Source organism: Terriglobales bacterium (genome assembly GCA_035561515.1).
In the GTDB taxonomy this organism is placed as follows: Bacteria; Acidobacteriota; Terriglobia; order Terriglobales; family Acidobacteriaceae; genus DATMXP01.
Map to the genome: position 1 here is coordinate 1 of DATMXP010000018.1, position 57,671 is coordinate 57,671.

A 57,671-nucleotide genomic window follows, 5' to 3' on the forward strand; every position below is an offset into this window, starting at 1 on the left:
CTTATAAGTCCTTTGGAATCATATATGTGGAGCCCGACGCACGCGTAACTGCTTTGTTTTCTTATATGAGGCAAAACAGGGGGGGAGGGGGTACCCCTCAAACTTTCATCGCCCTCTCGGTGTCCAGCACCAGCAGTAGCCGCGTCTTGAGCTTGTATGCCCCGCGGATCATCTCCCGCGCCATGCCCTGTAACGTATCCGGTGGAGGCTCGAATTCATTCTCCTGCACCTCCACCACATCGCCGATCTCGTCCACCAGCAAACTCACCGCACCATCGTCCGACCGAACCACCACGTTCATCGGAACCACGCCCCGATCCCGTTCCGCCAACTCCAGCCTCCGTCGAAGGTCAAGCGCCGTCACGATCTGCCCACGCAGATTGATCAACCCGCCCACCGCCCGGTTCGCCAGCGGAACACGCGTCGTCTCCTGGTGGCGGATCACCTCTTGAACTTTTTCAACTTCCACTCCAAAAAAGAGTCCGTCGAGCAAAAATGTGCAAAACTGCTGCGTCGCGCTCATCGTCTCGCCTCCTGTAAATTCGGGTTCTTCATCAGCGCTTCCACGTTGAGCAAATCTGTTACGCGACCTTGAATCACCGCTGAACCAACACGATCGCTCTTCACCTCATCACTCTCCATCGCGACTGCCTCCTCGACAATGTCCACGATCTGATCGACGATCAATCCAACGCTGCGTCCTTGCTTCGAGTAAACGATCACCTGCAATGTCTGCTGCTTCTCGGTCGCGTTCTCTCCATCCAGTTCTTGTGCGATATCGATCAGCGTCATGATCTGACCTCGATATTGCACGACCCAATCGCTTCCCGAAGGCTCGATCATCTTCGCCGGAAATTCCTCCAGCCGCGAAACAGCCGAAAGCGGAATCGCCATTCGCCTGCTTCTGCCAACTTGGAACACAAGCCACGCGTCGCGTCCAACCGCTGAATCTGTTGCTCGATGCTCCGTTTCCAGCGCTGCGCGTTCGCGTACTTCCGTGACAACACTCGACATCTGCGCAATTCCCAGCACATCGAGAATCAACGCTACTTTTCCATCGCCCATGATCGTTGCTCCGGCGAAACACGATAGCCCCTTGAACTGCTTGCCCAAAGGCTTCACCACGATCTCTTCCGTGTCGTTGATCTCGTCCACAACCAGCCCGAATTGCCGATCGTCCGCCTGCAACACGACGATATTCACTGCATCGCCATGCGCAGAATTGCCAAGCTCTAATTGCTGGTTCAGATAAACCAGCGGCAACAGATTTCCGCGCAGCCGATAAACTGGCGCGCCATGAATCCGCTCAATCCCTTGTTCGGCCTGTTCGCCTTCCAGCCTGACCAGTTCGAGTAAGCTCACTTGAGGAATGGCAAAACGTTCGCAGCCGCTAGTCGCAATCAACGCCAGAATAATCGCCAGCGTCAGCGGAATCTTGATCTTCAGCGTCGTGCCTTCGCCCTTGACCGTGTGAACATCGACCGTTCCGCCGATCTTCTCGATGTTGGTCTTCACCACGTCCATTCCAACGCCACGACCGGAAATGTTGGTGACCGACTGAGCAGTCGAAAGCCCTGGCCGAAAGATCAGGTTCAGCGCCTCGCGTTCTGACATGCGCGCCGTTTGCTCGGCCGAAATCTGTCCCCTCTCAAGCGCCTTCTGCTTCAACCGCTCAAGGTCAATGCCTCGTCCATCATCGTGGATCTCGATGTTCACCTGCCCGCCTTCGTGGAACGCCCGCAATGTCAGACGCCCTTCCTCGCACTTTCCCGACGCGTTTCGTTCCTCCGGCATTTCGATTCCATGATCGACCGAGTTGCGCACGATGTGCGTCAGCGGATCCTTAATGGCTTCAATGATGGTCTTGTCGAGCTCCGTTTCGGTTCCTTCCATCTCGATGCGCACCTGCTTGCCCAATTGCGCCGCGAGGTCGCGCACGACGCGCGGGAACTTGCTCCAGACGTTCCCGATCGGCTGCATGCGCGTCTTCATCACGCCTTCCTGAAGTTCGGTCGTAATGAGGTTCAGACGCTGCGCTGTGCCCAAGAACGCCGAGTCCGTTTCCGTGCCTGTGAACTGCAGGATCTGGTTGCGCGCCAGCACAAGCTCGCCCACAAGGTTCATCAGCTTGTCGAGCAGATTCACGTCCACGCGGATGCTGCTGCCGGAAACGTGACTGCCGGCTTCGGACTGTTGCAGCCGCAGCGCTTCGTTCAGGATGTCGGGCGAAACTGCGCCGCGCTCGACGAGGATTTCCCCCAGCTTGCGGCCGTCGCCGGCATGCTGCGCGGCGAGCGCTTCCTGCACGGCCTGCTCGGTCTTCTCCACCAGGATTTGCCCGAGCGGCGTGCGTTCTTCCAAAGCACTCTCCAGCAACTGCTTCAGTTGGGCGATCACGCTGCTGTAATCGCCATCACCTTCGCCGCCCGTGGAATCGATCGATTGCAGCACCTCGCGCAACGCATCGACCATCTTCAACAAACCGGTTGCGATTTTGGAGTTCAGGCGAAGCTTGCCATCGCGCATTCGACTGAGCAGGCTCTCGCCGACGTGAGCGACGGATTCCAGCTTGCCGAATCCCAATACGCCGCTGGTTCCCTTGACGGTGTGGATCGCCCGAAAGATACGCGCGAGCAGTTCGCTGGAGTCGGGTTCCTTTTCAAGTTCCACGAGATCGCGGTCAAGCTGATCGAGGTTGTCGTTGCTCTCGACCAGAAACTCTTTGATGATTTCGTCCATTTCGCTCATGAGACAAAGCTCCGCGAAGATCACGAGCAGGGAAATAGCCGCGCAGGATTAACGAATTTTTAGAAGGGAAATCAAAAACGCAGCGCGCCGGCGGGGGGAGGTGAACCGGTTGGCGCTGCGTTTGAAGCCGTGGAGGAGGACATTCCTACCGGCTGGGCAAGCTTAGTTGTAGAAGGCCTTGTTCTTGTCCACGAAGGCTTCGTAGCCGGCGGGAAGTTCGTCGACCAGGAAGATCGCGTTCGACGGGCAGACGCCGACGCAGGCGCCGCAGTCGATGCAGTTTTCCGCGTCCACATAAAGCTGTGGCACGGTCTCAAACTGCGGTTCGTCTTTTTTCGGATGGATACAATCCGTTGGACAGGACTCGACGCAGAGTTCGTCTTTGGTACAGGAATCAGTGATTACGTATGCCATGATTGCGCTCTCTCTCCCAATCAGTTCGGCGGTTTCGCCCGTCGTCTGCAATAACCCTACCGCCGCCTTGTCCAAAGGAACTGTGATGTGCGTCACGAGAGCGCGTGACCCTTTTACATTGGCTTGAAAGTTTGACTTTCTTGGGCGTTCCACGCTACTCTCACATTCACCTGTGACACGGATTCAGCGATTTACGGGCTTTACCTTTGCCGCCTGCGCCTATTACTGGCGCAGCGAGCGCGGCGCGGGTGGAGCGTGTCCTGAGATGTCATAGAAGAAAGATCAGCACACAATTCAGATTCCCAAAGCCGCGATATAGAAATCGCGGCTTTTCTTTTTGGAGCCAAAACGATGATCGTCAATATGTCGGTAAATGCCACTGAGCAGGAGATTCACCATGTTATCGAGCGTGTCCGGGAGGCCGGATTCCAGCCGCACGTGACCCGAGGCGAGACAAAGACGATTATCGCGGCAGTTGGGGCCGGCGGACGGCGGCACGAGATCGAGGCCCTGCAGGCGGCGGCGGGAGTGGAAGATGTGGTCCCCATCGCGCAGCCGTACAAACTGGTCAGCCGGCAAACGAAGCCCTCTCGCACGGTGGTACGGGTTGGAGATGTCGCGATTGGCGGGCCCGAGGTGGTCGTGGTAGCCGGACCGTGCTCGGTGGAGTCGCGCGAGCAGATCCTTACCACTGCCCGGGCGGTCAAGCAGGCGGGTGCTTCGATGTTGCGGGGTGGCGCTTATAAGCCCCGGACTTCTCCCTACGAATTCCAGGGGCTTGGAGAAGAAGCGCTCAAGTTGCTGGCAGAGGCGCGCGAAGAAACCGGGTTGCCGGTGGTCACGGAGGCGATGAGCACCGAGGATGTGGACCTGATCTGCGAATACGTCGACATGCTGCAGATTGGCGCGCGAAACATGCAGAATTTCGCGCTGCTACGGCGAGTGTCGACTGCGAACAAGCCGGTGCTGTTGAAGCGGGGGCCATCGGCGACGGTGAAGGAATGGCTGCTCGCGGCGGAGTACCTGCTGAGTGGCGGGAATCCAAACGTGGTGCTTTGTGAGCGGGGAATCAAAACATTCGAAACCGAAACACGAAACACGCTGGACCTGGCTGCGGTTGCATTGGCGAAAGAATTATCGCACCTGCCGGTGGTGGCGGACCCGTCTCATGGAACAGGGAAGCCGGTGCTGATTCCGCCGATGTCGCGCGCGGCGATTGCGTGCGGGGCAGACGGGTTGATCGTGGAAGTGCATCCGTGTCCGGAACGGGCATGGTCGGATGGGCCGCAATCGCTGACGCTGGAGGCGTTTGCGGAAATGATGGATGAACTCGACGAGCCGGCCCGCCGGGTTTCGGCACGGAAGGAGCAATCGAAGGCGGCGGATTAGGGAAGTCGGCAACCATTAAATCTTCCTCATCGCGTCTGGACACATATCTGCATTGTTTCTTCTGCGGTTCCGTCCGAGCGGACGGCACGCGAGGAGATTGCAGAAATGACGTGGTTTGCGAACCTGAAAATTTCAACGAAGCTGTTGGGCTCGTTCGTGATTGTTGCGGCAATTGCGGCAGTCATCGGATGGATGGGGCTGTCGACTTCCGCAAAGATGGCAGCGGTTTCCAGCGACGTACACAAGAATCATCTGATATCCATGCGTGAATTGCTGAAAGCCAATCACGCATTCCTGTCGGCACGCATAGCAATCCGTGATTCCTTGCTCACCAGTTCTCCGGCCGAACGGCAGAAGAAGTTCGCCCAAGTCGTTGAAGCACTGGACCAGGCCGACAACTACATGGCCGAGTACAAGAAAGCCGAATTGTCGGAACCGGAGCAGAAGCTACTGCCGAGTTCAGAAGCAGCGCTGCGCAATTTCCGCAAGCAAGCGGAGTCGATTGAAACTGTTGCCGTGAAGATGCAGGACCAGGCAGCGGTGGAGATCCTTCATGGCGTTGCGGGCGATGCTGCCAGAGAAGCGGCGGAATCACTGGACCAACTGGCCGAGATCAATTCGCAACTGGCCGCAGACAACAATGAGGCCAACGAGCGGACAGCGGCACGAGCACAAACAACGATTCTTACATTTATCGGTGTCGGAGTGCTGATCGCATTGAGCTTGGGATTTGTCATTTCGCGCGTGATTTCACGTCCGGTAAGGAAGTTGGGAGAAGCCGCCGATCAACTGGCAACCGGTGTGGTCGATCTGGAATTGCCAGCCGAAGACCGTAGCGAAGTGGGACAACTCTCGAGGTCATTCAAAGCAATGGGAGAGACAATACGCGATCGCTCAGTGGCTGCGCAGAAGATTGCGGGGGGTGACTTGTCGGTGGTGGTAGAACCCAAATCCGACCGCGACGTGCTGGCGAATTCGCTGAAGAAATGCGTCGAGGTGCTGAATGAGTTGATGCGACAAATGGCGAACATGGCCCAGCAACACGATGCAGGGGAGATTGACTCCTTCCTTGATACGGCCAATTTTGAAGGTGACTACGGGAAAGTGGCGCAAGGCATCAATGACATGGTTTCTGGCCACATCGCGGTGAAGAAAAAGGCGATGGCTTGCGTCGGCGAGTTCGGCCGCGGGAATTTCGAAGCGCCGTTAGAGAAGTTCCCCGGAAAGAAGGCCTTCATCAACGAAACGATCGAGCAGGTGCGGGCGAACCTGAAGGCGCTGATCGCAGACGCGGACATGCTTGTGAGGGCAGCGATTGAAGGCAGATTGGATACTCGCGCCGACGCGACGAAGCATCACGGAGACTTCCGCAAGATCGTCGACGGAGTAAACGAAACCCTCAACACGATCGTTGGACCCCTAAACATCGCCATCGACTCGCTTGATCGACTGGCGCAAGGAGAAAACCCTGAGCCGATAACGAGGGACTACCAGGGCGAATACAAACGTCTGAAGGAGAGCGTGAACGCGGTGACGTGCACAGTGAAGACCCGCGGCGAAGAAATGAACTATCTGCTATCGGCGGCACTGGAAGGCAATCTCGACGCGCGTGCGGATGCCAGGAAGTTCACCGGTGGGAACGCTAAATTAATTGATGGAATCAACGGTTTGCTGGAAGCGATCGTGCACCCGCTTCGTGACGCTTCCCAGGTTCTGGAAAAGATCGCGGCCGGTGATCTTACTGCCGAAGTCGAAAAACCATACAAGGGCGAGTTCAACAACCTGAAGCATGCGATCAATACTGTGTCCATCCAGGTGCGCCAGGCGATGCAGCAGATCGGGCGCAGTACTTCGGCACTGGTGATGTCGGCAGAGGAACTGAACAAGGTTAGTCATCAAATGAGTTCGAGCGCGGACGAAACGGCGGCGCAGGCGAACGTAGTTTCGGCGGCTTCGGATCAGGTCAGCAAGAACGTTCAGACGGTGGCTACCGGCGCGGATGAGATGGGCGCAAGCATCAAGGAGATCGCCAAGAACACGGCCGAGGCGACAAAGGTCGCGATCTCCGCGGTGAAGACCGCCGAAGCAACCAATGAGACGATCGAAAAACTGGGGCAGTCGAGCGCGGAGATAGGACAGGTCATCAAGGTGATCACATCCATTGCGCAGCAAACGAACCTGCTGGCACTGAATGCGACGATCGAGGCGGCCCGGGCCGGAGAGGCAGGCAAGGGATTTGCGGTTGTCGCCAATGAAGTGAAGGAGCTGGCGAAGGAAACTGCGAAGGCGACCGAAGACATCAGCCGGAAGATCGAAGCGATCCAGACCGACACGAAGGGAGCGGTGGCCGCAATCGGGCAGATCGGCGGAGTGATCCACCAGATCAACGACATCCAGAACACGATTGCGAGCGCAGTGGAAGAGCAGAGCGCGACGACCAATGAGATCAGTCGCAATCTGGCGGAAGCTGCCAAGGGTGCGGTCGATATCACGAAGAACATCAGCGGAGTAGCGGAAGCGGCAAGGAGTACGACGGCGGGCGCGGTGGATACGCAGAAGTCCGCGCAATCCCTGGAGCGAATGGCAGCGGAACTTCAGGAACTGGTGTCGCAATTCAAATACGACGAGCAGAAGGCGACGGCAACTGCCAGGCCCGTCGCAGCCAAAACCAGGGCGAACGGAAAGTACGTCGCTTCCGAGCGCGAAGGGGCATTTGCCGAAGCAATCCACTAATGACCTGCAACAAGGGCGGCCGAGATCACTGGCCGCTTTTGTTTTCTAAAGACTCCGCCCAAATAAGTCGAAGTAAATAGCGAGAACGATGGCAGGGATCATCGTGTCTTGGAAATACCGATAGTCCGAAGGACGTATGAAACGAATACGAGTGCTGGTGGTGGATGACTCGGTGGTGATCCGGCGGATGCTGCGGGAAGCGTTGTCGGAGGATCCGCTCATCGAGGTGGTGGGAGTCGCGGCGAACGGAAAAATCGGGCTCTCGATGGTGGAGCAGCTATCGCCGGACCTGGTGACGCTCGACATCGAGATGCCGGAGATGGACGGTCTCGACGTGCTACGCCAGTTGCGGGTCAGGCAGCCGGCCCTTCCGGTGGTAATGTTCAGCACACTTACGCAAAGAGGCGCAGTGGCGACACTGGATGCGCTGGCGCTGGGTGCAAGAGATTACGTCGCGAAGCCAGCGAATGTGGACGGGATCACGGCGGGCCTGCAGCGTATTCGCGAAGACCTGACACCGAAGATCAAGGCGCTGTGCGGGTATAAGGAAGCGATTGTTGCGGATCTGCTCGAAAAGAAATCGTGCACAGTGGGTCGGTCGACAGTTCGCTCCGGGCCGATCGAAGTGGTGGCTATCGGATGTTCGACAGGAGGCCCCAATGCGCTCGCGGAGGTGCTTCCGAAACTCGCCGAAGATCTTCCAGTTCCGGTGATCATTGTGCAGCACATGCCTCCTACGTTTACGCGATTTCTGGCGGAACGATTGAATGCGAGTTGTGCGCTCGAGGTCAGGGAAGCGGAAGCCGATCAGGTATTGGAGGCGGGCGAAATCTGGATCGCTCCGGGAGATTTTCACGTCGCAGTGCAGGCCAACGGCACGAAAGTCCATCTTCGGACGAATCAGTCACCCCGTGAGAATTCGTGTCGACCGTCGGTGGACGTCCTGTTTCGCACGGTTGCGCGCGTATACGGGAACAGGGCGCTGGCAGTGATCCTTACCGGAATGGGCCAGGATGGGTTGCGAGGCACGGAGGAACTGAAGTCGGCGGGTGCATTTGTAGTGGCGCAGGACGAAGAAAGTTCGGTGGTCTGGGGCATGCCCGGGTTCGTGGTGCAGGCAGGTTTAGCGGACCGAGTGGTTCCGCTGGCGAATGTCGCGCAGGAGATCACAAAACGAGTCGCGGCCGGAAGGCAGGCATTCACTCATCGGCTGGGAGCTTAACCATGGGGATCAGTACAGTTCATTTCGACTACCTGCGCAAACTGATGCGAACGCATACGGCCATCGTGCTTGATGAGGGGAAGGAATACATCGCCGAATCGAGGCTGGCGTCGTTGGTGTATGACGAAGGGTTTGGATCGGTAGACGACCTGTTCTTTGTACTCCGTGAAAGCAACTTCAGCAGCCTGCATCGCCGTGTAGTGAATGCGATGACGAATAACGAGACCTGGTTCTTCCGGGATGTGGTGCCGTTTGAAGCGCTTCGGAAGGCAATCATTCCAGAGTTGATGGTGAAGCGAGCGGCGGAAAGGACGTTGAGGATTTGGTCTGCGGCGTGCTCGAGTGGGCAGGAGCCGTACAGCGTGGTGATGATGCTGCGAACGGACTTCCCCGAACTGACTGGCTGGAAGGTTCAGGTGGTGGCGACAGATGTGTCCCATGCGGTTCTGGAAAGGGCACAGCGCGGGCGGTATTCCCAACTGGAAGTGAACCGCGGACTGCCGATCCCGCTCCTGAAGCGTTACTTTCGGCAAGACGGCCTGGATTGGCTGATCGCGGATGAGATCAAGAGCCAAGTGGAATTTCGCGATTTGAATTTGTCGGAACCGTGGGCACTCATGCCAGTGGTGGACGTCGTGCTGATCCGGAACGTGCTGATCTATTTCGACGTGCCAACGAAGCAGGACATCCTCGGGCGGGTGAGGAGGCAGATGATGCCGGATGGCTTCATGTTGATGGGCAGTGCGGAAACTACGCTGAACCTGGATAGTAGTTTCGAAAGAGTGCAGTTCGAATCTACGGCCTATTACCGGCCGACCTCGCAAGGCTGACAGATGGCAATAGAGCAGAAGGACATCTCACGGATGGCGGCGGAGATCTGGACCGGCATGTTGCAGATGGAGTTGGAGGGCGCGTCCCGTCCGGCGGTCAAGACGAACGGAATTGGAGCATGTGTACACATCAGCGGCGCATGGCAGGGTGCTGTGCTGGTGCACTGTTCGCTCGAACTAGCGCGGTTGGCAACAGCAAGGTTTCTTGCTGTTGATCCGGGGGAAATTGCCATTGAGCAGATGCGCGATGCCATGGGGGAACTGGCGAACATGAGCGCCGGAAGTGTGAAGCCACTTCTGCCAGAGCCATGCCAGCTTTCGTTGCCGTCCGTGGCTGACGGCACGGATTATCACTTGTCGGTTCCACAAGGGACACTGCTCCTGGAATCGACGTTCCAGTGCGGCGGGGAACCGTTGTCGATCACAGTTCTTCAAAGGCGAGACGGCCGAAACTGAATCGCGAGAAAGCGACGCGAGGAACTCTGAATGCATCCAAGTCAGGGCAACTTGGAGCGTGTTGATGAAACCTTTGTTTTGGGTTGGATTGGTAGTCCTTGTGCTTGGGATTGCGTCGTTCTTTTTCGCGATTCCGCGTCAGGAGCGGCACGGCATCACTGTCGGAGACGCATCGGTGGGAGTTACCACGCGCAATGACCAGAAAGTCCCGACTGCGGTCAGTATCGTGATGCTGGTGGGAGGCTTGGCGCTGATGGCGATCGGCGGCAGAAAGTAAACAGCCCACGCCGAAGCGTGGGCCATTGAGATTGTTGCGATTACCGGTTGCTTGTGCCAATAGCTGCCGCGCGGGCACCATTCTTTTCGGCGATGATCCGGCGGGCATTCTCGGCCAACTGCTTGGCTTCCGGCATGAGTTCCAGTGCCTTCTGAACAAGCGGGTCGGCTTCCGCACGAATCTTGAGTCCCTCTTCCTGGCCGTAGGCGTCAACGAAAATCTCGCTCTTGATATTCGAACGGAGCCAATCGTTGATCTCGCTGATTTCCTGTTCCGTGAAGGGAACCTTTTCTTCGGTCAGGAACTTTCGGAATTCCTGCATGACATTGTCGTCAACCACGAAGTTCTTCTGGACCTGGTGGTTGATGATGTACCGTTTCGCGAAATTGAAGAATGCGTACTTCTGGATCAAGCGATCCTGGAACGCATTCTGTTTGGGCGTGGGCACCTTTACGTCGGGCGTGATACCACCGCCACCGTAAACGGTGCGTCCGCTATCGGTGGTGCGCACCTCACGGTTCTGGTTGTTCTTGTCGTTCTCTGAACCTTCGCGGTTGTAGTAGTAGTCGTAGAGCGAGACGCCTGTGTACTCACGCTGGATCAAGCGGTTGCTGGGCGTGTAGTACTTCGCGGTAGTCAGAGCCAGACCGGTGTTCTCAGACAGCGGATACACGGTCTGAACGAGGCCCTTTCCGAATGTGGTTTCGCCGATGATGAGGCCGCGATCGTGGTCCTGAATTGCGCCGGCGACAATTTCAGCTGCCGATGCCGTGCCACGGTTTACAAGCACAACGATCGGGTAGTCGCGCCCGCCGTTTCCACGGGGTGCACGGTAAACCTTTTCAGGTGAAGAGCGCCCGTGGTGCGAGACGATGACGGCACCCTTCTTCAGGAACTTGTCGGCAACGCCAACGCCTTCGCTGAGCAATCCGCCCGGATTCTGACGCAGATCCAGTACCAGACCTTTCAGGTCACCCATTTCGTCGAGGGCGGCCTGCACTTCGCGTTCGGTGGTTTCCTGGAAGCCGGAGATATGGATGTAGCCGATACCGGGGCGAATCTGGAACTTCAGGTCCACGGAGTAGCGCGGAATTTCGTCGCGCGTCACAGTGAAATCAAGGGGCTTTGCGGTGCCTTCGCGCAGCACGGTGATACGGACCGTGGTGCCCTTGGGCCCTTTCAGCATTTCGGCGACATCCTGGGTGGTCAGGTTGTCGGTCGGCTTACCGTCGACGGCGATGATCACGTCGCCCGGGTGGATGCCGGCCCGGAAGGCCGGTGTCCCGGCAAAGGGAGCAATTACGATGACCTTATTGTTGCGGGGACCGACCTGCATGCCGACGCCGTAGTATTTACCGCGCTGCTCTTCGCGCAGCAACGAGTATGACTTCGGGTCAAAGAAGTTCGAGTGCGGGTCGAGAACATGCAACATCCCGGGGATCGCCCCGTTGTAGATGGCCTTGTCGGCGCTGACGGGTTCCGCGTAGTTCTGCTCGACGAGGTCATAAACCTGAGAGAACGTACGGAGGCTGTCACGAATCTCGGTATCACCCGACGCGGCATTTGAACTGACGCGCTGCCCGAAAAGGGCGCCGAGCGCTCCGCACAAAAGGATGATAAAAGTGACAAGGAAAAGCGAGCGGCGAGAACTACGAACCATCGGATTTGAATCCCTCGGGTAAGACTGACTTGCGACTGCCTCACCCTGCTACCTAAGTGGCAGTATAGCATGGTATTTTCGGCACTTTTAGCCGCGAAATACCTGCTCAAGTGTCAGATGCAGGACGGGGCTGCTAAGCTTCAGACGTTTGAAAACTTAGGTGGTTAGTGCGATTGCCGTATGGCCATCACCGAATTTAAGATGGTTATCACAATATGAATCTCGGCTTTACAGAAATGGCGTTCATTTTCGTCCTGGCCCTTATCATCTTTGGGCCGAAGAAGTTGCCGGAAATCGGTCGCCAGATAGGAAAGTTCATGGCCGAGTTCAGGCGAGCCAGTAATGAGTTCAAGTGGCAACTGGAAGCCGAGATGAGACAGATCGAGGCGGAGGCTACCCGGGAACGGCTGGCCAAAGCGGCTCCTGATACCAAGACCTCCTCGGAAGGCGAACCCCAACCCACACCCCCGAGTGAAGGTGAAATCTACCCGACGACCTTCGGCTTGGAATTCCGTCCCAAGACTTCGGGCTACGAACCGGGTTCGGAACTTGTGGACCCAGAAACTGTGAAGCCAGAGGAACTCAAGGGACCCAATGCCTAGCAGCGTCGAATCCGCGGCCGCCGCGGCACGGGAAGCATTCCAGGAAAAGATGTCGGCAATGAGCTTTCTCGAGCATCTCGAGGAGCTTCGTAAACGAATCATCTGGTCGATAATCGCTGTCGCGATTGCGTTCTTTGTTTGCTGGAACTTTGCCGAAAAGATCTACGGCTATATGCAGGAGCCGATCATGCAGGCGCTCCAGCGGAACCATCTCGAACAGAAGCTCGTTTATCTGAATCCGACCGAACCCTTCAATATGTACATGAAGATCGGTCTGATTGCGGCGCTGTTCGTGGCGTCTCCGTTCGTGCTTTACCAACTGTGGGCTTTTGTAGCTCCAGGGCTTTATAAGCGCGAGAAACGCTACGTGCTTCCATTCATGGTCCTGAGTGTGGGGCTGTTCCTAGGAGGCGGGTTTTTCGGGTACAAGGTCGTTTATCCCGCGGCCCTCGACTTTCTTATCAATTACGGAAAGCAGTTCCAGCCGATGATCACCATCGGCGAATACACCGACCTGTTTCTGACGATCATCATCGGGTTGGGCGTTGTTTTCGAGATGCCGATCCTGGTGTTTTTCCTGGCTCTCATCGGGATTGTCAGCCCCGGTTGGATGTGGCGAAACTTCCGCTATTCGATTCTGGCTATCTTCGTCGTTGCTGCCATACTGACGCCCACGACGGACATCATGAACATGTGCGTGTTCGCAGCACCGATGATTTTGCTGTACCTGATCAGTATCGGCGTGGCATGGATGGTGCATCCGCGTCGTCGCAGAGCAAAGGCCGAGTCCGAATCCTAGTCACCTTGTGCATGCCGAGAAACTCGGCGCTCATGGTGAAGACCGCGCTCGAGGCGCGGCTTTTTCGTTGTTCAGGTGTTTACATTTACACTTAGACCGTGAAGAGAACCGCACTATTACCGGTGTTCGTGCTGTTGGTGAGCGTAGTTTTGCTTGCGCAACCGGCGAAAAAGGCTGCTGCTTCTGCGCCCAAAGTGAATGCATCGCGGGCCATGCAGTTCACGCGCGAAGTAACGGCAATTGGCCCCAGACCCATCGGGAGCGCCGGTCACAAGGCAGTCGAGGCTTACATCCGGAAGCAGTTGAAAGGCGACACCGTTGAGGAAGACGTCTTCAAGGCGAAGACTCCTGCCGGTGAGTTCGAGATGCGGAACTTCATCGCGAAGTATCCGGGAACAAGAGAAGGCATCATCGTCGTGGGTGGGCACTACGACACAAACTACGGGCTCAAGCGTTATGTCGGCGCTAACGATGGCGGTTCGAGCACCGGCCTACTGCTGGAATTAGCGGCCCAGCTTCGCGGCAAGAAGCGCGAAGGTTACTCCGTGTGGCTGGTGTGGTTCGATGGCGAAGAGGCGGTTCGCGAATGGTCCGCAACCGACAGCGTTTATGGCAGCCGGCACCTGGCGCAGAAATGGCGGCAGTCTGGACTGCTGCCCAAGATCAAGGGTTTTCTGCTCGTCGACATGATCGGTGACGCCGACCTGAACATCGAGAAGGAACAGAATTCAACATCGTGGTTGCAGGACCTGGTGTACAGCGCGGCCAGCAAACTCGGCTACCAATCGTATTTTTATGGCAGGTCGATTGCGGTCGAAGACGATCATCTTCCGTTTGTACAGATGGGCGTACCCAGTGTTGACCTGATTGATCTCGATTACGGGCCAAACAACAGCTACCATCACACGCCCAAGGACACCATCGACAAGGTGAGCCCCAGGAGCCTGGAGATTGTAGGCAACACCGTACTCCAGACCATTCACCTTCTCGATCAAAAGTAGACCGAGCCCCTACGCGGCGCGCTCGTCACCCTCAACATTCCGTCTTTCTTCCCTGCGAGGATAAACAAACACGTCATCGCCCCGCTGGACGATGTCGTAGGTGAGAATACGTTCTTCGGCAGGGCCGTTCACGACACGACCAGAGTGCACATCGAATTGCGATCCATGCCACGGACACTGGACCGTACACCCGATCAGTGCGCCGTCCGAGAGCGGGCCGCCCCTGTGTGTGCAGTGATCATGGAACGCAACAATACCTTCCGCGCAACGTCCTACTGCAACTCTTGAGCCCTGGATTTCAGCCAGCATGATCTGTCCTTGCACCAGGTCGGAACTTTTGCAGACGGGCTGGTTCCAGTCGTTCAGTTCGACCACTCTTTGCTTCGAAGCGTTGGCATAACGATGGTCGACTGCGATCTGGTTGCGGTACACGAGCGTGGCTCCGAGCCAACCGGAGATGCCAATCAGTACTACGCCGATCGCGGAAAGCAGCAGCGATGTCGCGTTCGGACGCACGTCAGGCGATCCGCGATATGCGGCCACGGCGACAAAGGCGATGATCACCAGCAGGTTCAGAATGGCGTGCTTGTATCCACGACGACGCCCGCTGGAATTGGGTGGGACCACTGCGAAAAGGTCGATAGCGCCCGGTACCGCCGCGAGCACGGCGCCGATTAGTCCGGCAATGACGCAATACCACGCGGCACTCCAAAGAGAAGGGAAGTCCCTCCAGACGGAGATCAGGTCAAAGACAAAGCTGGTGACCAGAAGTCCGATCGGAAATGCGACAAGCATGGGATGGAGAGGGTGCGACTTGATGCTGGCGCGAGAACGCATGGGGAAGCTCCTCAAGGAGTGTGATTGCCGCAACGTGGGGAGGGGATGGCTTGTTACGGCTTGGCGAAGCGGGAGTTTTCGTTTCTAATGCCGTGCACCATGAAAACCAGAGTGCTTCTTGCTGTGATGCTGTTTCTGTTATGGGGTGTGTCTGCGCTCGGGCAGGATGCTTCGCAGGCAATCATCGATGGAGCTCTGAAGCCGTCTGCGATTGAGAAACAGCTGAGAACGCTGACGGACGAGATCGGTGGGCGCGTGCCGGGAACGCCGGCCATGGACAAGGCGGTGCAGTGGGGCGTAGCCGCTTTCAAAGAAGCAGGTGCTGATAGCGTAGTCGAGGAGCCGTTCACGATCCCGCAGAGTTGGTCGGAAGGCGAGACGAATTTTCAAATCGTGGCTCCGGTCCAATTCAAGGTGAAAGCCGTTTCTTTCGCGTGGTCACCGGCAATTCCGACGCCGCTGAATGCAAGAGTCGTTTTTGTGGGCAACGGCGGCGTTGAAGATTTTGCGAAAGCCGGCAGCGTTGCAGGCGCCATCGTGGTGGCGAACACCGATATGCTGAAGACGTGGGACGACTTGTTCGCCGAGTACATGAATGCGCCGGGGATCATTGATCGTGCGGTCAAGGGAAAAGCTGCGGTGGTGGCGTTTCTGGCATCGCGCGAGCACGCAGTTCTATATCGCCACTCGCATTCATTTGACGGACGTGTTGACGTGCTCCCCATATTGACCGTCGCGCGGGAAGACGGGGAGCGCATCGCGCGACTCCAGCAGTCGGGCGAAAAGCTCCAGGCAAGACTGGTGATGCCCAACAAGGTCGGTGGTCCAGCAAAAACGGCAAACGTTGTGGCGGAGATCCGTGGAAGCGAACTGCCGGACGAATACGTCATCCTTGGAGCTCATCTGGATTCATGGGACCTCGGCACAGGAGCACTCGACGACGGCTGCAACTCCGCTCTGGTCGTGGACGCCTTGCGAGCAATCAAGCAGTCTGGCGCAAAGCCCCGGCGAACCATTCGGTTCATCCTCTTCTCCGGCGAAGAGCAGGGCATGCTGGGATCGAGAGCATATGTCGCTCAACATCGTGCCGAGTTGGACAAGATTGCCGCGGTGATAATCTTTGATTCAGGAATCGGAAAGGTCACAGGATTCTCGCTGGGCGGGCGATCGGATGTGAAGCCGGTGGTCACCCCGATGGTCGCACCGCTGAACTCTTTGGGAGCGACAACTTTGACGGAAGATGCATCCTGGGGCACTGACAACTTCGACTTCCTGCTGGAAGGCGTACCGACGTTGGTTGCAAACCAGGAAACCGGCAATTATCTCGTCAACTATCACGCGGTTTCAGATACATTCGACAAAGTCGATATCGATCAGCTAAAGAAGCACGCTGCAATTGCCGCATGGACGACGTTTGCCATCGCGAATGCACCTGATCGAATTGGAGCACGACAGACGCGAGAACAGATCGGCGAATTAATGAAGCGCACAGGGCTGGAAGATCAGATGCGCGCGCTCGGAGGTTGGGACGAGTGGGAAAAGGGTTCAAGGGGACGGAATAGGTAAGGACGATTGGAAAATCTCTATTTCTGGATTGGCTTTAATGCATTCGTAGTCATGATGCTCGTGTTAGACCTGACGGTCTTTCATCGCAAGAGCCACACCATCAAGTTCAAGGAAGCGCTGGTTTGGAGTGCATTCTGGATAAGCCTGGCCGCGATCTTTGCAGGCATCGTTTATTACTGGCGCGGTCGTGCTGTTTCCCTCGACTTTATTACCGGATACCTGATTGAAGAATCGCTCAGCGTCGACAATCTTTTTGTTTTCCTTCTGATTTTCAAGTATTTCAAGGTACCGAGCCAATACCAGCACAAGGTGTTGTTTTGGGGAATCATCGGTGCGCTGGTAATGCGCTTTATCTTCATCTGGGCCGGCGTTGCGCTTATTAACCGGTTTCACTGGATCATCTACATCTTTGGCGCATTCCTGGTTTACACCGGCTTCAAGCTGTTCCGGGGCACGGGCTCCGACGTGAAGCCTGAAAACAATCCTGTGCTGAAGGCGTTTCGAAAGTTCTTCCCGGTCACAAGAGACTACGAACAGGATAAATTCTTTGTTCGGCACCGAGGCATTTACGCCACACCGCTGTTCCTGGTGCTGATTGTGATTGAGACGACCGATGTGGTCTTTGCAGCGGATTCGATTCCTGCCATCCTGGCGATTACGCGCGACCCGTTCATCGTGTACACCTCAAACGTGTTTGCGATTCTCGGCTTGCGGTCTCTCTATTTCGCGCTTTCCGGGATGATGGATCTCTTCCATTACCTGCATTACGGCTTGGCGGTCATCCTGAGCTTCATCGGGGTGAAGATGCTTCTGTCGAATTACGTGCACCTTCACACTGGGATTGCGTTGGGCGTGGTGGGCGGTGTTTTGGCGCTTTCGGTGGGCGCAAGCCTGATCTGGCCGAAGCGGGAGCAAGAGGCCTGACGGCTACTCGAACCTGACCTTGTCTCCTGCGACGATGGAGTGCTTCTTGAATTTGACATCGTCGTGGTCGGAGTAATCCATTCGGTAGTGAGCACCACGGCTTTCCAGTCGAGCCGCTGCGGACTTCGCGATGAGAGTGGCTGTCTGCCAGATGTTGCGGGCCTCATAGCAGCGGCGGCAGTCTTCTTTCGGCAGGGAATTCTGCACATCCTGCAACTGCTCCAAAGCGCGATTCAGGGATTGCCGGGAGCGAACAATGCCGACCTCACGCCACATAATTTCCTGTATCTGCCGAATGATTTCTTCGGCAGGCTTTGAAGTCTGTGTCGCAGCGTGGTTCGACTTGTCTTTAATCTCTTTCAGTTTTGAGCCATGTCCGGGTTTTGTGTCCTGATGCATGGTTCGAGCGGCGCGAGCGCCATAGACCAATCCCTCTAACAGCGAATTGCTCGCCAACCGGTTTGCTCCGTGTACGCCGGTGCAGGCTACTTCACCCGCAGCGTACAAGCCGGGAAGGGTTGTTCTGCCGTAAAGGTCGGTGCGGATGCCGCCCATGGCGTAATGGACTGCGGGACGCACGGGGATCATCTCCGTGCTGATGTCCACGTTGTACTTGAGGCATGTCTCGTAAATCCGAGGGAAACGCTTTTGCAGGAGTGCCGCGTTTTTGTGAGTGAGATCGAGATAGACGACGGGATCCTTGCTGCGGCTTACTTCAAGTTCGTGCGCGATGGCCCGGGCAACGACATCACGCGGCGCAAGTTCGCCTAGCGAATGGTATTTCGGCATAAAGCGGGTCATCTGCTCGTTGCGCAGAACCGCGCCTTCTCCCCGTAGAGCCTCCGACAGAAGGAACCGCGGCGTGCCTTTGACGTATAACGCGGTCGGATGGAACTGCACGAATTCCATGTCGCTGACTTCGGCACCGGCGCGGTAGGCCATCGCAACACCGTCTCCGGTAGCGACGCTGGGGTTGGTGGTCTCCTTGAAGACATGTCCGAGTCCACCCGTTGCCAGCAGGACGGCTGCCGCTCGTACCGGGTGAATGACACCGCCCTGGTCGAGCAAGTTCAAGCCGACTACGCGGCCATCTTCCACCAGCAAGTCGGTTGCGAATTCGAACTCACAGATGGAGATGTTCTTCAGCGATTTCGCTTTGAAATAGAGTGCGCGTCCGATTTCCTGGCCGGTCGAGTCGCCATGGGCGTGGAGGATACGATCACGGCTGTGAGCGCCTTCGCGGGTAAATGCCAGCTTTGTGCCATTGCGGTCGAACTGGGTGCCCCAGGCAATGAGTTCCTCGATGCGCTCCGGGCCTTCTTCGACGAGAACGTGAGCGGCGTCAGGATTCACGATGCCGTCGCCGGCGTTGAGCGTGTCCTGGAAGTGCAGGGAGATTTCGTCTTCATCGCTGAGGGCAGCAGCAATTCCACCCTGCGCGTACTGGGTAGCGGATTCCGTGTACTCGAGTTTCGCGAGTACCAAAACGCGGCCCGCCGACGCGAGTTCGATGGCCGCACGAAGGCCGGCTATACCGGCGCCGACCACAACGAAATCTGTTTCAGCTGGAACGCTCTTCATGTCTGCGGAAATGTTAACACCGCGCCCTAAGTTATTATTGATTGAGTGCAACGGGTTGATATCAATATACCTGCGCATCCCTACAGCGCAGTCATCGAAAATGGCCTGGTAAACCGGGCGGGCGTGTTCCTGAACGAATTGTTTCAGGGGCGGCGTCGCCTATACGTGGTTACCACAACGCCAATCCGCAAGATCTGGGGCGAAGCGCTGGCCGAGGCGCTGAAAGAATTCGACACTGTTTTCTTCGAGATCCCGGATGGCGAGAAGTACAAGACTCTCAAGACCGTCGAGGACCTTATCCGAAATCTGGTCAAGCGCGGTGCCGATCGGAAGTCGGTGGTCGTCGCGTTTGGGGGTGGCGTAGTCGGCGACGTGGCGGGTTTTGCTGCTTCCCTCTACATGCGCGGAATTGAGGTCGTACAGGTTCCTACGACACTTCTGGCGCAAGTTGACGCTTCGGTCGGCGGAAAGACGGGTGTGGATCTGGCGGAAGGGAAGAACCTGGTCGGAACATTCCATCATCCGCGAGCGGTACTGATTGATCCCGCAGTGCTGGGTACGCTGCCTGATCGCGAATTTCGTGCCGGCCTTTACGAAGTCATGAAGTGCGGACTCATTCGGCGTCCGGAGATTTTCGAGTACATGGAGCAAAATCGCGAGAAGGTGCTTCAACGCGATGCCACTGCACTGGAGTGGTTGATCAGTTCTGCGGTGCAGGTGAAGGCGGAGGTGGTGTCGGCCGATGAGCGCGAGGGCGATTTGCGCCGGATCCTGAACTTCGGACACACCATCGGACACGCACTCGAAGCCGAAACTCGTTATCGGCAGTTCCTGCACGGAGAGGCCGTAGCGTGGGGCATGGTCGCCGCTTCGATGATCGCGACCGCGGTCCAGAAGACTGAACCGGAAACTGCCCGCCGGATTATCTCGACGGTGCTGGCTTACGCTCCGCTGCCCAAGGTGGAATCGCGCGGTAAGCAGGTGATCAAGCGACTTGCAAGCGACAAGAAGACCATCGACGGCAAAGTGCATTTCATTTTGCCAACCGAAATCGGGAAAGTGGAGATTGTGAACGAAGTCCCGGAGCGTGCCGTGATCCAGGCAGTAGAAGAACTGAGGTACTTGTCGCAGACTGCCTGATGGAGACGGAAATCAAAACGGATCAAAAGCCGAAAGTGATCGGAGCATCGCCGACCGGTGCCAACGATCGCGAGTCGGCTTCCCGTGCCGTGCGCGAGATGTTCACGTCGATCGCACACCGCTACGACCTGCTGAATCACGTCCTCTCGTTGAACACCGATCGCTACTGGTGGTGGCGGGCGTCAAGAACATTTCGTCAGATACTTGTCCGGAGCGACTCACGCATCCTGGATCTGTGCTGCGGAACCGGCGACATGACGTTTGCTTTGTCGCGTCGTTCCGGCGGGCGCGCTGCTGAGATCATCGGCGCGGACTTCTCTCATGCGATGCTGCAACGTGCGGTGGTGAAGTCCCAAGGGACAAAGCTTCGGTGGGTGGAGGCTGATGCTTTGCAGTTGCCCCTGCCGGGTGATCACTTCGACCTGGTGACGTCTGCCTTCGGGTTTCGCAATTTGGCCGACTACAACGCAGGCCTGTGCGAGATCTATCGCGTGCTGCGGAACAATGGCGAGATAGGCATCCTCGATTTCGGAGAGCCGAGGGGTCTGCTCGGGAAACTCTACCGATTCTATTTCCGTTCGGTGTTGCCCAAGATCGGCACTCTCATCTCCGGTGTACGCGGCCCCTATGCGTATCTTCCTGCGTCGGTAGCGCGTTTCCCCGCGCCGGAAGAAATGCTCGAGCGCATGCGGCAGGCAGGCTTCCGAGATGTTTCGTGGACGCCTTACACGTTTGGGATTGCGGGCCTTTATCGCGGCAGGAAATAATCAGCGTACAACTGCCGCCTGAACCTCTTCGACGGGACGGAAGCTATCCAATAGCGCCTCGCCGATGGTGTACTGAATGACCCGATCATAATCGCCACCCAGGAACTTTTGCAGACGAGTAGTGTCCATCGTGTAGGAGCCGATCATGTAAGGCAATGACTCGGGAGGAATCCCGGATATGCCGAATCTCCAGCCCAACCTCAGAATCAGCCACATGATCCAGCGCCCAGGAACTTCGATGATCCGTGCATCTGCCAACTGAGCTGCTTCCTGCAGATTCACGGGTGAGCCTTTCCCCGCGACATTCAGGACGACGAGTTCGTTCTTGCCCGACACGGGTTTCCTCAGAATGTAGTTGAGCAGCCGCGCCATGTCGTCTACATGCAGAAATTGGAAACGGCTCTGACGATATTTCTTTCCGGGAATAATCAGCGGGAGTCGCTTACCTTTTTTTCGAAGCTTCTCAGCGAACTTTCCTTTCCCTGTGGGGGTGCCTCGAAGGACTCCGATCAGGTAGTTCTGCATCGTCGCACCCGCGAAGATGTGCGGACGAAGAACATACGTCGTGCAATTGCCCATGCTTTCAGCGCGATATCGGACAACATCGTCGGCTTCCTGCTTATGGATGGCGTAGGGCAAGGTGTGGGCGCCGAGAGGGTAGTCTTCCTTTACTAGGTAGGGAGTCTCAGGACCATATGCAGATACGCTACTCGGAAAAATGAAGGTATCGACATTCGTGTTATGGCGGTTAACCTCTGTGATGGCCTCCATGACCCGGGCCGTTCCAGCAACGTTGATCTGCCACATCCGGTCTCTGTCCAGTACACCCGTGCGAACTGGATCAATAACGAAGGCCAGATGAACGACGGCGCGAGCCTTGGTTGCTCGAAGAACTTCAACCAAACGATGGCAGGCAGACTCCCGCGACAAATCTATTTTTTCGAAGCGTAGCGGAAGGTCGGTAACAGGGGCGGCGAAGTCTACGCCGATCACATCGAAGTCATCGACCAGCAACCTGAGAAGTCGCGTTCCCAGGTTGCCGGAGATGCCGGTTACAAGGATGGCTGGTTTGGAGTTTCCTTTCACTTTTTCGTTGTTGGTGCAGGTTTTGGGGCGGTGGAGGGCATCGGCTTCGTGCCAGTTGCAGCACCCGCATTAGAGCTCTTTGCCGGCGCTGTTCCCGGGCTCGCGGCGGCTGGTGCTCTCGTCGCACCGGCAGGCGGCGGAGCACCTGCGCCTTGATCCGCGGCGGTTAGCGCGCGGAAATACGGCTGGTTCACATCCGCCTTGACGTGCGTGCTTATAGCATCCACCTGCTGTTTCATTCTTTCGTTCGTTAACTGTGTTTCAATCTCGCTTTTAGCCTGCTCGAAGGGAACTGGTTTTCTGTCGTCGACGCGGTAAATGTAAACGCCCGCGCCTTCCAGCATCGGCTGGCTAAGTTCGCCCGGCTTCATGTTGAATAACTGTTGCTGTTCTGGGGAGAGCGCTTCTTTTCGCCAATTGGGAATCGACGTCGGCGGAGGCGGTGTTTTGAATCCGGCTGCTTCGTAAACGTCCTTTTGCACCTGCTCGAACGATTCACCGGCTGCCACGCGTGCCCGCGCCTTTTCAGCCTGTGCTTTCAGATCATCATCAGTTGCCTGCTTAGTTTCGGCACCGCCATCCGCAGGGCGGCTTCTCGGGATGAATATGCGGCTCACCGACAACTCTTCAAACCGGCCCGGATTCTGCTTATAGAAGTTCTCGACCTCCGCAGCCGAGGGCTTCGCCTTTTCCTGCATGTGCAACTGCATCTCGCGAGCGAGAACCTGCAACTGCACAAACGCCATCAGGTCGCGGAAGCGTTGCGATTTCTCAAGTCCCAGTTTGCGGGCTTCGTCACCGAACACCAGCATCCGTGAATATTCCGCGGCGAGTTGCTGCTTGGCAGATCCCGGCATAACCGGCGAGAGTGTGTTGGCCAGTTTCTCAAATTCACCACGGGTGACAACGGTCTTGCAGTCCTCGGAATTCGGATCGGTTCCGGCCGGTTTGTCGGGGCAGACTCCGTGAATGGTTATTACCGCGGCGGTGAGCGGGACGTCTTCCGGTTTGGTGACGGGTGGTGCAGTTGGAGTCGCAGGAGTCGTTGCCTGTGGCGCCGGTTTCGAAGTTGCGGGAGGAGCAACTTGGGCCGAGACGATAACGGCCGAGATGAGTATCAGGAAGATTGCTGTGCGCATGGATTCTCCAATCCCCATTTGCTGGTATGTATGCAGGAAAATCAGCGTCAGAATCCTAGCATAACCGTGCTTGGCGGATGCGTTGTGGAACAGCGATAATGGCACTTCGTGACATCGACAGCCACAACCAGCGCCGATCAGATGCGGTCGGAGAAGCGGAACGTCGCCCAGAACTCGGTCTGGGCAGCGTTGGGCATTACGGGCCTGAAGGTCGTCGTCGGTATCACAACGGGTTCTCTCGGCATCTTGTCCGAGGCGCTTCATTCGGGTCTGGACCTCGTCGCCGCCGTCATCACCCTGTTCTCGGTCAGAGTTTCCGACAAGCCTGCCGACCTCGACCACCAGTACGGACACGGCAAGTTCGAGAACTTCTCCGCGTTTCTGGAAACTGGCCTTCTCCTGTTGACGTGCGCATGGATCATCTGGGAAGCAGGGAAGCGGCTGTTCTTTCATGAAGTCGAAATCGAGCCCAGTGTCGCTGCGTTCCTCGTGATGTTTTTCTCCATTGCCGTGGACCAGTGGAGGTCGCGAGCCCTGAAGAACGTCGCGGACAAGTACGACAGCCAGGCGCTCGCTGCGGACGCGCTGCACTTTCGGACCGATATATGGTCAAGTTCCGTCGTCATCCTGGGATTGGCGCTAGTCTCAGTCGGCCGTTACTGGGGGATCCCTTGGCTTCGCATTGCTGACCCGCTGGCCGCGCTGGTAGTCGCCGGAATCGTGATCTCTGTCAGTTGGCGACTCGCGCGTCAGACGATCGATGCGCTTCTCGACGCCGCACCATCGGGAGCGAGGAACCAGATTCTGGATGCGGTGGAAAAGGTGGACGGCGTCATTGAGGTTGAGCGCGCCCGTATTCGTCGGGCCGGAAATCGGTATTTCGCCGATCTGGCGATTGGTCTAAGCCGCAACGTCACATTTCAACGGTCTGAGCAGGTTACCCGCGAAGTGGCGGAGGCGGTGCGCCGTATCCTCCCCGACGCCGATGTCGTGGTACACCCGACCGCCCGTGCGGTATCCACCGAGAACGTATTCGACCGCATCCGTGGGGTAGCCGCGTCGAGTAACCTCAACGTGCACGATATCAGCATCCAGGACTTCAACGGCCGCCTTCACGTGGAACAGCATCTTGAGTTGGACGAAACCCTGAAGCTGAAAGACGCGCATGATCGCGTCACCGAATTGGAAGCGGATATTCGGGCCAAAGTGCCCGAGATCGATTCGATTCTGACCCACATCGAAAGCGAACCGGCGACGATAGAAACGGCCGAGCATCTCGAAGCCAACGCGGACCTCGAACGCCGGATGAAGGAAGCTGTTTCTGACTTTCCTGGAATCCTTGATATGCACGAAGTGGTCTTCAAACGTGTGGGCGAGAAGCGTTACGTCTCATGTCACTGCACTATGGACGACGAGTTGCCGATGTCCAGGGTGCACGACTTGATGACCGCATTGGAGATCCGCATCAAGAACATGGACCCGAATTTATTCCGAGTGCTGATTCACCCGGAGCCCAGCACGGACAATCTTCGGTAACATAATTTTCTTGCACCTTTCAGGTAGAATTGCCCTCCAATCACGCATGACTCCAAAAATCATCCTGTTCACGCAGCCCGGTTGACCCCCGTGTACATGGGCGAAGTCCTACCTCTCGGAGAGAGGGATTCCATTCGAAGATCGTGACGTTAGCAGTGACCCGCAAGCTGTCGAGGATTTAATCTACAAGTATCAGAGCCGTTCGACGCCCACATTAGTCATCGGCGAAGAGGTAATGATCGGATTTGACCCTGAAAGACTCGACCAGCTTATCGCCGAGACATAATCATCCCGTCCGCGGATACCTGTTCATCGCGGCCGCCACTATTTGCTGGGCGATTTCCGCCACTCTTGGCCGTGCGGCATTCACAGGCAAGCTGTTTGGTTCAGGTCAGGCGCTTGCTCCCATCGACCCATTGATCCTGGCGCAAAGCAGGACGACCATTTCCTTCCTGGTGCTGGCCCCAATTCTGCTGGCATTTCGTGGCCGTTCCGCATTGGCCATGCCGAGAAAAGACTTCTTACGAGTGATGTTGGTGGGAGTGGTCGGTGTGGCTGCTTCCAACTACTTCTACTATCTCGCGATCCAGCGGACGAATGTTGCGACAGCGATCATTCTGCAATACACAGCGCCTGTGTGGGTGTTGCTGTACATGGTGGCTCGTGGCCTGCAACGCGCGAGTTTACAGAAGATCGTTTCCATAGGCGTGGCACTTCTGGGCACTGCGCTTGTGATAGACGTCTTTACCGGCGATGGCTTAAGGACAGACAGGCTGGGTGTTACAGCGGCTATGCTGGCATCGCTTTCTTTTGCGTTCTACAACGTCTTCGGCGGCAACGTGGTGCAGAAACATGATCGCTGGAAGGTCGTGCTGTACGTCTTTCTCGGAGCCGCTGCATTCTGGGCCATTGTGAATCCTCCGTGGCGCATCATCGCGGCCCATTACTCATCGCAACAATGGGTGTTCCTGTTTGTGTTTGCCGTGATGTCGATTCTGCTTCCGTTCTCTTTTTACTTTGCAGGACTCCAGCATCTCGATCCTACGCGGGCAATCGTCACCAGCTGCCTCGAACCGGTGTTCTCCATCATCATCGCTGCGGTAACCTTGGGCGAAGTGTTAGGCCCGATGCAGATCATCGGAATGACGCTGGTGCTGGGGGCAACGCTGATCGTTCAGATGCCGGATCGAAAGGGAAGCGCGGTAATCGTTGAGCCGATGGAGTGAGCGGCTAGTTCCACATGATCTTCAGCTTGCGCAGGGCCACCTTCGCAACCTGGTAATCGGGATTTTCCGCAAGCGCCTTCTCGTAGCACTCTGCCGCCTTGTCCCAACGGTGCATGCGCTCGTAGATCCGCCCCATGTTGAACCACGGATAACAATAGGAATCGTAGCGGGGGGCACGCGTGGCTTTCTCCAGCCAGTCAAGTGATTCAGCGAGTTTGCCCTGCTCGATGAGGTAGGCGCCGATGTCGTTGTAGGGATTACCGAAGTCGGGATCGACGCGGATTGCTTGCTTGCATTCGGAGATCGCGGTGTCGTAATCGCCCAGGAACGAATAGCTCCAGCCACGGAAGGTATACGCCTCGGCCGTTGGGTAAGCTTCAATCGACCGGGTATACAGCTCAATGGCGCGCTCGTACTCGCCCTTCATCTGGAGGGCATAGCCCTGCCGGAAGAACTGGACCGCAGCATCGCGTTGATCGGACCCTTGCATATGATGGATTTAGCAGAATCTTATCCAGACGAAATGTGAAGCGCAACCTCCGAAATGACATGCTCCGCCCCCTGTGTCATGCTGGTAAGAACGTGAGGATCAAACGCGCGTTTCTCGCCGCTTTTTTGTTGGTTGGCATGGCCTTGGGCCAGCAGCCACAGCCGTCAGAGCCCCAGCAACAACCTGCCGAACAAACTGAACACCGCATTAGTCCCGAAGAGGCCGACAAGCTCTTCAAGGCTGTCGATGAAATCCTGAAATTTGCCAGCGAACGTACTGGCCTACCGATCAAGCATCCGGTCAAAAGAAAGCTCACGAGCCGGGCTGAAGTAGAACAATTCTTTCTGAAGGCCTTCAAAGAAGACGAGTCTGCCCAGCGCCTGCAACAGGCGGAACTCGTGCTCAAGAAGTTCGGTCTAATCCCGCGCGACTCATCGCTCGGTGGTACCCTCCTGGCTCTCTACACGGAGTCGGTGGCGGGTTACTACGATCCGAAGACAAAAACTGTTTACCTGCTCGATTGGCTCGATGTGGAATCGCAAAAGCCGGTGCTCGCCCATGAATTGACTCACGCGCTTCAGGATCAGAACTTCGATCTCCAGAAGTACTTCAAGCAGGCTAAGCCGAAAAACGGCGAGTACGACGTCACTACCAGCGAGTCCCTATCAGCCCGTGTAGCGGTGATGGAAGGTCAGGCGGCAGCGACGATGATTGACTACCTCCTTGAGCCTCGTGGCCTTACGCTCGCGTCCAGTCCGGATATCGCCAGGGCGGTTCAGTCGGGCATGCTGTCGGAATCCGAGGCGCCCATCTTTGGTCACGCTCCGCTGTACCTGCGGGAAGATTTGAAGTTCCCGTACACCTATGGCCTGAACTTTGTTCTTTCGTTGATGAAGAAGTCCACCTCCGAGGCATTCACAACGCCCTTCAAAAATCCACCTGCCACCACTCGGCAGATTATGGAGCCGGAGACCTACGAAGAAGGCGAGGCAGTGCCGCCATTGCCCGTGCCGGATCTCGACAAAGTTCTCGGAAAGGAATGGCAGCGCTTTGACGTGGATTGTGTTGGCCAGTTCGATGTTTTGGTGCTTGCCCAGGAATATGGCCGCACTGCGGAACAGGCTCGAAGGCTCGCTACCTCATGGCGCAACAGTTATTACTACGCTGCCGGCAAACGTGGTGTTAAGCCGTCAAAGACAGAAGACATCGGGCTACTGTACGTCTCGAAATGGAGTTCGGCGGAGGCGGCAAATCACTTCGCGGATGTTTATGCCGGAGCGGTGGGCATCCGGTACAAAAACATCGCGCCGGTCGAAAACGAGCCAGGACACTGGAAGTCGGAAGAGGGCGACATCTTCATCGAGCGGCAGGGAGACTACGTCTTGATCACGGAGAGCTTCCCTCCGGAGATTTCGAAGAAAGTTCGCTCGGCTGCGTTGGAACGTTTGCAGCTTCCCAAGCAGTAGCCCTCAGTGTCGCTTTTGTATAATCGCGGGTTCCCCTTCAAAGAACTTTTCAGGAGAAGGTTTTGTCCCAAGCAGAAATAGGAATTATCGGTGGCAGCGGTTTATATAGCATGCCGGGCTTTTCAGACGTACGTGAGGTAAAGCTCGAAACTCCCTTTGGCGATCCGTCAGACGCTTACATCCTCGGTACTCTAGAGGGCCGCAAAGTTGCCTTCCTCGCGCGGCATGGACGTGGACATCGCCTGATGCCGACCGAGTTGAACTTCCGGGCCAACATCATGGGTATGAAGATGCTCGGGGTGGAGCGCATCGTTTCTCTTTCTGCTGTCGGATCATTGAAGCAGGAGCACAAGCCTACCGATTTCGTGATTCCCGATCAGTTCATCGACCGTACTTTCGCCCGTGTTTCCACGTTTTTCGGCGATGGCATTGTCGCGCACGTGGGATTCGGAGATCCGGTCTGCCATGAGGTGCAACAGGTCATCAATCATGCATGCCGCGAGGCCAGCGTCGTCTCGAAGATGAACGGCACGTACGTGTGCATGGAAGGTCCGCAGTTTTCAACCAAAGCCGAGTCAAACCTGTATCGCAGTTGGGGAGCCGACGTAATCGGCATGACCAACCTTCAGGAGGCGAAACTGGCGCGCGAGGCGGAGATTTGCTACTCAACACTCGCGATGGTTACCGACTATGACTGCTGGCATCCGGAGCACGACTCCGTCACGGTGGAACAGATCGTCGCCGTGCTGCACAAGAATGCAGAGAATGCCTGTAACGTGGTTCGCCATGCAGTGAGGGGAATGCCCGCCACAAAATCGTGCAAATGCGATCAGGCACTGGCGACGGCGATTCTCACGGATCGCAGCAAAGTGCCGGCAGCTACGCTGAAAAAGCTCAACCCGATTCTCGGCAAATACTTCGGACAAAAGGCGGGCGCATAGATGTCGATTCTGGTTGTCGGTTCAGTTGCATACGATTCCATCAAGACTCCGTTCGGCTCCGTCGAGCGCGAACTGGGCGGTTCCGCCACACACTTCAGCCTCGCCGCCAGCTTCTTCACGGATGTCCGTGTTGTCGGCGTGGTTGGTGACGATTTCGGTCCTGATCAGGAAGCTGTATTCCAAAAGCGCAAAATCGATACCCGCGGCATTGAGCGGGCGGACGGGAAGACTTTTTATTGGTCAGGCGAGTATGGCGAGAACCCCAACGAAGCCAAGACGATTTTCACGCACTTGAACGTTTTCGAGAAATTCCAGCCGAAGATTCCCACCGAGTATCTGAAAACCGATTTCCTGTTCCTGGGAAATATCCATCCGTCATTGCAGTCGGATGTGCGTCGCCAGATGAACGGGTCGAAACTCGTCGGCGGCGACACCATGAACCTGTGGATCGACATCACCCGGCCCGAGTTGACCGAAACGCTGAAGGGCATCGACATCCTTCTCATCAACGACGGCGAAGCGAAGATGCTTGCCAAAGACGGCAGCGTTCCTCGCGCAGCGCAAAAGGTACTGGCGATGGGGCCGAAGGCTCTCGTCATCAAGCACGGTGAGTACGGAGCGACTGTGTTCTTCCGCGAAGGCGCATTCGGCATCGGACGACACCCGTTCCGTGCGCCAACCCTGCCACTGGAGCAGGTGAAGGACCCCACAGGCGCTGGCGATTCGTTCGCCGGAGGCTTTATGGGATACATTGCGTCGCAGGGAGAGATCAACCGTGAGACGCTGAAACGCGCCATGTTCTACGGCGGCGTGATGGGCTCCTTCGCCGTGGAAGACTTCGGTACCCGCCGTCTGCAGCGCGTAACGAGAGATGAAATCGAAGAACGCTTCCAGATTTTCCGTGAGTTAACACACCTTGAGTAGTTCCGAAGATACGGCATCACGTGTACGGGAACTGCCGCTCACTATCGAAGCGGAAGCCCCCCGTGCACGTGAACGCCGCTGGCCGGACTACCTCCTCCTGACGTTCATCGCGATTGTTTGCAGCCTCACCGCCTTCCTCTACTACTGGCACACGGGCGAACTGTTGCTGTATGGGGATGCCGTAGCGCACCTGAATATCGGACGTCGAGTTCTGGACTCGCGCCTGCCGGGATTGTTTCAGTTTGGTACTGTATGGCTGCCCTTGCCGCACCTGCTGATGCAGCCATTCATCTGGTCAACCTGGATGTGGAAGACCGGTTTAGCTGGATCGATTCCGTCCATGTTTGCGTTTGTCGCCGGAGTTGTTGGCATCTTCCGCCTTGTTCGACATGGCATGGCGTCCATTCCAAATAACGAACATGCATCACGCGTGTCTGCCTGGTTTGCCGCCATGGTCTGCGCGCTTAACCCCAACCTCCTTTATCTGCAAGCGACGGCGATGACCGAGTCCATCTACTTGGCGGCATTCGTATGGGCGACGGTGTTTCTGTCGGAGTTTCGCTTGCACTTGCTTCAGGGGAACGATCCCCAGGCCCAAAGAAGTCTGGTAGGGACCGGCTTCTTTCTTTTGCTGGGAATCATGACGCGCTACGACGGATGGTTTACGGCTGTCGTCTACGCCATCGTTGCGTTACTTCTCCTGATCTCAGCCAGTCGTCAAAGCGGACTTGAGCCGCTTCATTTCATTCACGAACGTTCCTGGCGCCGGGCGTTGATCGCGTTCATCATCCTTCTGGCGATATTTCCCATAGGTTGGTTCTGGTTCAACAAAAAGGAATTCAAGGACCCGCTGGCATTCGTGCGGGGGCCTTACTCGGCTCGAGGGATTGAGGCGAGAACACGGCAGGCCGGACAGCCGCACCATCCGGGATGGAATGCGCCCTCAGTCGGTGCCACTTACTTTGTGAAGTCGGCCAAACTCAACATGGCGACCACCGAACGATCAGAAAGGATCTGGATTTATGCCGCCGTGCTCGGATCGGTTTTCGTGCTGGGTTTCATTCGTCCTCTGAGTGCCTGGCTTCTCCTCTGGATTCCCGTGCCGTTTTACGCCATCTCCATCGCTTGGGGTGGAGTACCCATCTTCATGCCAGTTTGGTGGCCGTTCTCCTATTACAACGTGCGCTATGGCACCCAACTGCTTCCGGCTTTTGCCGCATTCGGCGCGGTTCTGCTGTTCCTCTTCCTGCGCCGATTCCGGTCCAGAAAAATCAAGCTGGCGTTCATTGTGGCGGGGTTCCTATTTGTCCTGACCAGTTATGTGAACGTTTGGCGCGCAGTCCCGATCTGCCTTCAGGAGGCACGTGTTAATTCGCGGGATCGTATCGTGCTGGAAAAACAACTGTCTGCCTATCTCCCGACTCTCCCAACTGACTCCACCATCCTGATGTTTATCGGTCAGCACGGCGGAGCCCTCCAGAGCATCGGTTTCCCGTTGAAGCGCACCATCAACGAATGTCAGAAGCGCATTTGGGGATCGGCGCTCTTCAGTCCGGCCCGGATGGCCGATTTCGTGATCGCCACCGACGGAGATCCCGTTTCCAATGCGATCAAGGCAAATCCGGAAGGTCTACAAAAGATCGCCGAGTTTACAGCGCCCCGCCAAAGTTCCATTTCGGTCTATCGGTCAAGCCTTCACCAGTGATCTAAAACCACACTCGGAAGCCGAAGGGCTCTGCGTTACAATCCGCTGCAATGGATCTGCTCAAACAGCTCTGGGAACACTATGGTCCGCAAACCGAGCTGGCCTATTTCACCGCCCAGACCATGTTGCGACTGGTGCTTGCGGCGTTTCTCGGCGGCGCCATCGGACTGGAGCGTGAGATTCACCGGAAGCCGGCCGGTCTTCGAACGAACATGTTCATCTGCTTCGGTTCGGCGATGTTCACGATCCTCTCGTACAAGCTGGCTGGGGAGTTCACCGGCGACCACACCCGCATAGCGGCGCAGATTATCCCTGGCATCGGATTCATTGGCGCCGGCTCGATTTTGCACGCGCGCGGCAATGTTAGCGGTCTCACCACCGCGGCTACCATATTCGTCGTTGCGTCCATCGGAATGGCGTGCGGCGGCGGCCTCTATATCCCGGCAATTTTCGCTACCGTGGTTCTCGTACTCGCGCTATCGGTACTCGGTCTACTGGAGAAGCGCTTCAACCTGAAGGATGTGACGATGATCTACGAAATGCGTGGACAGTTGGCGGATGAGATCATCGCGGCAGTCAACGGCGTGCTCGAAGACGATCGCAAGATCATGGAGAGCGTGCAGATCGGGCGGTCCAACGGACACTTCCGAGTGCAGTTCACTATCCATGGCACCTACCAGGAACATCAGTCAATCTTGAAGAAATTAAAAGTCGTGCCTCAAGCGGAAAGCGTGGAGTGTCTTGGCATCACTGACCACGAATAACATGGCCATCCTCCCATTTGTAAAAGCTACCGCGTGTGGCAACGACTTCCTCATCATCGACGGCCAAATTGCTCCGTCAGAACAGCTGCACGCGATTACACGTTCGATTTGCGACCGCCACAACGGCGTTGGCGCCGACGGCGTTGAGTGGCTGTTCAAGTCCGATAAAGCTGACCTGTACGCCCGCCTGATCAACTCCGACGGCTCTGACGCGGAGGTTTCCGGCAACGGTACGCGCTGCGTGGCAGCCTGGTACGCCCACGAGCACGGCGCAAAGGAAGTTCGGATCCTGACCGATGCTGGAATAAAAACCTGCACCCTGACTGCTCGGGACGATATGACATTTCAATTCCGTAGCGATATGGGCGTACCCGAAATCGCAGGCGAAGAGACGATCCAGACCACCTCCGGAACACATCGAGGTCTGAGACTGTCTGTAGGAAACCCCCAGTTCATCGTTTTCGTCGACGAATTCACGCCGGACTGGCCGAAGCTCGGCGCCGAGCTCGAGCACCATCCAGTATTTCCAAACCGCACGAATGTCGAATTCGTGAAGATCACCGGACGAAACGAGATCGAGATCCGCATATTCGAACGGGGGGCAGGCGAAACCCAGTCCTCTGGCACTGGATCGTGCGCATCAGCCGTGGCGGCCGTTCACACCGGACGCGTGCAGTCACCAGTGAAAGTTGTTTCTCCGGGTGGACCACAGACCGTCGAATGGAACGAGCGGATTGCCCTGACCGGGCCCGCGAAGATCCTGTGTAAGGGTGAGTACTACCTCTGAAGTCGTGCAGGGATGACCTGATACTATGGCTCCAATGCCAACCTCCCGCGACATCCTGAAGCCCCCGCCCCTCCGTCGCGGAGACACCATCGGCATCGTCTCACCTGCTTCCAACATTCAATCGGAAGCGCTTCAGGCGGGCGTCACGCACTTGCAGCAACTCGGTTACAAAGTCGTTCTGGGTGAGAGCGTTTTGCGGCAGGACCTTTACTTCGCCGGATCGCATGAGGAACGGGCTCGCGACCTGATGCGCATGTTTGAAGCCCCCGATGTACGTGCGATCTTGTGCGCTCGGGGTGGCTACGGCGCTAACTATCTGCTGCCGTTGATTGACGTCGATGTGATCCGGCGCAACCCCAAACTGCTGATCGGCTATAGCGACCTTACCTGTCTTTTGACTTGGCTCACCGACGAGACTGGCCTCGTCACATTCCATGGCCCCATGGCCGCCAAGGACTTTGCCCACGAAGATGGCGTCGAACTCGAGTCTTGGTTCGCAATCACAGAAGGGAAGAGCCTGTTCCAGCGCCGTGGCCTGGAGACACTGATATCGGGCGAAGCTGAAGGTCAACTTTATGGAGGCTGCCTCAGTATCCTCGCCGCATCATTGGGGACTCCGTACGAATTCGAGACCGGAGATACCCTCCTGTTCCTCGAAGACATTGGCACCAAGCCATACCAGATCGACCGCATGCTCATGCAGATGAAGTATGCGGGTAAGTTTGACGGCGTTCGGGGTATCGTGTTCGGTCAAATGGTCGATTGCATTCAGCCCGGTGGACAGGATTACACCCTGCAAGAAGTCATCCTGCGGATCCTTGGTGATCTCGATATTCCCATCGCCTTCGGGCTGCCGTCGGGTCATGTTCCCTCAGGTAATGTGACTTTGCCTTTTGGTGTTCGCGCCCGATTGCAGGCCGACGAAATTTCCGCCACACTCACTATTCTGGAATCGGCAGTTTGCTCGACGACTTCTGCCGCGCACTGAAGGAATGAACTCCAAACACATACATCTCATTGGCATCTGTGGCACGGCAATGGCATCGTTGGCCGGAATGCTGAAAATACGCGGATTTCACGTAACCGGCTCCGACGCCGCGGCGTATCCGCCCATGTCTGATTTTCTCGCGGAACTTGGCATCCCCGTGGCCCAGCCTTTTGCGGAAAAGAATCTCGAACCCGCTCCCGACCTCGTCATCATTGGCAATGCAATTTCCCGTGGCAACGTTGAACTCGAATACGTGCTCGACCGCCGTATTCCGTTCCAATCTCTGCCGCATTTGCTCCATGACGAATTCCTCGCGAAACACGATGTCATCGCGATCGCCGGTACCCACGGCAAAACCACAACCACCTCAATGGTCTCGTGGATCTTCCACGTTGCTGGCCAGGATCCGTCGTTCCTGATTGGCGGAATCGCCGAGAACTTCCAGAGCAGTTTCCGGGTGTCGAAGGGCAAGAACTTCATCATCGAAGCCGACGAATATGACACCGCGTTCTTCGACAAAGGCCCCAAGTTTCTTCACTACTTTCCGGATTCCGTGATCCTGACCTCCGTCGAGTTTGATCACGCTGACATCTACAAAGACCTCGACGCAGTGAAGATCGCCTTCAAGCGACTTGTGAACCTGGTTCCGCGTCGTGGACGGCTGCTCGCCTGGGACGGTAGCGCCAACGTCGATGAATGCATTGCGAAGGCCTTCTGCACGGTAGAGCGCTATGGGTTTCACAAGAACTCAACCTGGCGTGTCACCGACGTTTCCTACGAACCGGAGCGCACTGCCTGGCAGGTGCTTCGCAACGACGAACCCTGGGCCGAATTTGAGTTCGCACTTGCCGGTGAGTACAACGTCCTGAACGCAACAGCTGCCACAGCCATGGCTGCCGGATACGGCATTCCCGTCGAAAAGATAGCCGAAGCTTTGCGCACGTTTGAAAGCGTGAAGCGCCGCCTCGAAGTCCGCGACGAAGTATACGGCATCACCATCATCGACGATTTCGCCCACCATCCAACCGCGATCTCTCAAACGTTACAAGCCCTGCGGACGCGCTACAACGGACGTCGCCTTTGGGCCATACTTGAGCCTCGCTCCAACACCCTCCGCCGCAACGTATTTCAACGTGAACTTGTGGAGGCGCTGAGCCTCGCCGACCGCGTCGTAATTGCCGCCATTTTCAAGCCTGAGGCCATTCCAGAACATGAGCGGCTGCATCCCGAAGATGTGATCAGAGATCTGAACAGCAACGGCAAACCGGCACGTGTACTCGCAAATGCCGACGAGATTGTCGCAACCATAGCGCCAGAACTGCTGCCTGGAGATGTCGTTGCCATCCTTTCCAATGGCGGATTCGGTTCCATTTATGAGAAGCTTCCTGCTCGCATTCGAACTCTCAACGAGGTGAAAACGTCCGCTTGAAACGGCTGCTCGCGGCTGTAGTCATTCTGTTTGTTTCAGTCGCATCGGATGCGCAGGCACCCTGTCCGGCGCACCTCAACAACGGACAGGTCGGATCGTCCCTTTGGAAGTACGACATCACGCTCGCCGATGCTCCGCATCAATTACTTCGCATTCGCATGTCGATCGCCCCAACGTCTCCCTCGCTGCGCGTGCAACTACCCGTTTGGAACGCTACTTATCAGGTGCGCGATTTTGCTGAGCATGTGAATTGGCTACGTGCTACGACTGCGGAAGGTCAGCCAGTTTCCGTACACAAACTCGACAAGACCACATGGTCTGTCCCGAACGCAGTATCGATTGAGTACGAAATCCTTGCGTCCGAGCCGGGGCCCTTCGGTACCGAATTCACATCCGCGCACGCGTTCCTCAACCTGGCGCAGGTGCTGATTTATCCAGTGGCTGCTACCAATCAGCTCGTTCAGGTCTATTTCGCGAATGTCCCCAACGACTGGAAGGTCGCAACCGCGCTCAACACTCAATCAGATTCCGGCTACTGCGCAGAAAATTACGATCGGCTCGTCGATTCACCAGTTGAAATCAGCCAGCACAAACAAATCGAGTTCCGTTCCGCGGATGGTAGTTTCAGCGTCGTCATTCACGCCGAACACGGCGACTACGACTTGAATCTCGTGAGAGACACGCTGATCAAAGTCACAGCAGCGGAAATCGACTGGATGGACGATCGCCCATTCGATCGATTCACGTTCATTTACCATTTTCCTCGGTTTCCCGGTCGTGGCGGAATGGAGCACGCGTATTCCACTGCCATCGAGATCAGTGCCGGGCGGCTTCAACAAGAGCCCTCATCTTTATTTGGAGTGAGTGCCCACGAGTTCTTTCATCTCTGGAATGTCAAGCGGATCCGCTCGCAAGCCTTGGAACCGATCGACTACACCCGCGAAAACTACAGTCGGTCGCTTTGGTTCCTTGAGGGCGTGACCAGCACCGTGGGCGAATACATGCTCGTCCGCGCCGGACTCATCGATTCGCGTACATTTCTGGAACGCCTCGCTTCTGAGATTCGGCAGCTGGAAATCCGCCCGGCAAAGAAGACGCAGTCGGTCGAAGAATCGAGCCTGGACGCTTGGCTTGAAAAATATCCCTACTACCGTACTGCGGAACGAAGTGTCTCCTATTACGACAAAGGGCAGATTGTAGGTGTTCTGCTCGACCTGGAAATGCGACGAGTCACCAACGGGCGCAAGTCTCTCCGGGACCTCTTTCACTACCTGAACCTGCAATACCCTAAGCAAGGGAAGTACTTTGACGACACCGATGGGATTCGCTCTGCAGTAGAGGCCGTAACGGGCGTTGACTTCAGCGGATTCTTCCGCCGCTACGTCTCGGGAACTGACGACATCTCCTACAACACTTTCTTCCGCACCGTGGGGCTGACGCTGCAGCAGTCAGCCGTGAAGGTCGCTGATCCTGGTTTTACGGCTTCGACCAATTTCGGACCGAACCCCGTAATTACTTCAGTAGCACCTGGTAGTGAAGCCGCGCGTGCCTCTCTTCAAGCAGGCGATGTGATTCTCGCCGTTAACGGAGCCGATCCTGAAGCGCGTATCGAAGACCAGATTGCCGCGATGAAGCCCGACAGCACGCTTCGACTGAAGGTTTCGGCAAAGGACAAAGTCCGGGAAGTTACATTCAAACTCGGCACCAAACAGGACGTGTACTTCTCCTTCGAGGACGTTCCGAACATCACTGACGCTCAGCGTGCCGCCCGGGCCGCATGGATGCGCGGAGACAGCCTTCCTGCGGAGGAACGATAGCGATCATGCGCAGTCTCCTCACGCTTATCTGGTACACGATCATGGTTCCCCTTGATGCGCTGTGGGCGTTTCCATGGACCTTCATCAGTGGTCGAATCGATGCACTCTATCGGTCCGCCATGTGGATCGCGCTCGTCGGCATTCGCCTCGCCGGAATTCGGTGGAAGACCGTTGGTTACGATCAGTTGGACCTTTCGCGCAACTACATCTTCATGTCCAACCACGTGTCGAACCTCGACCCGCCGCTGCTGATTCCGCTACTGCCTCATCGAGTTACCGTTCTGGTGAAGAAGGAGTTGTTCAAAATTCCGATCTTCGGAAAGGCCATGCGTATGGGAGACTTCGTTCCCATCGATCGCCGCAATCGCGACGCCGCTGTTGCCAGTGTCAGGGAAGCAGAGACGACCGTTCGCCGTGGACTGCACATGGTGGTTTTCCCCGAAGGCACGCGGTCACGAGACGGGCGCTTGCTGCCTTTTAAGAAAGGGCCTTTCTATCTCGCGCTCGAAACCGGTGTTCCGATTGTGCCCATCACGCTTGTGGGATCCGAGACTCTGTTGCCAAAGGGCAAGATTCTGGCGAAACCCGGAGTTGTCACCGTTGTTTTCCATCAGCCAGTCGATCCGCAACACTATCCCGATCGTGACGAGCTGATGCAAAAGGTTCGTGACGACATCGCCAGTGCTCTTCCGCCTGACCGTCGTGGATAGCTTTCGGTCACATCACTGAGTGACAGATGTGACCCGCCTCACAGCATGCCTTTTAGCCGCTCTGGGATACTCCGAAAGTCCGGCCCGACTAGAGAGGAAGACGTGAGTTCCAGCACGGCAACAAAACCAGCGGTGGCAGCGCCGATCCGCATACCCCGCACCACAACCTTGCTGTTCGCGTTTACGTCGTTCCTCAGCGCGTTCCTGCTGTTTCAGGTTCAGTTAATCGTAAGCAAGCACATCCTTCCTTGGTTCGGAGGCTCGGCTGCCGTCTGGACCACGAGCATGCTGGTGTTCCAGGTACTGCTGTTGGGAGGGTACTTCTACTCGCACACGGTGTCCGCGCGGCTCTCCGCTGAGGTGCAAACCAAAGTCCACGTCGGACTCCTGGGACTTTCGTTTCTAGCAGTGGCTGTGCTCTCATTCGTTTGGCCGTCGGCGATCACACCCGGAAACACCTGGCGACCCATGCCGAGCGATAGCCCAGCCGCCAGCGTTGCGCTCATCATCCTTCTCGCGGCCGGACTCCCATACTTCGTACTCTCTACCACCGGACCGCTTCTGCAATCGTGGTTCGGGCGCCTCGTCGGCGACGCAAGAACCTATCGCCTGTACTCCGTATCCAACATGGGTTCGCTCCTTGGACTGCTGAGCTTCCCATTTTTGTTTGAGCCGATGTTACGGTTGAAACTCCAAGGGCAGATTTGGGCGGTGTTGTTCTGCAGCTTTACGGTCGCCTGCGCGTACTGTGCATTGAAGGCACGTTCGGCAGAATCAGCCCAATGGAAGATCGCAACTGATACGAATTCGTTCGCGGCCAGTTCCCCATGGCTTCCCGTGCTCTGGTTCCTTCTAGCCGCATGCGCCTCGGCACTCCTGCTGGCGACCACGAATCTCATTTGCGAGGAGATCATCACCGTCCCGCTTTTGTGGGTCTTCCCACTGGCGATCTACCTGCTTTCCTTCATTCTCTGTTTCGATCACCCTCGCTGGTACAAGCGCGCCATATTTCAGCCGCTCTTCGTCATCTCGTTGTTCCTAACTTGTGCGGCGTTGATTTACGAGCAGGTTTCCGCACGGCTGATTACCGTGCCCGTGCTACTTTTTTCGGCGTGCATGGTCTGCCACGGCGAGCTTGTAAGACTCAAGCCGAATGTGCAGAAACTGACTTCGTTCTACTTGGCGGTATCAGCCGGGGGAGCAGCAGGGGGAGTTTTTGTCGGGATCATTGCGCCGCATATCTTCAATTCGTTCGCGGAATTCCAGTTGGTACTGGCCCTTACGGTCATCCTCGTCCTGCTGACCCTTTACCGCGATGAGAGCTCCTGGATTTTCCGCACCGAACCGTGGATTCCAGTCCTCGTCATCGTCGGAACCGTTCTCGTCGCGCTCGCTTCGACTAAATGGATTCCCGGCATCGTTCCGGGCCTTGAAACAATCCGTTTCTATCCGTTGACTCTCTTGCTCGGCATCATCACCGTCATGGGTGCGGTGGTTTTACGCGGCTCGTTCACGGCCCGTCGCGGTTTTCGCTTTGTCCAGATCCCGATGATTGTGATTGCCATAGCCGCGATGGCCACGCTTTATTTGAGTGCGCAACCAAAGCCCGGACTCTTCTCCAGCACGCGCAACTTCTACGGCGTGGTGCGCGTATTGAAAACCCCCGGTATAACCCAGATTGTGCATGGACAAACCATCCATGGCGCGCAACTTGATCCACCTCTTGACCGGACTCCTATCGCGTACTATGGGGCGAGCAGTGGAGTTTCCATCGTTCTTAGGAATCATCCAAGTCGCGGTATCGGACAGGGTAATTTGCGTATCGGCGTTGTTGGCCTTGGTGCAGGAGCACTCGCTGGGTATGCTCATTTTGGCGACACAATCCGTTATTACGAGATCAATCCCGATGTAGTGAAGCTCTCCACGGGAGATCGCCCGGTCTTCACCTTCATCCGCAATTCACAGGCTTCCATCACCACCGTCTTGGGCGACGCACGCCTTTCTATGGAGCTCGAGGCGGCCTCCGGTCGGCAGCAGCAATTCGACATGCTGGTGTTGGACGCCTTCGCCGGCGACGCCATTCCCGTGCACCTTCTAACCAAGGAAGCGTTCGACACCTACTGGAAGCACTTGAATCCCGAGACTGGTGTGATCGCAGTCCACATCACCAGCCGTCACGTGAACCTTGTCCCTGTGGTGAAGGGGGCGGCGGAGTATTTCCATGCTCCCTCATTGCTGACGTTCAACAGGGGAAATGGCTACGTGTTCGATAGCCTATGGTTCCTGATGTCGCGCAACCCGGACTTGCTTACAATCCCCGAACTCAACAACGTGAAAGTCGAGTACGTGCACAACGTAGGCCCACGCCTCTGGACCGACGATTACAGCGATATCTTCCGCCTGCTGTATTAGCAGGTATCGAAGGGAGCCCTAGAACCCCTTCTTCTCGATCATCCTCGCTGTCAGCACCACGCCGTCGCGCCCATCCTGCAGCTTGATAGGAAAGACCAGCACATTCCATGTCCACCGTGCGCTTTTGGTTGGCAGGTGAGGCAGTCCGCGGAATCCGCGGTCGATGTACGTTTCGCGCGTATCCGCTACCGTCTTGATGACCTCGCGCCAGTTCTCGCCCAGTTCGGGGAACTGCTCGAAGATGTTCTTTCCAACAAACCAGCCCCGCTTCTTGTCGAAGAATGCAGCGAAGTAGTCGTTCACGTATTGCAGGACTCCGTCGCGATCCATAATCTCCATCACGACATCCTCGCCCATGCACACGCTGATCCGCGAGTAGTAGAAGTCTCTCGCATCCACCACGACCGGCTTGCCTCGCTTCTTGTTCTCGAAAGAACGCAGAGCGCCAAGCAGATCGTCCACCGAACTGTATCCCTTCAGCAGATGCATGTCAGCGATCCCGCCGAAGCGCCGCTCCAGTGTGGCCGACATGATGATGATCGGCACCTCCGGGCGTTTTCTGCGCAAGGAATCCGCGACTTCCGTTCCGAACTTTCCTGCGCCAAGGTGGTAATCGAGTACCGCGATATCGATGTCGTGCAGCTTCGTCTCTGCTTCCTCGATCGTCGACGATGTTGTTACGTCGTACCCATTACGGCGCAGGATCGTCGCACTGAGAACCAGGTGGTCTTCCAGGTCATCCAGCAGGAGCACCCGTATCGGCTTACCGTCAACAATGGATGTGATCTTCTCTGACATGAATCACTACCGGCTCTTTTCTTCGATGCTCCCAACCCGCCGTTCGAGTTCCCGAATCGTCTTGTTTAATTCCGGAAGCTTGTTGAAAACTGCCACGCTTTTTGCCCACTGGCGGGATTCAATCGACGGATACCCACTCATAATCTTACCGGCTTCGATATCCGACGGCACTCCAGATTGCGCCGTCACAACCACGTTATCTCCAATCGTACAGTGCCCCGCGACGCCCACCTGTCCCGCGAGTATCACGTTGTTCTTCACTACCGTCGATCCCGCCAGTCCTACCTGCGCGCAAAGCATCGTGTGCTGGCCCACTTCGCATCCATGACCGACCTGCACCAGGTTGTCAATCTTCGTGTCGCGCCCAATGCGTGTCTCGCCAATGCTGGCCCGATCGACGCAGGCATTTGCCTGAACCTCCACGTCGTCTTCCAGCACCGCCGGACCTGACTGCACGATCTTCTCCCAGTCGCCCTTCTCGTTTCGGGCGAAACCAAATCCGTCTGAGCCCACCACCGCACCATTTTGCAGCACCACGTTGTCGCCCAGGCGGCAGTATTCGCGGACCATTGAATGCGCATGCGCAAAGAAGTTCTTTCCTATCTTCACTCCCGGATAGATCACCACGTGGGGTAGGAGTACCGCGTTGTCGCCGATCTCGACGTCATCTCCAACCACTACATAAGGGCCAATGTGCACATTTTTTCCGAGCTTCGCCGATTCGCTGATCACCGCCGTCCGATGCACTCCCGGAGCATGCGCCGGAGGTCGGTAGAAGAGCGTGATCGCCCGTGCGAACGCCAGGTACGGATCCTTGATGCGCAGCGTCGCAGCGGCAATCTCCGGAAAATCGGTCGTTACAATTACCGCCGAAGCCTTCGTCGTCTTCGCCGCCGACGCATACTTAACGTTTGCGACAAATGTCAGGTGTCCCGCTTCCGCTTCTTCGATACCCGCGACTCCCGCGATTTCGCAGTCCACACCGCGTAGTTCAGCGCCAAGTTTTTGTGCAATCTCAGAGAGTTTCACAGCGGAGATTGTAATTGAGCGGACGCCCTATTCCGTGAACATTGGGACCTGCCGCGTATCCACCGGTTTCTCCGCCGCTTTCCGGCGACGCGATGCCGGTCCACCGATCACCGCCAGCACAGTGAAGGCCGTCAGGGCAGTTCGCGGTACGAAGATTCGCTGCGTATTCGAACGCGTATCGGGAGGGTTGATCATGTACCCGTCGGGCATCACTTGGGTCAGGTCGTTCGGCATCATGCCTTCCATCACGTCGTTGTCCTTGAACCGCAATCGCACCCACAATCCCTCCGTTCGCGGACGGGTCGTAAAGGTCTTCCGGTTAAGCTCTTCCGCGTCCCCGAAATCGCGCACGAAATAGACGCATTTCACGTCTTTGAGCTCCAGCGCCATCAGGGTGCCCGCCGTGTTCAATATCTCGAGCTTGCCGTCGTTCAAGAACTGGCTGGAAACAAAGCCGTTCACCGAGTCCCGGTCGAGTTTTCGGACTGTGACCTTCTTGTGGGTTGATGACATGATTCCACTTGCGATTTTCCCACTTTTTACCGCAGCGCACAGGAAAGAGTGCGGAGAGGTAGCCAAAATGTGAACGATGTGGTATTTTTTGCTGTTTGCTGCCGGATTGCGGTACCTGTAAGTCTATTCTTTCGTGATGCTTAGGAAGATTTCCACAGGCCCACCGGGGACCCCGGGCAGCACTCCGCGGTACTGCCAGCGGTGGCGCTAAGCTGCATCGTTTCAGCAACTTACGCCGACTATTCACCCGCTGGATCAGGTGTCAGGAGGGAAGTGGCCGACTACATATACACCTTGGAAACCCGGCTGTCGCCGGACCAGATGAAAGCCGTAAACCTGGTTCAGGATGTCGCCCGGGCTCATGAGATGAACATTTACGTCACGGGCGGTACCGTCCGTGACCTGCTCACCGGGTTTCCCATCCGAGACCTCGACTTCACCGTTGAGGGGAATCCTCACAAGTTACAGAAAGACCTCGAGAAACACGGCGTCCGTATGGAGCACTGGGACGAGGATTACCGTCTCCTGCGCGTTCTTTTCCCCGGAAATGTCCGGGGCGAGATCGATATGGCCCACACCGAGCGCTTCGACAAGACCGGCAAGCCTCCGGTGGTTACGCCTGCTGGAATCAGCGAGGACCTCCGACGTCGCGACTTTACCGTCAATGCCATGGCGTTGTCCTTGAATCCCGGCTCACGGGGGCTGTTCCTCGATCCAACCAATGGTGCTGCCGATGTGGAGGGCAAACTCATCCGGGTCCTTCACAATTATGCTTTCTTGGAAGACCCGTCTCGGCTCATTCGCGCCACACGCTTTGCGGCGCGTTGGCACGAGTGGCAACTCGAAGAGCGCACCAGGGCCCGTTACGATTCCGCGAAAGAAAACAACTACATCGAGTACTTGCAGGATCGCACCCGGGGCATGGAGATCGCTCAGATCGCTCTCTCCGACGATCCGCTCAACGTCATGAAAGCCCTCGAAAGAGAGGGCTGGCTCGAAGTCCTGAATCCTCATTGGACTTCCGCCAAAGTTGACCAGAACGGATTGCAACAGCTCCTACGGGTCAAACAGCAACTCTGGGAAATTGGAGTCGAAGTCGATGCAGCTCCGGCCGTGATGTATTTCCTCACCAGTAAACTGGCCGACAAGGACATTCACGACATCCAGAAGCGCTTCCCGATCCGCAGTCTCGTCGAGAACTGGAAGAGCCTCGAAGACGATGCCAAGGAACTCGCAAAACGCCTGAGCGGGAAGGAAGCTGCAACTGCGTCGATGACCTGGAAACTGCTCGCTTCGGCGAAGCCGGAAGATCTCCTTTTTCTGGCTGCCACCGTCAAGCAGCAAAACGTCTCCGAAAAGATCAAGAACTACTTCGGAAAGTGGCGTCAGTTCCAGCAGAAGTTCCCGCTTCCCGAAATGGTGGAGCTCCAGATCACTCCGTCCATGCCGAGTTACCGCAAGATTGTGGACGATGCTTTTCTCATGATGCTCGACGGGAAGCTGCGTACGCACTCGGAAATCATGAAGCACTTCAAGCCGCTTGCTCCTCCGCCCCCGCCTCCGCCCCCGGCTCCGAAACGGGGACGTGCAGCGAAAGCGGAAGCCGCAGCTGCTGGTGCGGGTGCGCATGCTGGCAAAAAAGGAGCTGCTGCGGAGTCAGTTACCACCGCAGCCGCGCCGAAGGCCGAGGCTGCTCCCGAGAAGGGTAAGAAGAGCAAATCCGCCGAGAAAAAGGAAGTCAAGGCAGAAGCCAAGCCTGCGAAGGAAACGGCCAAGGCGACCGCAAAAGCACCTGCGAAGCCCGCGCCGAAGAAAGCGGCCAAACCCGCACCCAAGCCCAAAGCAGCGAAGAAGCCTGCTCCGAAGCCGGCCAAGAAAGCTTCTACTAAAAAGAAGGCAAAACGCTAGCAGGCAAATAGGGTAGGACTTCAGCCGGGCCGTGAGGCCCGGTTTTATTTCGACTGCGAATCGAGGGTCCGATTGCGAATCTGTGTCATCGTCACCGCGCTCGTTTTCTCTGTGTCGCTCCTGTCTTGCTCCAGGAAGAATGCCGACGTTCCCGCTCCAGCCACCTCCGAAGCTACTGTCAGCGAGGAGCCCACCTCAGTCGAACTCGACATTACCCCCGAAGGCAAACAAACCGACGATCATTGGCGTTATCGCGCCACGTACACGAAGAACGGTCAAACCGCCAAGTTCATCATCGACATGAAAGTGTCCAATTCCAACGCTGACCAGGTTCCCGGTCGCGGGGATTTCAAGATCAAGTCCGGTCGCGGTAGCTTCGTTGCTGATCCAACCTCGCAGAATGCAGCGCTCTTGGACGATCTGAAGCAGGCGCTCATGGCGACCACAATGCCGTCGCACAAGATTCGCGTAAGGGAACTGCCATTCGAGTTCGTCTCGTTGGGCGAGAACTTGACGCGCGATCGTAACGGCGGATTAGCCGATACCAATCAGGGAAAATGGGTTGGCGCGAAGATTTTCCTTGGCGCCGGCGACGACGAGAGCGAAGTCTTTTTCAACTTCGAGAAGGGCGGAGGCAAAGCCGAATTCTCCCTCAAAGATGAGGAATACGGAAACGGCGTTCTGAATGAGTTAGCGAAGGTTCTGTGAAGGATATATCGGAAATAATGAGGCGCAGCACGGGGGCTGCGCCTCGCCGGTCGGCTATTTAGGTTGACTCGCTTGCGGTGGTGCTGCGGGCTTTATCTGCCGGAACCCGATCTCCTCCGGTGCTGGCAGGTTCGCCCGGCCGCGTTCGTTCAGTTCATTAATTTTCTTCTGGATGGATTGCGTCAGAACGTCATACCGCACCGTCACGTTCCCGAGCCAGTACGGATGGTTCTCCCGCAGCCATTGCGCTGAATACATGTCTTTCACGTACGTTACCGAGTCGCGCAACGATTGCAGGCGGGCGTTCATCCCGTTGATCTCGTTGAGTTCACGGCCAACGCGCTTGCCGGCTGTTGAATTCGCATAGGCAGTCGCGTAGTAATCGCCGATCTCCTGCATCATCTGTACCTTCAAGCCCAGTGCGTCGAGACGATACCCTCCCAGCAGCAGCGGGTCGATGGTGTCATTGTGGATGCGAGCCTTGTCGCGATTCTTGTACAGCAGATCGAGCGCTTCTTCCGCTGAAAGACGGACGTCGCGCACCACGGGCAGTGCCTTTGACGAATAATCGGCCCAGGCCTGTCCGAAAGGATCCATCCAGTAAGCAGTGTCGTGCGCGTTGCGAATGCCCGCCTTTTTAAGCAGGTTGTGCGTCTCCGTCAACTTCTTCAGCGCATTGTGGAAGCTGTGGTCCTGCGCGTTGCGGTAAAACGCCCAGTCATACGAGTTGGCAAACTGGTCGAGTGAGCACTCGCCCTGCTGCCATGAACAGGCCGCACCCAGCACCAGCGGAGACCACGTCATGCCGAACAGCGCTTCACCGTCGTCCATCCACGTGGTGTTCAGCATTCCCATCGCGCCGTACTTCTGGCCGTCGCGAACGAAATTGCGGATGTTCACGTACGCTTCGTCGAGGTCCGGAAAGATCAGGTTCCAGTTGTTGGCACCCGGTGCGACGAACAGGTCAAGCCCCGCATCCTTGTACGGCTTCAGTTCTTCGTCAAAGTTTGGCCGCGCGTCGTACTTCCACGCCACCGCGATCACGTCCTTCGGAAGGATCTTCAGCAGTTCGGGATAGTGCATCGCGATGTCGCCCCAGAACATGAGCCGCTTGTTATAGGGCTTCATCATCTCGGCGACCTTCTGAAGGTGTTCCAGGTACACGCGCCCAAGTCCGACTTCTTCCGTACGTGCTTTCGTCTGTCCGAGCCCTAGTTCGAACGTCTCATCAGCACCGATGTGGAACAGTGGTCCGGGGAAAAGCGGCACCAGTTGCGCGTACATGCTCTTGATGAAGTCATAGGACTTCGGATTCGTGGGCGTTAGCACGTGTCCGTGCGGACGCTCCGCCATGTCCGTGTAGAGCTCCCATTTCAGCGCATGGTGCAGGTGGCCGAAGGCCTGTTGCTCCGGCAATATCGTCACGTGGTACTGCCCCGCATACTCCACGAGTTCCTTCACCATCGCCGGCGTAATACCCGCGCCTTTAGGTGCGATTATCGGCTGCTCCGGGAAGTCGAACACGTGCTCCATATACAGGGAGAACAGGTTGATCTTGTATTCCGAGAGCGTGCGGATCACCTTCTTCATGTACGCCATCGTCGGGATCGGCCCACGGCTGATGTCGTAATGCACGCCTCGCCACTGCATCGTCGGCCAGTCTTTGACGGTGACCGCCGGTACGGCCAGTTTTTTGCCCTCGGGCATCAGTAGTTGCCGCAGAGTCTGAACTCCGTAGAAGGTGCCGGAGTCACCTTTCCCGGCCACGGTGATGCGCCCGGACGTTACTGTGATCAGATACGCTTCGTCCGTATCAGCATGGAATTCCTTGTCGCCGAGCTTTGGATCGCTGAGTCGTGTCAGCCGAATCGAGTTGGCCGGGGCCACAGCCGCAGTGACAACGCGCGGCTTTTTGCCGGTAACCGACTCGATTTCTTCAGCCAGCATTTCGGCCGCAATCTTGTCGCTTTTGGCGTGTTTCGGGCTCAAGATGATGCTCGTCGTGCCCGATACAACAAACTGGCCCTTAGCTTTGTCCACCTGGCGTGGATAGGGGATGAGCTTTAGCTCGTCCTGCGCAACCGCAAAGGTGCCAAGCAGGACGAACGCACACAGCAGGCTTGTACGCAACGATTTCAAATGAGTCATCTCTTTTTTTCTTATTGCCCGTAGGCGATGCGAGACTAGCGAGATGAAAATGCCGTGTCAAATTTGTAAACGCTCGCGACAGGCCCGGATAGCCGGGATTTGTGATGAACATCACAGGCGGAAGTGATAACGTCCACTGAGACGCGCCCTATCCCTCAGGCAACCTGAATACGTCTTTATAATTAAGTTTCCCATCCTGAGTGGCACATGCGGAGTGTTGAGAGGACAGGTGGGAAATCACTTATGCCGCTATTTTGGCTTCGAATATCGTTTCTGTTCTACTCGGTAGGGCTGCTGTACGCCCTTTCTGCGGTCAGCCGGCCCTGTACCTGGCTACAGAAATACGTAATCCCGATCGTAGGCGTCGGGATGGTTTTCCACGTAGTCTCGCTGGCCGAAACCGCGATGATCACCGGGCACCTGAGCCTGACGCGGATGTCCGTCTACGACTCCGAATCTTTGCTCGCCTTCCTGATCCTTACGGTCTTCATGATCGTCTATGCCAAGTACAAGACGATCGCGCCGGGGATCTTCGTCTTCCCACTTGCATTCCTGATGACCTTCGCCGCCGCCATGGGCCAGCAACCGGTGGTCTTCACCTCCGAGGTGATGCGCAGCGGTTGGCTGTTCGCGCATATCGCCACGATCTTTACCGGCTACGCGGCTCTGTTCCTGAGCTTCGCAGCCAGCTTGCTTTACATCGTCCAGGAAAAAACCCTGAAGTCGAAGCAGCCCAGCAACCTGATGGGAAGGTTGCCGGCGCTGCAGGTCATCGATGACATCGGCTACAAGTCGCTGATGCTTGGTTTTCCATTCATGACCTTCGGCCTGATCTGCGGTGCTGTCATCGCGCAGTCTCAGTTCGGACCGCAGTGGTTCACCGATCCCAAGGTTGTGCTTTCGCTGTTGATGTGGGCCGTATACATGGTGCTGCTGTACACGCGCTGGAACAGCGGATGGCGGGGACGCCGTGCCGCTTACCTCGCGACGTTTGCTTTCCTTACAGCAATCGGGGCATGGGCGGCCAACTTCTTCAGTTCGGTACATAGGTTTGTCGCGCCATGAACTTGCAGCTCATCGGATTGAATCATCGGTCGGCCCCCGTGGAAGTTCGGGAGCGCTTCGCCGTGCCCGAGAAGAGTCTGCCCGAAGCGCTGCAATCACTCGTGAAGTATCCCGGAATCAGCGAAGGCCTTATCGTTTCCACCTGCAACCGGGTGGAAGTTCTCGCCGGATTGCAAAACGGCTCCTGCGACGTCCGCGGTTTCCTGAGCCAGTTTTTCAATATGGATCGCGCGGAACTCGAGAAGTACACCTACGAGTTCCGCGAAAAAGATGCGATCAAGCATCTGTTCCGCGTCACCGCCAGTCTCGATTCGATGGTTGTCGGGGAGCCCCAGATCCTCGGGCAGGTGAAGGAAGCATACGCCGTCGCACGAGCTGTAGGCTCTGTCCATTCTGAACTGGACGCGCTGCTTACCCGTTCGTTCGCCGTTGCCAAAAAGGTTCGGAACGAAACCGCTATCGCCACGTCCGCGGTCTCTGTTGCTTCGGTAGCAGTCGAACTGGCCCAGAAGATCTTCGGCAAGCTCGACGGAAAGAGCGTCTACCTCGTTGGCGCCGGAAAAATGTGCGAACTCGCCGCGCGTCACCTGATTGCCAACGGCGCTGGCACTATCTTCGTCGCCAATCGTACCTACGACCGCGCCGTGAAGCTGGCCGCCAAGTTCGAAGGTAAGGCCATTCACTTCGAGGAACTCTACGCAACCGCCGACAAGGCCGATATCGTCATCACCTCGACCGGCGCGCCGCATGCCATCTTCCGCAAGGAGCATGGCGAGCAGTTCATGGCCAAGCGGCGGAACCGCCCAATGTTCTTCATCGACATCGCCGTTCCGCGTGACGTTGATCCGGCGATGAACGACGTTGACGGCGTGTTCGTCTACGACATCGACGACCTTCAGCAGGTTGTTTCGTCGCACATCTCCGACCGCAAGAAGGAAGCTGTCCGCGCGGAGGAGATCGTTGCGTTCGAGGTCGATCGCTTCCACGAGAAGCTTCAGGCGCACGATGTAGTTCCGACCATTCTGTCGCTTCAGGAGTACCTGGAGAACATTCGCCAGGCCGAGATCGACCGGCATCGCGCGCGCTTCGGTGACGTTACGCCGCAACAGGAAGCCGCGATCGACGCCATGACCAAGGCGATGATCAACAAGATCATGCACACGCCGATCGTGACGCTGAAGACAGCCGCCAAGGGGCCCGAAGCAGCGACGGTAGTAGATTTGATCCGCAGGGTTTTCAACCTGCCGGAAAAACCGCAAGCGAAGAGCGCAGGCGGGAACGGAGACGAAAACTGATGGCCCGCCTGAGAATTGGTTCCCGCGGTTCACAACTCGCCTTGTGGCAGGCGAACCACATTTCATCGCTGTTGCGTGAACGTGGTCACGAAGTCGAAATCGAAATCATCAAGACCACCGGAGATAAGATCCTCGACGTCGCGCTCGCCAAGGTCGGCACCAAGGGCATGTTCACCAAGGAAATCGAGGAGGCGCTGCTCGAAGGCCGCGTCGATCTCGCCGTCCACAGCCTGAAGGACCTGCCGACCGAATTGGCTCCCGAGTTCGAGGTGGCGGCCATCACCGTTCGCGAGAACCCGCGCGACGCGTTCTTGAGCCGCCACTTCACCAGCATTAACGAGCTGCCGCAGAAGGCACGCGTTGGAACCAGCAGCCTTCGTCGCCAGGCGCAACTGAAGGCCATGCGTCCGGACCTCGAAATCCATCCGCTGCGCGGCAACGTCGATACCCGCATTCGCAAGATGGAAGAGGGCCAGTATGACGCGATTATCCTCGCCTCAGCCGGACTAAATCGCCTCGGCCTTACGCGCTGGATCCGCGAAGTTATTCCCGCGGACGTGATGTGTCCGGCAGCAGGACAGGGCGCGCTCGGAATCGAAATCCGCAAGGGCGATGCTGAAACCCTGAAGCACCTTGAATTCCTGAACGACCGTCCAACGCGATTGGCCGTCATGGCCGAACGGGCGTTGCTCAACGAACTCGGCGGCGGGTGCCAAGTCCCGATCGGCGCTCATGCCGAAGTCACCGGCGACGACATCAAGCTGATGGGCGTGGTTGCGCGTCCGGATGGCACACTCGTGCTGCGAGATACCCGTTTCGGCGGCGATCCCGTCAGGCTCGGCGAGGAACTCGGCAAGTCGCTTCTCGAGCGCGGCGGTCGCGACATCCTGAAAGAGGTCTATGGCGAAACGGCAGTGGCTCCAGCGCAGCCGTAGTTTTTCGTGCATTTTCCAGTTTCGTTGTTTATCCTTAAATGGAGCGGAGGGCTGATACCCTCCGCTTTCGTTTTCATAGAAAGCTTATGAGCTTACAAGGCAAGCGTGTCATCGTGAGTCGTGCGAAAGAACAGGCGGGATCCCTCTCGAACCTTTTGCAGGAGAAGGGTGCTGAAGTCCTGGAGATCCCGTTCATTGAGATTCATCCGGCGCAGTCGTATGAAGCATTGGATAAGGCGATCGAGAACCTGCTCGCCTACGACTGGCTGATCCTGACCAGCGTGAACGGCGTCAGCGCGCTGTTTTCGCGACTGGAGAAGCAGGGCAAGTCTGAGGCCGACTTGCTGCATTTGAAGATCGTCGCCATCGGACCGGCGACGCGGAAGGCAATCGAGAAGCACGGTATTCCTGTCGACATCATGCCGAAGGAATACGTCGCCGAAGCTGTGGTGGAAGAGATGCGCGGGCAGGTGAAGGGCGAACGCGTCCTGCTGGTCCGGGCGAAGGTAGCTCGCGACGTGATCCCGAACGCGCTTCGCGACCTTGGTGCCAAGGTGCACGTGATGGAAGCATACGAGACGATCGTGCCGGAAACGTCGCGGACAGCGATCATGGAAGCGTTGAAGTCGACGCACAAACCGTGGGCGATCACGTTCACCAGTTCCTCGACGGTCAAAAATTTCGTTGAACTCGTCGGAGAAGAGAATGCCCATTCCAATCTCCTGGACGGAGTGAAGCTGGCATCGATTGGGCCGGTGACCTCGGGCACCCTGCGCGAACTGGGGCTTCGGGTGGACATTGAGGCGAAAGAGTACACGATTCCCGGGCTCGTGGAAGCGATGGCCAAGGCGCACTAGGGAGTAACCTGGTGCGCAATACCGGCGGGTACGGCCGGAAAAACCCATTTCAATACCTACCCCCTCCCCCCTTCACTTTTTCCATCCATAGAATCAGCTACTTACATATGGACTTCCGGGTCCACCAATGAATCTAAAGGACTTAGGATTCAAAGTCCTGCATACAAACGTGCTTACGCAATTTTGTATTTACCATTTACTAAACATTCCTTGATCTTTTTGGCGCACAAAATATTAAGGGCGACCGCACCCGCGATCGCCTTTGGCTTTTATCTCCCTAATTCAAGAATAGCGAAAACGGAGGGGTCGTAATGCCAACATTTCGAAATTTGTATTTGGCGTTAAATCAATACTTTGCAGCAAAAATGTTGGAAACACCCCCTTGACAAGGCGTTTTTCAAATTGGGAAAAGGGGAACAGATTTCACCTTTTTGTGCCGATTAGTCTCCTGCTCCACTTCGCCCCGGTGTCTATGAGAGTATGCAACTCCGGTTCTTGATGTTCTTACTGCTCGGCGCTTTGTTACCGGGACAAGACTCGCCACCAAAACCATGCGGAACCAGTCACACCGATACTGCAGACAAATTAACCAACCGCGAATTGAGTCTGATTGTGCGACCAGTAAAGCAGGTTTTTTTGGTTGGGGAGCCAGTAATGTTGAGAATAGAGCTCCGAAATGTTGGTGAACGTTCCTTGTTCGTCAGCAATTATCTTTGGCCGGAATTCGTCGTCATCAACCTAACCCGCGGCACAAAGAAGATCCCACCGCGCTGGTGCGGCGATTCAATCATTCGGAGCCAGTCATATGGGATTGATTCGTTCACGGTTCTTAAACCAGGTGCATCAGTTGTGCGCGAGATAAATATTGCATGTAGCGAACTCGAAGGTCATCCGGGGTATGTCCTTCCCGCGGGTTGGTATAGAGGCTTGGCGGAGTACAGCATGTTTCCGAGAGAGTATTTCGCACCCGCAGCCGGTTCCGTCGTCATCCCTGAAGGCGTAACCAAAGCTCGCACCTTTGCATTTTCCATAACTCCACAGGCCTCTACGGAATCCTTGGACTTGGAACACCAAATAGCCGCGACTACCAACGATGTTGCGCATTGCCGACCTAAGATCGTGAAGAAGGGCTCATTTCCAACAAGGGTCAACTTTCGTCCTGGGGAAAAGAGTTCGGGACGATTGCCGCTCATCGAATTCAATATTCTTAGTTCCGGAAGAGTCGTAAATGCGCAGCTCAAGCAAAGTTCCGGGTTTATTGAAATCGATCGAGCTGCCTTGAATTGGATTTCCACCACAACTTTCAATGAACGCGAAAGCTGCGATGTCACTGAGGCCCAGATAGCTGTCTCCGTCCACTGGCAATAAAGGCGACAAAGGATCGTTGCTTCTACGGAACAGGCATATAATCCCCACACTCGATGTGGGGGTAGACGTGACTTCAGACAGCAACCAGGGGCTTGCCCGCGAGATCGGTTTGCGCGACGGCATCGCGCTAGTGGCCGGGACGATCATCGGTTCCGGCATTTTTATTGTGCCGGCCGTCATCGCACAGCAGGTGCCACAGCTTTCCCTGGTACTGCTGGTGTGGGTGGCAGGTGCGGTGCTCGCCTTCACAGGCGGACTGGCGCTCGGTGAACTGGGAGCCATGTTCCCGTCGGCGGGCGGCGTGTATGTGTACCTGAGGGAGACCTTCGGTCTTCCGGTCGCTTTCGTGTACGGATGGGCGTCGTTCGTCGCGATCGAGAGCGGAGGTGTTGCGGCGCTATCCGCGGCATTCAGCATCTACCTGGGACAGCTTCTTTCGCTGTCTGTTTTCGAGCAAAAGCTCAGCAGCGTGCTGATGATCCTGGTCCTGACGGTCGTGAACATCCTCGGGGTGAAGTTCGGCAAGCAAGTACAGAACGTATTTGCCATCTGCAAATTCGGCGGACTGGCTGGAATGTGCGTGGTACTGCTGACGAACGCGAACCTACCCTTGCTCCGGTCGAATATGGCCGGGCCGGAAGGTGCGTCAACGAACATCAGCCTGTTCGGCGTGGCGCTGCTGGCTGCGATGTGGGCGTATTTTGGATGGCACAACGTGTTGTTCAATACGGGTGAATTCCGCAATCCGCAACGCGACCTCGGAAAAGCATTGGTGATCGGCGTATTGATTGTGACGGCCGCCTATGTCCTGGCGAACCTGGCCTATTACGCCGTGTTGACCGGAGCGGAGGTCTCAGACGCGAAGCGCGTGGCGGCGTTGGCACTGGGAACAGTGCTGGGCCCGAAAGCTGCGTCGTTGCTGGCGTTGCTGATCATGACGTCGGTGATTGGGTCGGCCAACGGCATCATCATGTCGAGTACGCGGATTCCGTTTGCGATGGCCGCCGATGGCATGCTGGTCCCGGCATTGGCACGCTGCAATCCGAATACGAAGACACCGATCCTGGCCATCTCGGCGCTCGGAGCGTGGGCGATGGTGCTCGCCTCGGTGGGAAGCTTCGCGGAGCTGATCGAAAGCGTGGTGTTTACGTCGGGACTGTTTTTCTCTCTGGCGGTGATCGGAATGATGAAGCTACGCCGGACTCAGCCTAATCGCGTGCGTCCATTCGTGGCGTGGGGATACCCCTGGCTGCCGGCCTTGTTCGTCGTCGCGTACTTCGGACTTTTCGTGAACACGTACATCACGAATCCGAAGGGTTCGTTGATCGGCACGGGACTGGTGTTGCTGGGAGTGCCGGCGTACTACGTATTCAAGGCGATCAACGCGCGGACGGCGGTACAAGAAGTGGCGGCGGATTAGGTTTCTAATCGCCGCAATGCGGCGAGCACAGACAAGAATGTCTGTGCCACACTTCTTAATCCAAATGCCTGTGGCCACATCTCACATGTCTGTGGCTCGCTATTGAATCTCGCACACAGTCTGGCATCCGGGTGACGGCACCTGCACCTTCAGGAAATCGCTCACTCGCTTGTAATGGTCGATGACGTTTTCCCACTTGCCGAACGAGTGACCTTCATCTTCGTAGATTTTCAACTGCACCGTTCCGCCGCGTTTCTTGATGGCATCGGCAACCTGCTGCGCTTCTGAAGGCGGACAGCGCGGATCGTTTTCGCCTGCAATGAGAAGCAGCGGGGCCTTGATGCGATCTACAAAGTTAATGGGCGAACGATCTTCCCATAGCGCCTTGTTCTTCACAGGATCGCCCATCGCGACCAAGTCGGACTGCTGGATGGCGGGGTCTTCGTGCTCGAACTCGGTGAACCAGTTCACGAAGGGGACGATGGCAACTCCGGCAGCCCACATTTCCGGCGCCTTGGTTACGGCCATCATGGTGAGATAACCGCCAAAACTACGCCCCATGACGATCATCTTTTTGGGATCCGCGTAACCGGTCTTCTGAATGAAATCCATCGCAGCGAGATTGTCCTGAAGATCTCCGCCGCCCATGTCGAGGATATTGGCGCGTTCGAACTGCTTGCCATAGCCAGTGGAACCGCGATAATTCGGCGCAACGACAATGTAACCCTGGTTCAGGATGTATTGCATGAACGGATTGAAGCCGTTGAGGGTTTGGCTGTTCGGGCCGCCATGGATCCAGAGAATGGCGGGATAGGTGTTATTACGCCCGATGTTGTACGGCATATAGACCCAGGCGGAGATGGTGAACTTGCCATCACGACTAGGGTAGTGAACAAGGTAGGGCCGCACCATGTCGTTAGGATCGAGGGAGCCCGACATGGAGTTGGTGAGTTGCTTCGATTGCCGGGTTGAAAAGCTGTAGGTCCAGATGTCGTTGGGTGCGTTGTAGCCTTCGTGACGATAGAGGAGGCGGGTGCCATCTTTGCTGAAGGCTGTCGTCGATCCTGCGAGGCGACTCACACCGGCCGCGAGGGGAAGCTTTTCGGCTTTCTTCGTGGCGATCTCATAACGGTAGATATCGATGACCCCGTCGGTGTTCGCGGTCCAGGTGATGAACCTGCCGTCGGGCGAAAAGTCACCGCTAAAGACTTCCCACTTTTCGTGCGTAATCCAATCGGGCTTCTTCGTTGCGATTTCCAGCAGGGCAACGTTGGCGAACCCGTTCTGCGCGTCGGAGGTGATGAGGAGGTGCTTGCCGTCAGGTGAAAACGATGTCGCTTCGAAGAGCTTCGCGCCTTCATGCGGGGTGAGGTTCGTCGATTTGGCCGTCGCGACTTCGAGCAGGAAGACGTTGGAATCATCACCGGCGGCGTTCGCTTGCGTGTAGGCGATCCACTTGCCGTCCGGAGACCAGATCGGATGGGAGTTGGACAGTTCCTTCGGCGTGCCGGTAGTGAGGTTACGGACCTTGCGCGTGAGAACGTCGAGCAGCGCGAGTTCGTTGGTGGGTGAGGTCTTCGGCTTAATGAGGAACGCAAGTCGGTGGCCGTCCGGCGACCAAACGGGTGAACTCTCGGCAATGTGAGGAGTGCGCGTGAGTTGCGCAACCTCGCCGTTCTTCGGCGACACCATGAAAAGGTCCCACTGCTCGTTGCCGCCGTAATCGGACTGATAGGCGATCCAGACCCCATCCGGAGACCACGCGGGTTTCGACTGACGCTGGTCGCCGATGGTGAGTTGCTGTGGCCACCCACCACTGGAGTCGACGGTCCAGAGATTTTCGCGTCCGCTCAGGTTCGAGACCACCACGACTTTCTTCCCGTCCGGCGCCCACGAACTGGCGCCGATTTGCCGTGAAAGGAAGAATCGTTCGAGAGAATAGTTGGCCAGGTCTGGCCGCATCTTCGCGATTACGTTTTCAGGATTGGTCTCGGCCTGAGGCGGCGTGAGCGTTTGTGCGAAGGAAAGGGAACTGAGCAGTACGACGACGAAAAGGCCTTTGCGGAGCATCGGCAGAAAGTGTACCGAATCCCGCGCTGTTCGGCGATTACTTGGCGCCTTTGTGTTGCTCGACGGTGCTCCAGGTTTTGTCTTCGGCGTGGCAGACGGTTTCGAGTGGACACTCCACGCACTTGGGATTACGCGCGACGCAGAGGGACCGCCCGTGATGAATGACCTGGTGCGAAAACAGGATCCAGTGGTCTTTTGGGATGACCTTCATGAGGTCCTGTTCGATTTTCGGTGGATCGTCGGCGGCGGTGAGTTCAAGCCGGCGGGAGATCCGGTGGACGTGCGTGTCAACGACGACGCCTTCCGCTATGCCGAACCAGGAGCCGAGCACGACATTGGCGGTTTTGCGAGCCGCGCCAGGGACGGTGAGCAGTTCCGCCATCGTTTGCGGGACCTTGCCCCCGAAGTCGTTCACGATTTTCCGCGCCGCACCGACGATGGATTTGGACTTGTTGCGAAAGAATCCGGTGGACTTGATGTCGGGCTCAAGCTGCTCGGGCTCAAGCGCGGCAAAGGCTTGCGGTGTCGGATATTTCTTGAAGAGCACCGGTGTCACCATGTTGACACGCGCGTCGGTGCACTGCGCTGACAGGATGGTGGCGACCAGCAATTCCCATGCGTTCGAATGAGTGAGCGCGCAGGTGACTTTGCCGTAGCGGTCGTCGAGGCGCTTCAGGATCTCCTGCACGCGTTCAGGAGCAACCGGGTTGAAGCCCTTCGGAGCGCGGGCTGCTTTGGCCGACTTCTTCGCCGCACCGGGAAGGGCAGAGTCCTTTGGCTGCCTGGCAGGCTTGGCTTTCTGCGCAGAGACGAATGTCTGCGCCACGTTCTTCTTTGCGCCTTCATGGCGGCCGGATTTCGCCGGCTGGCGGGTGATCATGCCTTTGGGCATTAGCCAAGCCTCTCGAGCATTTCTTCCGGCGTGACCTTGAGCGCGGTGAGCCGTGGCGAGTCGTGCAGGATGAATACGGAGTTTTCAACCTCGCGCAGGCGCATGGTCATATCGACTACATCTTCCGGACGATCCGTTTCTAGAGCGATGACAAATTCGTGATCGTCGAGTCCGAAAGAGTAGATGGTATTCATGCGAACCGACCTGAATTCGCCGGCGGCTGAGATCTGCTCGTGTACGATGCGCTGGCGATCTTCAAACGGGCGTCTGTACCATTCGCGCGTCTTGGCGAAGGGGAA

General features: G+C 56.7%; 50 protein-coding genes (1 of these 50 running past the window's edge). 34 read left to right on the plus strand and 16 right to left on the minus strand.

Annotated elements, in window-relative coordinates; translation table 11 throughout:
• Positions 1-97: 97 nt before the first annotated feature.
• The 3 genes from VN577_06760 to VN577_06770 all read right to left on the minus strand — a co-directional run bounded on the left by VN577_06760 (position 98) and on the right by VN577_06770 (position 3,315).
• Complete coding sequence (locus VN577_06760) at positions 98-523, minus strand: chemotaxis protein CheW (GenBank protein ID HWR14510.1); 426 nt, start codon at positions 521-523, stop codon at positions 98-100.
• Complete coding sequence (locus VN577_06765; GenBank protein ID HWR14511.1) at positions 520-2,748, minus strand: chemotaxis protein CheW; 2,229 nt, start codon at positions 2,746-2,748, stop codon at positions 520-522. The genes VN577_06760 and VN577_06765 overlap by 4 nt, the downstream gene beginning before the upstream one ends.
• 162 nt (positions 2,749-2,910) lie before the next feature.
• Entirely contained in the window at positions 2,911-3,315 is a 405-nt protein-coding gene (locus VN577_06770; GenBank protein ID HWR14512.1) for a ferredoxin family protein, read from the minus strand.
• A gap of 198 nt (positions 3,316-3,513) precedes the next feature.
• Between VN577_06770 and aroF the strand changes: the two genes are divergently transcribed.
• The 6 genes from aroF (at position 3,514) to VN577_06800 (ending at position 10,069) form a co-directional block, all read left to right on the plus strand.
• Positions 3,514-4,551: a 3-deoxy-7-phosphoheptulonate synthase gene (gene aroF, locus VN577_06775; GenBank protein HWR14513.1), complete on the plus strand. Its 1,038-nt coding sequence runs from the start codon at positions 3,514-3,516 to the stop codon at positions 4,549-4,551.
• 105 nt (positions 4,552-4,656) lie between these two features.
• Positions 4,657-7,284: a methyl-accepting chemotaxis protein gene (locus tag VN577_06780; protein ID HWR14514.1), complete on the plus strand. Its 2,628-nt coding sequence runs from the start codon at positions 4,657-4,659 to the stop codon at positions 7,282-7,284.
• 136 nt (positions 7,285-7,420) lie between these two features.
• On the plus strand, positions 7,421-8,506 hold the full coding sequence (locus VN577_06785; protein ID HWR14515.1) for a chemotaxis response regulator protein-glutamate methylesterase: 1,086 nt from the start codon (positions 7,421-7,423) through the stop codon (positions 8,504-8,506).
• A gap of 2 nt (positions 8,507-8,508) precedes the next feature.
• Positions 8,509-9,336, plus strand: a complete 828-nt coding sequence (locus VN577_06790; GenBank protein HWR14516.1) for a protein-glutamate O-methyltransferase CheR — start codon at positions 8,509-8,511, stop codon at positions 9,334-9,336.
• A gap of 3 nt (positions 9,337-9,339) precedes the next feature.
• Positions 9,340-9,792 carry a chemotaxis protein CheX gene (locus VN577_06795; GenBank protein HWR14517.1) on the plus strand — a complete coding sequence of 151 codons (453 nt, stop codon included), beginning with the start codon at positions 9,340-9,342 and terminating at the stop codon, positions 9,790-9,792.
• Between the two features lie 64 nt (positions 9,793-9,856).
• The gene (locus VN577_06800) at positions 9,857-10,069 is read left to right on the plus strand and encodes a hypothetical protein (GenBank protein HWR14518.1); all 213 of its coding nucleotides are present in this window, start codon (positions 9,857-9,859) and stop codon (positions 10,067-10,069) included.
• 40 nt (positions 10,070-10,109) lie between these two features.
• Here the strand turns inward: VN577_06800 and VN577_06805 are convergent, their stop codons facing one another.
• Entirely contained in the window at positions 10,110-11,729 is a 1,620-nt protein-coding gene (locus VN577_06805; GenBank protein ID HWR14519.1) for a S41 family peptidase, read from the minus strand.
• A gap of 215 nt (positions 11,730-11,944) precedes the next feature.
• Between VN577_06805 and VN577_06810 the strand changes: the two genes are divergently transcribed.
• The 3 genes from VN577_06810 to VN577_06820 all read left to right on the plus strand — a co-directional run bounded on the left by VN577_06810 (position 11,945) and on the right by VN577_06820 (position 14,131).
• On the plus strand, positions 11,945-12,331 hold the full coding sequence (locus VN577_06810; GenBank protein HWR14520.1) for a twin-arginine translocase TatA/TatE family subunit: 387 nt from the start codon (positions 11,945-11,947) through the stop codon (positions 12,329-12,331).
• On the plus strand, positions 12,324-13,130 hold the full coding sequence (gene tatC, locus VN577_06815; GenBank protein HWR14521.1) for a twin-arginine translocase subunit TatC: 807 nt from the start codon (positions 12,324-12,326) through the stop codon (positions 13,128-13,130). Before VN577_06810 ends, tatC begins: the two co-directional genes overlap by 8 nt.
• A 98-nt stretch (positions 13,131-13,228) precedes the next feature.
• Entirely contained in the window at positions 13,229-14,131 is a 903-nt protein-coding gene (locus VN577_06820; GenBank protein ID HWR14522.1) for a M28 family peptidase, read from the plus strand.
• Between the two features lie 9 nt (positions 14,132-14,140).
• Here VN577_06820 and VN577_06825 read toward each other — a convergent pair whose 3' ends face one another.
• Positions 14,141-14,968 (minus strand): DUF2231 domain-containing protein, encoded by an 828-nt coding sequence (locus VN577_06825; GenBank protein HWR14523.1) that lies wholly within the window; start codon positions 14,966-14,968, stop codon positions 14,141-14,143.
• 99 nt (positions 14,969-15,067) lie between these two features.
• Here VN577_06825 and VN577_06830 point away from each other — a divergent pair, with 99 nt between their 5' ends.
• Together VN577_06830 and VN577_06835 are read left to right on the plus strand one after the other, a co-directional pair.
• Entirely contained in the window at positions 15,068-16,534 is a 1,467-nt protein-coding gene (locus VN577_06830) for a M20/M25/M40 family metallo-hydrolase (protein ID HWR14524.1), read from the plus strand.
• Positions 16,535-16,540: 6 nt separating this feature from the next.
• Positions 16,541-17,458 carry a TerC family protein gene (locus VN577_06835; GenBank protein ID HWR14525.1) on the plus strand — a complete coding sequence of 306 codons (918 nt, stop codon included), beginning with the start codon at positions 16,541-16,543 and terminating at the stop codon, positions 17,456-17,458.
• Positions 17,459-17,461: 3 nt separating this feature from the next.
• On the opposite strand, the gene nadB is transcribed toward VN577_06835, so the two are convergent.
• A complete protein-coding gene (nadB, locus tag VN577_06840; GenBank protein ID HWR14526.1) occupies positions 17,462-19,039 on the minus strand; it encodes an L-aspartate oxidase in 1,578 nt (525 codons plus the stop codon).
• A 45-nt stretch (positions 19,040-19,084) separates the two neighbouring features.
• Here nadB and aroB point away from each other — a divergent pair, with 45 nt between their 5' ends.
• Together aroB and VN577_06850 are read left to right on the plus strand one after the other, a co-directional pair.
• A complete protein-coding gene (gene aroB, locus VN577_06845; protein ID HWR14527.1) occupies positions 19,085-20,179 on the plus strand; it encodes a 3-dehydroquinate synthase in 1,095 nt (364 codons plus the stop codon).
• Positions 20,179-20,946, plus strand: coding sequence for a class I SAM-dependent methyltransferase (locus tag VN577_06850; GenBank protein HWR14528.1), 768 nt, complete (start codon positions 20,179-20,181; stop codon positions 20,944-20,946). The genes aroB and VN577_06850 overlap by 1 nt, the downstream gene beginning before the upstream one ends.
• Here the strand turns inward: VN577_06850 and VN577_06855 are convergent, their stop codons facing one another.
• Entirely contained in the window at positions 20,947-22,032 is a 1,086-nt protein-coding gene (locus VN577_06855) for an NAD-dependent epimerase/dehydratase family protein (protein HWR14529.1), read from the minus strand.
• On the minus strand, positions 22,029-23,171 hold the full coding sequence (locus VN577_06860) for a peptidylprolyl isomerase (protein HWR14530.1): 1,143 nt from the start codon (positions 23,169-23,171) through the stop codon (positions 22,029-22,031). The genes VN577_06855 and VN577_06860 overlap by 4 nt, the downstream gene beginning before the upstream one ends.
• 108 nt (positions 23,172-23,279) lie before the next feature.
• Here VN577_06860 and VN577_06865 point away from each other — a divergent pair, with 108 nt between their 5' ends.
• Positions 23,280-24,707: a cation-efflux pump gene (locus VN577_06865; protein HWR14531.1), complete on the plus strand. Its 1,428-nt coding sequence runs from the start codon at positions 23,280-23,282 to the stop codon at positions 24,705-24,707.
• A 245-nt stretch (positions 24,708-24,952) separates the two neighbouring features.
• Positions 24,953-25,933 (plus strand): DMT family transporter, encoded by a 981-nt coding sequence (locus VN577_06870; protein HWR14532.1) that lies wholly within the window; start codon positions 24,953-24,955, stop codon positions 25,931-25,933.
• A gap of 4 nt (positions 25,934-25,937) precedes the next feature.
• Here the strand turns inward: VN577_06870 and VN577_06875 are convergent, their stop codons facing one another.
• Positions 25,938-26,423 carry a tetratricopeptide repeat protein gene (locus VN577_06875; protein HWR14533.1) on the minus strand — a complete coding sequence of 162 codons (486 nt, stop codon included), beginning with the start codon at positions 26,421-26,423 and terminating at the stop codon, positions 25,938-25,940.
• A gap of 59 nt (positions 26,424-26,482) precedes the next feature.
• Between VN577_06875 and VN577_06880 the strand changes: the two genes are divergently transcribed.
• The 11 genes from VN577_06880 to VN577_06930 all read left to right on the plus strand — a co-directional run bounded on the left by VN577_06880 (position 26,483) and on the right by VN577_06930 (position 40,366).
• Positions 26,483-27,889 carry a hypothetical protein gene (locus VN577_06880; protein ID HWR14534.1) on the plus strand — a complete coding sequence of 469 codons (1,407 nt, stop codon included), beginning with the start codon at positions 26,483-26,485 and terminating at the stop codon, positions 27,887-27,889.
• A gap of 62 nt (positions 27,890-27,951) precedes the next feature.
• A complete protein-coding gene (locus VN577_06885; protein ID HWR14535.1) occupies positions 27,952-28,830 on the plus strand; it encodes an S-methyl-5'-thioadenosine phosphorylase in 879 nt (292 codons plus the stop codon).
• Positions 28,831-29,754, plus strand: coding sequence for a PfkB family carbohydrate kinase (locus tag VN577_06890; GenBank protein ID HWR14536.1), 924 nt, complete (start codon positions 28,831-28,833; stop codon positions 29,752-29,754).
• The gene (locus VN577_06895; GenBank protein ID HWR14537.1) at positions 29,747-31,459 is read left to right on the plus strand and encodes a hypothetical protein; all 1,713 of its coding nucleotides are present in this window, start codon (positions 29,747-29,749) and stop codon (positions 31,457-31,459) included. Before VN577_06890 ends, VN577_06895 begins: the two co-directional genes overlap by 8 nt.
• 50 nt (positions 31,460-31,509) lie before the next feature.
• A complete protein-coding gene (locus VN577_06900; protein ID HWR14538.1) occupies positions 31,510-32,223 on the plus strand; it encodes an MgtC/SapB family protein in 714 nt (237 codons plus the stop codon).
• A complete protein-coding gene (gene dapF, locus VN577_06905) occupies positions 32,201-33,010 on the plus strand; it encodes a diaminopimelate epimerase (protein ID HWR14539.1) in 810 nt (269 codons plus the stop codon). Before VN577_06900 ends, dapF begins: the two co-directional genes overlap by 23 nt.
• A gap of 25 nt (positions 33,011-33,035) precedes the next feature.
• Positions 33,036-33,998 (plus strand): LD-carboxypeptidase, encoded by a 963-nt coding sequence (locus VN577_06910; protein HWR14540.1) that lies wholly within the window; start codon positions 33,036-33,038, stop codon positions 33,996-33,998.
• Positions 33,999-34,002: 4 nt separating this feature from the next.
• Positions 34,003-35,427, plus strand: coding sequence for a UDP-N-acetylmuramate:L-alanyl-gamma-D-glutamyl-meso-diaminopimelate ligase (mpl, locus tag VN577_06915; GenBank protein ID HWR14541.1), 1,425 nt, complete (start codon positions 34,003-34,005; stop codon positions 35,425-35,427).
• Positions 35,424-37,244 carry a PDZ domain-containing protein gene (locus VN577_06920; protein ID HWR14542.1) on the plus strand — a complete coding sequence of 607 codons (1,821 nt, stop codon included), beginning with the start codon at positions 35,424-35,426 and terminating at the stop codon, positions 37,242-37,244. The genes mpl and VN577_06920 overlap by 4 nt, the downstream gene beginning before the upstream one ends.
• Before the next feature lie 5 nt (positions 37,245-37,249).
• Entirely contained in the window at positions 37,250-37,954 is a 705-nt protein-coding gene (locus VN577_06925) for a lysophospholipid acyltransferase family protein (protein ID HWR14543.1), read from the plus strand.
• 102 nt (positions 37,955-38,056) lie between these two features.
• On the plus strand, positions 38,057-40,366 hold the full coding sequence (locus VN577_06930) for a hypothetical protein (GenBank protein ID HWR14544.1): 2,310 nt from the start codon (positions 38,057-38,059) through the stop codon (positions 40,364-40,366).
• An 18-nt stretch (positions 40,367-40,384) separates the two neighbouring features.
• Here VN577_06930 and VN577_06935 read toward each other — a convergent pair whose 3' ends face one another.
• The 3 genes from VN577_06935 to VN577_06945 are packed head-to-tail and all read right to left on the minus strand — an operon-like array spanning position 40,385 to position 42,706.
• A complete protein-coding gene (locus tag VN577_06935; GenBank protein HWR14545.1) occupies positions 40,385-41,164 on the minus strand; it encodes a response regulator in 780 nt (259 codons plus the stop codon).
• A gap of 6 nt (positions 41,165-41,170) precedes the next feature.
• Entirely contained in the window at positions 41,171-42,193 is a 1,023-nt protein-coding gene (gene lpxD / locus VN577_06940) for a UDP-3-O-(3-hydroxymyristoyl)glucosamine N-acyltransferase (protein HWR14546.1), read from the minus strand.
• Between the two features lie 27 nt (positions 42,194-42,220).
• Complete coding sequence (locus VN577_06945; protein HWR14547.1) at positions 42,221-42,706, minus strand: hypothetical protein; 486 nt, start codon at positions 42,704-42,706, stop codon at positions 42,221-42,223.
• A 273-nt stretch (positions 42,707-42,979) separates the two neighbouring features.
• Between VN577_06945 and VN577_06950 the strand changes: the two genes are divergently transcribed.
• Both VN577_06950 and VN577_06955 read left to right on the plus strand, forming a co-directional pair.
• Positions 42,980-44,614, plus strand: a complete 1,635-nt coding sequence (locus VN577_06950) for a hypothetical protein (protein ID HWR14548.1) — start codon at positions 42,980-42,982, stop codon at positions 44,612-44,614.
• A gap of 72 nt (positions 44,615-44,686) precedes the next feature.
• Positions 44,687-45,322, plus strand: a complete 636-nt coding sequence (locus tag VN577_06955; GenBank protein ID HWR14549.1) for a hypothetical protein — start codon at positions 44,687-44,689, stop codon at positions 45,320-45,322.
• Positions 45,323-45,376: 54 nt separating this feature from the next.
• On the opposite strand, the gene VN577_06960 is transcribed toward VN577_06955, so the two are convergent.
• Positions 45,377-47,470, minus strand: a complete 2,094-nt coding sequence (locus tag VN577_06960) for a beta-N-acetylhexosaminidase (GenBank protein HWR14550.1) — start codon at positions 47,468-47,470, stop codon at positions 45,377-45,379.
• A 243-nt stretch (positions 47,471-47,713) separates the two neighbouring features.
• On the opposite strand from VN577_06960, the gene ccsA reads away from it, so the two are divergent.
• From ccsA to VN577_06990, 6 genes are all read left to right on the plus strand, one after another.
• Positions 47,714-48,535 (plus strand): cytochrome c biogenesis protein CcsA, encoded by an 822-nt coding sequence (ccsA, locus tag VN577_06965; protein ID HWR14551.1) that lies wholly within the window; start codon positions 47,714-47,716, stop codon positions 48,533-48,535.
• Positions 48,532-49,830, plus strand: coding sequence for a glutamyl-tRNA reductase (hemA, locus tag VN577_06970; protein HWR14552.1), 1,299 nt, complete (start codon positions 48,532-48,534; stop codon positions 49,828-49,830). Before ccsA ends, hemA begins: the two co-directional genes overlap by 4 nt.
• Entirely contained in the window at positions 49,830-50,765 is a 936-nt protein-coding gene (hemC, locus tag VN577_06975) for a hydroxymethylbilane synthase (GenBank protein HWR14553.1), read from the plus strand. The genes hemA and hemC overlap by 1 nt, the downstream gene beginning before the upstream one ends.
• 86 nt (positions 50,766-50,851) lie before the next feature.
• A complete protein-coding gene (locus VN577_06980; protein HWR14554.1) occupies positions 50,852-51,622 on the plus strand; it encodes a uroporphyrinogen-III synthase in 771 nt (256 codons plus the stop codon).
• A gap of 498 nt (positions 51,623-52,120) precedes the next feature.
• Positions 52,121-52,990 carry an energy transducer TonB gene (locus VN577_06985; GenBank protein ID HWR14555.1) on the plus strand — a complete coding sequence of 290 codons (870 nt, stop codon included), beginning with the start codon at positions 52,121-52,123 and terminating at the stop codon, positions 52,988-52,990.
• A gap of 67 nt (positions 52,991-53,057) precedes the next feature.
• On the plus strand, positions 53,058-54,410 hold the full coding sequence (locus tag VN577_06990; GenBank protein HWR14556.1) for an amino acid permease: 1,353 nt from the start codon (positions 53,058-53,060) through the stop codon (positions 54,408-54,410).
• 99 nt (positions 54,411-54,509) lie between these two features.
• Here the strand turns inward: VN577_06990 and VN577_06995 are convergent, their stop codons facing one another.
• The 3 genes in view from VN577_06995 to VN577_07005 are tightly spaced (at most 37 nt apart) and all read right to left on the minus strand, a layout consistent with a single transcriptional unit that may run on beyond the window.
• The gene (locus tag VN577_06995; GenBank protein ID HWR14557.1) at positions 54,510-56,480 is read right to left on the minus strand and encodes a S9 family peptidase; all 1,971 of its coding nucleotides are present in this window, start codon (positions 56,478-56,480) and stop codon (positions 54,510-54,512) included.
• Between the two features lie 37 nt (positions 56,481-56,517).
• Positions 56,518-57,372, minus strand: coding sequence for an endonuclease III (gene nth / locus VN577_07000; protein HWR14558.1), 855 nt, complete (start codon positions 57,370-57,372; stop codon positions 56,518-56,520).
• On the minus strand, positions 57,372-57,671 hold the end of the coding sequence (locus tag VN577_07005) for a chlorite dismutase family protein (GenBank protein ID HWR14559.1). 522 nt of this gene lie beyond the right edge of the window; the window shows 300 of its 822 coding nt (coding positions 523-822); its start codon lies beyond the right edge, outside the window; its stop codon occupies positions 57,372-57,374. Before VN577_07005 ends, nth begins: the two co-directional genes overlap by 1 nt.

What these genes read in the sequence shown, in the direction of transcription:
- VN577_06760 (HWR14510.1), bottom strand. Translation starts at nt 523, where the DNA reads ATGAGCGCGACGCAGCAGTTTTGCACATTTTTGCTCGACGGACTCTTT.
- VN577_06765 (HWR14511.1), bottom strand. Translation starts at nt 2,748, where the DNA reads ATGAGCGAAATGGACGAAATCATCAAAGAGTTTCTGGTCGAGAGCAAC.
- aroF (HWR14513.1), top strand. Translation starts at nt 3,514, where the DNA reads ATGATCGTCAATATGTCGGTAAATGCCACTGAGCAGGAGATTCACCAT.
- VN577_06780 (HWR14514.1), top strand. Translation starts at nt 4,657, where the DNA reads ATGACGTGGTTTGCGAACCTGAAAATTTCAACGAAGCTGTTGGGCTCG.
- VN577_06785 (HWR14515.1), top strand. Translation starts at nt 7,421, where the DNA reads ATGAAACGAATACGAGTGCTGGTGGTGGATGACTCGGTGGTGATCCGG.
- VN577_06790 (HWR14516.1), top strand. Translation starts at nt 8,509, where the DNA reads ATGGGGATCAGTACAGTTCATTTCGACTACCTGCGCAAACTGATGCGA.
- VN577_06795 (HWR14517.1), top strand. Translation starts at nt 9,340, where the DNA reads ATGGCAATAGAGCAGAAGGACATCTCACGGATGGCGGCGGAGATCTGG.
- VN577_06800 (HWR14518.1), top strand. Translation starts at nt 9,857, where the DNA reads ATGAAACCTTTGTTTTGGGTTGGATTGGTAGTCCTTGTGCTTGGGATT.
- VN577_06805 (HWR14519.1), bottom strand. Translation starts at nt 11,729, where the DNA reads ATGGTTCGTAGTTCTCGCCGCTCGCTTTTCCTTGTCACTTTTATCATC.
- VN577_06810 (HWR14520.1), top strand. Translation starts at nt 11,945, where the DNA reads ATGAATCTCGGCTTTACAGAAATGGCGTTCATTTTCGTCCTGGCCCTT.
- tatC (HWR14521.1), top strand. Translation starts at nt 12,324, where the DNA reads ATGCCTAGCAGCGTCGAATCCGCGGCCGCCGCGGCACGGGAAGCATTC.
- VN577_06825 (HWR14523.1), bottom strand. Translation starts at nt 14,968, where the DNA reads ATGCGTTCTCGCGCCAGCATCAAGTCGCACCCTCTCCATCCCATGCTT.
- VN577_06830 (HWR14524.1), top strand. Translation starts at nt 15,068, where the DNA reads ATGAAAACCAGAGTGCTTCTTGCTGTGATGCTGTTTCTGTTATGGGGT.
- nadB (HWR14526.1), bottom strand. Translation starts at nt 19,039, where the DNA reads ATGAAGAGCGTTCCAGCTGAAACAGATTTCGTTGTGGTCGGCGCCGGT.
- VN577_06850 (HWR14528.1), top strand. Translation starts at nt 20,179, where the DNA reads ATGGAGACGGAAATCAAAACGGATCAAAAGCCGAAAGTGATCGGAGCA.
- VN577_06860 (HWR14530.1), bottom strand. Translation starts at nt 23,171, where the DNA reads ATGCGCACAGCAATCTTCCTGATACTCATCTCGGCCGTTATCGTCTCG.
- VN577_06875 (HWR14533.1), bottom strand. Translation starts at nt 26,423, where the DNA reads ATGCAAGGGTCCGATCAACGCGATGCTGCGGTCCAGTTCTTCCGGCAG.
- VN577_06880 (HWR14534.1), top strand. Translation starts at nt 26,483, where the DNA reads ATGCTCCGCCCCCTGTGTCATGCTGGTAAGAACGTGAGGATCAAACGC.
- VN577_06890 (HWR14536.1), top strand. Translation starts at nt 28,831, where the DNA reads ATGTCGATTCTGGTTGTCGGTTCAGTTGCATACGATTCCATCAAGACT.
- VN577_06900 (HWR14538.1), top strand. Translation starts at nt 31,510, where the DNA reads ATGGATCTGCTCAAACAGCTCTGGGAACACTATGGTCCGCAAACCGAG.
- VN577_06910 (HWR14540.1), top strand. Translation starts at nt 33,036, where the DNA reads ATGGCTCCAATGCCAACCTCCCGCGACATCCTGAAGCCCCCGCCCCTC.
- mpl (HWR14541.1), top strand. Translation starts at nt 34,003, where the DNA reads ATGAACTCCAAACACATACATCTCATTGGCATCTGTGGCACGGCAATG.
- VN577_06925 (HWR14543.1), top strand. Translation starts at nt 37,250, where the DNA reads ATGCGCAGTCTCCTCACGCTTATCTGGTACACGATCATGGTTCCCCTT.
- VN577_06935 (HWR14545.1), bottom strand. Translation starts at nt 41,164, where the DNA reads ATGTCAGAGAAGATCACATCCATTGTTGACGGTAAGCCGATACGGGTG.
- VN577_06945 (HWR14547.1), bottom strand. Translation starts at nt 42,706, where the DNA reads ATGTCATCAACCCACAAGAAGGTCACAGTCCGAAAACTCGACCGGGAC.
- VN577_06960 (HWR14550.1), bottom strand. Translation starts at nt 47,470, where the DNA reads ATGACTCATTTGAAATCGTTGCGTACAAGCCTGCTGTGTGCGTTCGTC.
- ccsA (HWR14551.1), top strand. Translation starts at nt 47,714, where the DNA reads ATGCCGCTATTTTGGCTTCGAATATCGTTTCTGTTCTACTCGGTAGGG.
- hemA (HWR14552.1), top strand. Translation starts at nt 48,532, where the DNA reads ATGAACTTGCAGCTCATCGGATTGAATCATCGGTCGGCCCCCGTGGAA.
- hemC (HWR14553.1), top strand. Translation starts at nt 49,830, where the DNA reads ATGGCCCGCCTGAGAATTGGTTCCCGCGGTTCACAACTCGCCTTGTGG.
- VN577_06980 (HWR14554.1), top strand. Translation starts at nt 50,852, where the DNA reads ATGAGCTTACAAGGCAAGCGTGTCATCGTGAGTCGTGCGAAAGAACAG.
- VN577_06985 (HWR14555.1), top strand. Translation starts at nt 52,121, where the DNA reads ATGTTCTTACTGCTCGGCGCTTTGTTACCGGGACAAGACTCGCCACCA.
- VN577_06995 (HWR14557.1), bottom strand. Translation starts at nt 56,480, where the DNA reads ATGCTCCGCAAAGGCCTTTTCGTCGTCGTACTGCTCAGTTCCCTTTCC.
- nth (HWR14558.1), bottom strand. Translation starts at nt 57,372, where the DNA reads ATGCCCAAAGGCATGATCACCCGCCAGCCGGCGAAATCCGGCCGCCAT.